This is a genomic window from Nocardia sp. NPDC059154 (assembly GCF_042755705.1).
Lineage (GTDB): Bacteria > Actinomycetota > Actinomycetes > Mycobacteriales > Mycobacteriaceae > Nocardia.
Genome location: NZ_JBHZCS010000036.1, coordinates 61,843 through 108,108 on the forward strand (window position 1 = coordinate 61,843; position 46,266 = coordinate 108,108).

The 46,266-nt window shown below is 68.1% G+C and carries 44 protein-coding genes and 1 pseudogene (1 of these 45 only partly in view); 23 read left to right on the plus strand and 22 right to left on the minus strand.

What is annotated here, in order from left to right:
* Nucleotides 1–34 carry the 3' portion of an MBL fold metallo-hydrolase gene (locus ACFXN1_RS28460; RefSeq protein ID WP_379439541.1) on the plus strand. 1,256 nt of this gene lie to the left of the window's left edge, so the window shows 34 of its 1,290 coding nt (coding positions 1,257–1,290); its start codon lies off the left edge, out of view; the stop codon is at nt 32–34.
* Between the two features lie 92 nt (nt 35–126).
* Here ACFXN1_RS28460 and ACFXN1_RS28465 read toward each other — a convergent pair whose 3' ends face one another.
* Together ACFXN1_RS28465 and ACFXN1_RS28470 are read right to left on the minus strand one after the other, a co-directional pair.
* Complete coding sequence (locus ACFXN1_RS28465) at nt 127–804, minus strand: DUF3159 domain-containing protein (protein ID WP_379439543.1); 678 nt, start codon at nt 802–804, stop codon at nt 127–129.
* Complete coding sequence (locus tag ACFXN1_RS28470; RefSeq protein ID WP_379439544.1) at nt 801–1,763, minus strand: TauD/TfdA dioxygenase family protein; 963 nt, start codon at nt 1,761–1,763, stop codon at nt 801–803. Before ACFXN1_RS28470 ends, ACFXN1_RS28465 begins: the two co-directional genes overlap by 4 nt.
* An 81-nt stretch (nt 1,764–1,844) precedes the next feature.
* Between ACFXN1_RS28470 and ACFXN1_RS28475 the strand changes: the two genes are divergently transcribed.
* Together ACFXN1_RS28475 and ACFXN1_RS28480 are read left to right on the plus strand one after the other, a co-directional pair.
* Nucleotides 1,845–2,420 carry a TetR/AcrR family transcriptional regulator gene (locus ACFXN1_RS28475; RefSeq protein WP_379439546.1) on the plus strand — a complete coding sequence of 192 codons (576 nt, stop codon included), beginning with the start codon at nt 1,845–1,847 and terminating at the stop codon, nt 2,418–2,420.
* Complete coding sequence (locus ACFXN1_RS28480) at nt 2,417–2,752, plus strand: hypothetical protein (protein WP_379439547.1); 336 nt, start codon at nt 2,417–2,419, stop codon at nt 2,750–2,752. Before ACFXN1_RS28475 ends, ACFXN1_RS28480 begins: the two co-directional genes overlap by 4 nt.
* A 539-nt stretch (nt 2,753–3,291) precedes the next feature.
* On the opposite strand, the gene ACFXN1_RS28485 is transcribed toward ACFXN1_RS28480, so the two are convergent.
* Nucleotides 3,292–3,489 (minus strand): hypothetical protein, encoded by a 198-nt coding sequence (locus ACFXN1_RS28485; RefSeq protein WP_379439549.1) that lies wholly within the window; start codon nt 3,487–3,489, stop codon nt 3,292–3,294.
* 90 nt (nt 3,490–3,579) lie between these two features.
* Between ACFXN1_RS28485 and ACFXN1_RS28490 the strand changes: the two are divergent.
* From ACFXN1_RS28490 to ACFXN1_RS28515, 6 genes and pseudogenes are all read left to right on the plus strand, one after another.
* Nucleotides 3,580–3,690, plus strand: a pseudogene (locus ACFXN1_RS28490) (hypothetical protein); the annotation flags it as partial.
* 250 nt (nt 3,691–3,940) lie between these two features.
* Nucleotides 3,941–4,828 carry an LLM class flavin-dependent oxidoreductase gene (locus ACFXN1_RS28495; RefSeq protein WP_379439550.1) on the plus strand — a complete coding sequence of 296 codons (888 nt, stop codon included), beginning with the start codon at nt 3,941–3,943 and terminating at the stop codon, nt 4,826–4,828.
* Nucleotides 4,829–4,861: 33 nt separating this feature from the next.
* The gene (locus ACFXN1_RS28500) at nt 4,862–5,917 is read left to right on the plus strand and encodes a dihydrodipicolinate reductase (RefSeq protein ID WP_379439552.1); all 1,056 of its coding nucleotides are present in this window, start codon (nt 4,862–4,864) and stop codon (nt 5,915–5,917) included.
* 151 nt (nt 5,918–6,068) lie between these two features.
* The gene (locus ACFXN1_RS28505; protein ID WP_379439553.1) at nt 6,069–6,263 is read left to right on the plus strand and encodes a hypothetical protein; all 195 of its coding nucleotides are present in this window, start codon (nt 6,069–6,071) and stop codon (nt 6,261–6,263) included.
* Nucleotides 6,264–6,377: 114 nt separating this feature from the next.
* On the plus strand, nt 6,378–6,773 hold the full coding sequence (locus tag ACFXN1_RS28510; protein ID WP_379439555.1) for a hypothetical protein: 396 nt from the start codon (nt 6,378–6,380) through the stop codon (nt 6,771–6,773).
* 129 nt (nt 6,774–6,902) lie between these two features.
* Complete coding sequence (locus ACFXN1_RS28515) at nt 6,903–7,496, plus strand: hypothetical protein (RefSeq protein ID WP_379463707.1); 594 nt, start codon at nt 6,903–6,905, stop codon at nt 7,494–7,496.
* Between the two features lie 247 nt (nt 7,497–7,743).
* Here the strand turns inward: ACFXN1_RS28515 and ACFXN1_RS28520 are convergent, their stop codons facing one another.
* A complete protein-coding gene (locus ACFXN1_RS28520; protein WP_379439558.1) occupies nt 7,744–8,589 on the minus strand; it encodes an alpha/beta hydrolase family esterase in 846 nt (281 codons plus the stop codon).
* Nucleotides 8,586–9,068, minus strand: coding sequence for a macro domain-containing protein (locus ACFXN1_RS28525; protein WP_379439559.1), 483 nt, complete (start codon nt 9,066–9,068; stop codon nt 8,586–8,588). Before ACFXN1_RS28525 ends, ACFXN1_RS28520 begins: the two co-directional genes overlap by 4 nt.
* 309 nt (nt 9,069–9,377) lie before the next feature.
* On the opposite strand from ACFXN1_RS28525, the gene ACFXN1_RS28530 reads away from it, so the two are divergent.
* Both ACFXN1_RS28530 and ACFXN1_RS28535 read left to right on the plus strand, forming a co-directional pair.
* Complete coding sequence (locus ACFXN1_RS28530) at nt 9,378–9,632, plus strand: hypothetical protein (protein WP_379402507.1); 255 nt, start codon at nt 9,378–9,380, stop codon at nt 9,630–9,632.
* An 824-nt stretch (nt 9,633–10,456) separates the two neighbouring features.
* Nucleotides 10,457–11,272 (plus strand): hypothetical protein, encoded by an 816-nt coding sequence (locus ACFXN1_RS28535; protein ID WP_379439561.1) that lies wholly within the window; start codon nt 10,457–10,459, stop codon nt 11,270–11,272.
* A 295-nt stretch (nt 11,273–11,567) separates the two neighbouring features.
* On the opposite strand, the gene ACFXN1_RS28540 is transcribed toward ACFXN1_RS28535, so the two are convergent.
* Nucleotides 11,568–11,780 (minus strand): helix-turn-helix domain-containing protein, encoded by a 213-nt coding sequence (locus ACFXN1_RS28540; RefSeq protein ID WP_379439562.1) that lies wholly within the window; start codon nt 11,778–11,780, stop codon nt 11,568–11,570.
* 718 nt (nt 11,781–12,498) lie between these two features.
* Between ACFXN1_RS28540 and ACFXN1_RS28545 the strand changes: the two genes are divergently transcribed.
* Together ACFXN1_RS28545 and ACFXN1_RS28550 are read left to right on the plus strand one after the other, a co-directional pair.
* Entirely contained in the window at nt 12,499–12,897 is a 399-nt protein-coding gene (locus ACFXN1_RS28545; protein WP_379439564.1) for a PPOX class F420-dependent oxidoreductase, read from the plus strand.
* Between the two features lie 639 nt (nt 12,898–13,536).
* Nucleotides 13,537–13,899, plus strand: coding sequence for a DUF4189 domain-containing protein (locus tag ACFXN1_RS28550; protein WP_379439566.1), 363 nt, complete (start codon nt 13,537–13,539; stop codon nt 13,897–13,899).
* Nucleotides 13,900–13,973: 74 nt separating this feature from the next.
* On the opposite strand, the gene ACFXN1_RS28555 is transcribed toward ACFXN1_RS28550, so the two are convergent.
* The 5 genes from ACFXN1_RS28555 to ACFXN1_RS28575 all read right to left on the minus strand — a co-directional run bounded on the left by ACFXN1_RS28555 (nt 13,974) and on the right by ACFXN1_RS28575 (nt 19,107).
* Nucleotides 13,974–14,651 carry an NADPH-dependent F420 reductase gene (locus ACFXN1_RS28555; protein WP_379439567.1) on the minus strand — a complete coding sequence of 226 codons (678 nt, stop codon included), beginning with the start codon at nt 14,649–14,651 and terminating at the stop codon, nt 13,974–13,976.
* A gap of 128 nt (nt 14,652–14,779) precedes the next feature.
* A complete protein-coding gene (locus tag ACFXN1_RS28560; RefSeq protein ID WP_379439569.1) occupies nt 14,780–15,739 on the minus strand; it encodes an isopenicillin N synthase family dioxygenase in 960 nt (319 codons plus the stop codon).
* Nucleotides 15,736–16,185 (minus strand): nucleoside deaminase, encoded by a 450-nt coding sequence (locus ACFXN1_RS28565; protein ID WP_379439571.1) that lies wholly within the window; start codon nt 16,183–16,185, stop codon nt 15,736–15,738. The genes ACFXN1_RS28560 and ACFXN1_RS28565 overlap by 4 nt, the downstream gene beginning before the upstream one ends.
* A gap of 5 nt (nt 16,186–16,190) precedes the next feature.
* The gene (locus ACFXN1_RS28570; protein ID WP_379439572.1) at nt 16,191–17,579 is read right to left on the minus strand and encodes a purine-cytosine permease family protein; all 1,389 of its coding nucleotides are present in this window, start codon (nt 17,577–17,579) and stop codon (nt 16,191–16,193) included.
* 13 nt (nt 17,580–17,592) lie between these two features.
* Entirely contained in the window at nt 17,593–19,107 is a 1,515-nt protein-coding gene (locus ACFXN1_RS28575; RefSeq protein WP_379439574.1) for an APC family permease, read from the minus strand.
* Nucleotides 19,108–19,357: 250 nt separating this feature from the next.
* Here ACFXN1_RS28575 and ACFXN1_RS28580 point away from each other — a divergent pair, with 250 nt between their 5' ends.
* On the plus strand, nt 19,358–20,200 hold the full coding sequence (locus ACFXN1_RS28580) for a hypothetical protein (RefSeq protein ID WP_379402498.1): 843 nt from the start codon (nt 19,358–19,360) through the stop codon (nt 20,198–20,200).
* A gap of 2 nt (nt 20,201–20,202) precedes the next feature.
* Here the strand turns inward: ACFXN1_RS28580 and ACFXN1_RS28585 are convergent, their stop codons facing one another.
* The 4 genes from ACFXN1_RS28585 to ACFXN1_RS28600 form a co-directional block, all read right to left on the minus strand.
* Nucleotides 20,203–20,775: a methyltransferase family protein gene (locus tag ACFXN1_RS28585; RefSeq protein WP_379439575.1), complete on the minus strand. Its 573-nt coding sequence runs from the start codon at nt 20,773–20,775 to the stop codon at nt 20,203–20,205.
* 142 nt (nt 20,776–20,917) lie between these two features.
* Nucleotides 20,918–22,132: an FAD-dependent monooxygenase gene (locus ACFXN1_RS28590; protein ID WP_379402496.1), complete on the minus strand. Its 1,215-nt coding sequence runs from the start codon at nt 22,130–22,132 to the stop codon at nt 20,918–20,920.
* Nucleotides 22,133–22,212: 80 nt separating this feature from the next.
* Nucleotides 22,213–25,266 carry a BTAD domain-containing putative transcriptional regulator gene (locus tag ACFXN1_RS28595; RefSeq protein WP_379439577.1) on the minus strand — a complete coding sequence of 1,018 codons (3,054 nt, stop codon included), beginning with the start codon at nt 25,264–25,266 and terminating at the stop codon, nt 22,213–22,215.
* 254 nt (nt 25,267–25,520) lie between these two features.
* Nucleotides 25,521–27,092, minus strand: coding sequence for a PucR family transcriptional regulator (locus ACFXN1_RS28600; protein ID WP_379439597.1), 1,572 nt, complete (start codon nt 27,090–27,092; stop codon nt 25,521–25,523).
* A 134-nt stretch (nt 27,093–27,226) separates the two neighbouring features.
* Between ACFXN1_RS28600 and ACFXN1_RS28605 the strand changes: the two genes are divergently transcribed.
* From ACFXN1_RS28605 to ACFXN1_RS28620, 4 genes are all read left to right on the plus strand, one after another.
* On the plus strand, nt 27,227–28,717 hold the full coding sequence (locus tag ACFXN1_RS28605; RefSeq protein WP_379402494.1) for a CoA-acylating methylmalonate-semialdehyde dehydrogenase: 1,491 nt from the start codon (nt 27,227–27,229) through the stop codon (nt 28,715–28,717).
* A 12-nt stretch (nt 28,718–28,729) separates the two neighbouring features.
* A complete protein-coding gene (locus ACFXN1_RS28610; RefSeq protein WP_379439578.1) occupies nt 28,730–30,094 on the plus strand; it encodes an aspartate aminotransferase family protein in 1,365 nt (454 codons plus the stop codon).
* A gap of 37 nt (nt 30,095–30,131) precedes the next feature.
* Complete coding sequence (locus tag ACFXN1_RS28615) at nt 30,132–31,619, plus strand: gamma-aminobutyraldehyde dehydrogenase (RefSeq protein ID WP_379439580.1); 1,488 nt, start codon at nt 30,132–30,134, stop codon at nt 31,617–31,619.
* Between the two features lie 289 nt (nt 31,620–31,908).
* Nucleotides 31,909–33,324, plus strand: coding sequence for an NAD(P)/FAD-dependent oxidoreductase (locus tag ACFXN1_RS28620; protein ID WP_379439581.1), 1,416 nt, complete (start codon nt 31,909–31,911; stop codon nt 33,322–33,324).
* Nucleotides 33,325–33,334: 10 nt separating this feature from the next.
* Here ACFXN1_RS28620 and ACFXN1_RS28625 read toward each other — a convergent pair whose 3' ends face one another.
* Nucleotides 33,335–34,462 (minus strand): metallophosphoesterase, encoded by a 1,128-nt coding sequence (locus ACFXN1_RS28625; RefSeq protein ID WP_379439583.1) that lies wholly within the window; start codon nt 34,460–34,462, stop codon nt 33,335–33,337.
* Between the two features lie 104 nt (nt 34,463–34,566).
* Between ACFXN1_RS28625 and ACFXN1_RS28630 the strand changes: the two genes are divergently transcribed.
* Nucleotides 34,567–35,061 carry an Lrp/AsnC family transcriptional regulator gene (locus tag ACFXN1_RS28630; protein ID WP_379421369.1) on the plus strand — a complete coding sequence of 165 codons (495 nt, stop codon included), beginning with the start codon at nt 34,567–34,569 and terminating at the stop codon, nt 35,059–35,061.
* A 15-nt stretch (nt 35,062–35,076) separates the two neighbouring features.
* On the opposite strand, the gene ACFXN1_RS28635 is transcribed toward ACFXN1_RS28630, so the two are convergent.
* Nucleotides 35,077–35,730: a metal-dependent phosphohydrolase gene (locus ACFXN1_RS28635; protein ID WP_379439585.1), complete on the minus strand. Its 654-nt coding sequence runs from the start codon at nt 35,728–35,730 to the stop codon at nt 35,077–35,079.
* Nucleotides 35,731–35,804: 74 nt separating this feature from the next.
* On the minus strand, nt 35,805–36,380 hold the full coding sequence (locus ACFXN1_RS28640) for a TetR family transcriptional regulator (RefSeq protein ID WP_379439587.1): 576 nt from the start codon (nt 36,378–36,380) through the stop codon (nt 35,805–35,807).
* A 56-nt stretch (nt 36,381–36,436) separates the two neighbouring features.
* Here ACFXN1_RS28640 and ACFXN1_RS28645 point away from each other — a divergent pair, with 56 nt between their 5' ends.
* Nucleotides 36,437–37,426, plus strand: a complete 990-nt coding sequence (locus tag ACFXN1_RS28645; protein WP_379439588.1) for an SMP-30/gluconolactonase/LRE family protein — start codon at nt 36,437–36,439, stop codon at nt 37,424–37,426.
* On the opposite strand, the gene ACFXN1_RS28650 is transcribed toward ACFXN1_RS28645, so the two are convergent.
* Together ACFXN1_RS28650 and cobA are read right to left on the minus strand one after the other, a co-directional pair.
* The gene (locus ACFXN1_RS28650) at nt 37,423–38,907 is read right to left on the minus strand and encodes an MFS transporter (protein ID WP_379402485.1); all 1,485 of its coding nucleotides are present in this window, start codon (nt 38,905–38,907) and stop codon (nt 37,423–37,425) included. The genes ACFXN1_RS28645 and ACFXN1_RS28650 overlap by 4 nt on opposite strands.
* Before the next feature lie 52 nt (nt 38,908–38,959).
* Nucleotides 38,960–40,168 (minus strand): uroporphyrinogen-III C-methyltransferase, encoded by a 1,209-nt coding sequence (gene cobA / locus ACFXN1_RS28655; protein WP_379439599.1) that lies wholly within the window; start codon nt 40,166–40,168, stop codon nt 38,960–38,962.
* 209 nt (nt 40,169–40,377) lie between these two features.
* Between cobA and ACFXN1_RS28660 the strand changes: the two genes are divergently transcribed.
* Nucleotides 40,378–41,340: a hypothetical protein gene (locus tag ACFXN1_RS28660; protein ID WP_379439590.1), complete on the plus strand. Its 963-nt coding sequence runs from the start codon at nt 40,378–40,380 to the stop codon at nt 41,338–41,340.
* On the opposite strand, the gene ACFXN1_RS28665 is transcribed toward ACFXN1_RS28660, so the two are convergent.
* Entirely contained in the window at nt 41,330–42,685 is a 1,356-nt protein-coding gene (locus ACFXN1_RS28665) for a DoxX family protein (protein WP_379439591.1), read from the minus strand. The two genes, ACFXN1_RS28660 and ACFXN1_RS28665, sit on opposite strands and share 11 nt — an antisense overlap.
* Before the next feature lie 325 nt (nt 42,686–43,010).
* Between ACFXN1_RS28665 and ACFXN1_RS28670 the strand changes: the two genes are divergently transcribed.
* Both ACFXN1_RS28670 and ACFXN1_RS28675 read left to right on the plus strand, forming a co-directional pair.
* On the plus strand, nt 43,011–44,147 hold the full coding sequence (locus ACFXN1_RS28670) for a phosphotransferase family protein (protein WP_379439593.1): 1,137 nt from the start codon (nt 43,011–43,013) through the stop codon (nt 44,145–44,147).
* A gap of 3 nt (nt 44,148–44,150) precedes the next feature.
* Nucleotides 44,151–45,263, plus strand: a complete 1,113-nt coding sequence (locus ACFXN1_RS28675; protein WP_379439594.1) for a hypothetical protein — start codon at nt 44,151–44,153, stop codon at nt 45,261–45,263.
* A 142-nt stretch (nt 45,264–45,405) separates the two neighbouring features.
* Here the strand turns inward: ACFXN1_RS28675 and ACFXN1_RS28680 are convergent, their stop codons facing one another.
* Nucleotides 45,406–45,768, minus strand: coding sequence for a hypothetical protein (locus ACFXN1_RS28680; protein WP_379402480.1), 363 nt, complete (start codon nt 45,766–45,768; stop codon nt 45,406–45,408).
* Between the last annotated feature and the right edge of the window lie 498 nt (nt 45,769–46,266).

Genomic DNA, 46,266 nt, shown 5'->3' on the forward strand with positions numbered 1-46,266 from the left:
GGTGTACTTGCGGGTCGAGGCGCGGAGGCCTTAGCCCGCCACCGAGGGTGCGCCTGTGCCGCCACCACTTCGGCCGGTGGTGGCGGCACGGGAGTGCGTTCGGAATATGCTGCGCCATCATGGGTGTCACTCGTTCATGTGCTGTGGCCGCGATCGCTGGATCCGCAACCAGGACATTGCCGCCAGCACGACCGCCGCAGGCTTGCCCAGCAGCATCGCCGCCAAGCTCAGAGCGGCGACGTTGTTCGCCAGATACAGCGGCACGAGCACCAGCACGTGCACGATCCAGTTCGCGAACCACATGCCGGTGATACGCCGATGCAGCCGCAGTCGCTCCGCGGTCATCTCACCGGCCGGTTCGAAACCCGCCTTGCGGCAGATCCACCAACTGATGGGGTGGCGGCCGACCAGACTGATCCCGAAGACGACGGCGAGTGCCACGTAGCGGATCACCGTGGTCAGGAAGAAGTCTCGGCCCTCACCGGTGAGCTGGACGATCAGCGAGTGGATCAATACCGCGATCATCGATGCGGTGACTACCTTGACCGAATCGCCCCGCACCAGGCGTACCAGGGCCAGTACGGCCGCCGCGATGATCGCGACGGCGATACCGGCGTCCGCACCGGCGAGCTGATATCCGAGGAGAAACGCCACCGCTGGGGCGAAGGCGTCGAGGCTGCGTTGAAATCCGTTGAGCTGCTTGAATTTCGCGAGAATTTGCGCAGCGGCCGAGTTCGTTCGACCGGCATGGTCGACATCGGGTCTTCCGGTCGATGGCGGCTCATCGGTGCGGGCGGGGCTCATCGGTGCGGGCGGGTTCCGGCGATGGACGCACGTTCCATCACCCGGATAGCGGGCCAGTAGTCGCTGGAGGCGTAGTGCTGGACCGCGCGGTTGTCCCAGAACGCCACGGTGTGCGGCTCCCAGCGCAGCCGGACCTGATGCTCGGGGTAATCGGCCTGGCGGCACAGCCGGTCGAGCAGTGCGGCCCCTTCCTCGCGGTCCATACCGTCGATCTGCTCGACGAAGACCCGGTTGACGTACAAGTGACGCTTGCCGGTCTCGGGGTGTGCCGCCACGATCGGGTGCGCGACCTGCGGATGTGCGGCGCGCATGGCGTCGCGCTTGTCCTCGGGCAGCGAGTGCCCGAACGCCCGGCTGAAGTCGTGGACGGCATCGCGCCCGTCGACGAGGGTGCGCGTCTCCTCGTCGAGCGAGTCGTAGGCGGCGTGCATATCCGAGAACAAGGTGTCGCCACCGAGGGCAGGAACCTCGAGGGCGTGCAGGATGGCGCCCGCCGACGGCTGCTCACGCCAGGTGACGTCGTGGTGCCAGCTGTTCTCGAATCCGGTGACCTGAGCGCTCTTCTGGAAGCGGACCAGTTCGGGGTGATCGGTATTGGACGGGATGAAAGGGTGGATCTCGAGCTCGCCGAAACGCCTCGCGAATTGCACGTGCTGGGTGGAGGTCATGGGCTGCTCACGGAAGAAAAGCACCTTGTAGTCGCGCAGCGCCTGCCGCAGCTCGGCGATCACCTCGTCGGAGAGGTCGGCGGTGAGATCGACCCCCGAAATCTCCGCGCCCAGTGTGGATCCCACCTGAACGGCGTCGAAATTCTGCCACCGGAGCCCGGCCAGCCGGTCTCGTTCAGCGGCGAGGTGGGTGAACGGGCCGGAGATCAAGGGCGAGCCCGGCATCCGCACCGGGCGGACGTCGAGCGCGGCAGCGGGTTCCTTGTCGGCGACCACGATGGTTTCGGTCATGAGAGATTCCTCCTGGATGAACTGCGTGAACCCGAACTGTAGTCAGTCGACTACACTGGGGGTGCGCGCTAGTGTAGTCACGTGACTACGCAAGCGGCAAGCAAGTCCTCGAACGAGGCGGGCCCGGTCGGACGTGACGAGGTGATAGCGGCGGTGTTGACCAGCGCTGCCGACCTGTTCGCCGAGCGCGGCCCGGCGGCTACGAGCATCCGCGACATCGCCGAGCACGCGGGGGTCAACCACGGGCTGGTCTTCCGGCACTTCGGTACCAAGGACAAACTGGTAGCCGCGGTGCTCAACCACCTGGGATCCGAACTGATGTCGCTCGATGCCGACAGGCCGTTGACCTCGGCGGACCCGCGCTGGCAGCGCCACTGGATCGTGTTGGTGCGCTGCATCCTCGACAGCTTCGACGTCGGCTCGCTGCAGGAGCAATTCCCTGTCATGTCGCTACTGCTCGACCACGCGCGACACCATCATCCCGATGAGCGGTCGGCCGCGCTGGCGGTCGCGAATGTCGCCGCGCTCGAACTCGGTTGGCGATTGTTCGGATCGTTCCTGCGCGCGTCCACCGGCTTGGGGGACGTATCCGAGGCCGAGTTGCAACCGCTCATCGACAGCTTGGCCGTCCGGATGCTGCGGGGCGAACGCTCATGACCGACCATCATCTGTGCTCGGACGACGGCCTTGCTGGGCGCGGCGGCCGCCGCCGCGATGACGCGGTCGCCGACCGCTACCTGACCGCGGTCACCGCGCGCGTACTCGGCGTCGACCGGGCCCGGGCGATCCGGCTGATCACCACTCCCACTGCTCGGCGCACCCCGACTGGCGGCACAGCGTTTCGCCGCCGAGGCCCTCAAGCCCACCGAAGCGGGCACATGCTGAAGCTCGGCGATCATGCTAACCCGGCTGGCACCGCTGCTCGGCAACAGATGAAAACTCCGGAAAACCCCTGCGGCTCTGGCGGCGCGCCGCTGCGCACCGGCTGACCACCTTGGACCAGGCCGACGAACTGACCACCGAACACGTACGGCTCACCGCGCACACGATCGGGATCAGCGAGCGCACGGTGTGGCGGTGCGTCCGGGCCGGACGCACACCCCCGCCGCCACCCGCGCAACCACGCGACGGATTCCGGATCGACGCCGAACTACGTGTGCGCCTGGCATATTGGCGCGGTAACGCCTCCGCCCTGCACCGCGAGCTGGTGGAGGCGGCTGAGCAGGACGGCCCGCCCGCACCGAGCCTGGCGACCCTGCACCGCGCGATCCGCCAGGATGTGCCACGCGGTGACCTGGTTCGTCGACGCCATGCACGACGTCATCCTCGGCGCGGCGATCACCCCGCTCACCCCCAACCGCGCCAGCATCCTGGCCGCGCTGCGCGCCGCCGTCCTGCGGCGGCCGCCGTTCGGCCCGGCCGGAGGACTACCGGCAGTGGTGCGAATCGACCAGGGCAAGGACTTCCTGTCCCGCACCGTGGCCGAAGCGCTGGGCGCGTTCGCGGTCCGGGTCGTGGACCTGCCCGGCTACACCCCGTATCTGAAGGGCACCGTGGAGATGGTCGACGGCGCGGCCGAGGAGATGCTGTTCGCCGAGATGCCCCGATACACCCACGCCAAACCCAGATCAACGGTGCCCCGGTCGATCCCGACCAGCCCGCGCTCACCTTCGAGGGGTTCGTCACCGAGGTGCTGGACTGGATCGACGGGTGGAACACCAGACATCCGATCGACCAACTCGACGGCCTGTCACCACTGGAGTCGTGGCTCGAGGATCCCACCCCGGTCCACGATATCGACGAAACCCAGCTGTGGATGTTCACCCTCGAAGACGACCGCGCGCACCGCAAGATCACCACCAAGGGCGTCGGATTCGGCCGCGGCCGCCACTACGTCGCCGACTGGATGGTCGGCATGGCCGGCACCACGGTCCGGATCCGCTACGTGCCCCACCAAACCGCCGAGATCGAGGTGTTCGACGCCAAAACCGGTGCCGCGCTCACCTTGCCGCCGCGTCGGACGATGACTATCGGTCAGCGACGACCGGCGTCGAAGCTATCCGTGCCACCCGTTCGATCGAAGCGCGGCTTCTGTCGTGTTAACTTCCGGAACGTCAGCGCTGGCTCGAAATCGAAATCGCCTGACCGGGGTCGGGTGGTTCTGAGAGGGTCGCCGTATGAAGATCGGTGTTGCGCTTCCGCAGATGGCTCCCGGGTACGAACCGGGTACGACGGTCGACTGGGCTCGGCGAATCGACGCGGGTCCGTTTTCGAGTGTCTCGGTGGGCGAGCGGGTGACGTTTTCGAACCCGGAGATGGTTGCGACGCTGGGTGCTTGCGCGGCGGTGACGGAGCGGGTGCGGGTTCTGGCGAACCTCTGGGTGCTGCCACAGCACCCGGTGGCGATGGTCGCACAGCAGATCGGGACTCTCGACCAGCTCGCGAACGGACGTCTCGAGGTGGCCGTGGGCGTCGGCGGTCGCGAGCACGACTACCGCGCTCTCGGCGCTGATTTCAAGGGACGGCACCAGCAGCTCGACGACAAGGTGGCCGAGTTGAAGTCACTGCTCGCCGGTGAGCCGCCGTTCGAGGGCGCGGACCCGGTCGGGCCGGCGTGCGTGCAGCCGGGCGGGCCGATCATTCTCGCCGGCGCGATGGGGCCGAAGGCGATGCGTCGGGCGGCGCGGTGGGCGGATGGCATCTCCGGCTTCAGTATTCGAGGCGATGCCGAGGAGATCGCCAAGGTGGGCGAGCTCGCCGACCGGTGCTGGGCCGAGGCCGGTCGTGCGACGACCCCGCGCAAGGTCAGTGGCTGTTTCACCGCCCTGGGCGTCGCCGATGCCTCGGAGGCGTTGCACGCCTTCACCGCTCGCTACCTCGGCTTCCTCGGACCCAGGCTGGCCGAGATGATCGCCGCCTCGACGCGGGCGTCGAGTCCCGAGGTGCTCGCCGACATTCTCGACGGCGCGGAGCGGGCCGGGTGCGACGAGTTCATCCTGGTCCCGGCCATCACCGACCTGAAATTCCTCGAGGTGGCGGCCGAGGTGGTGACCGCACGGCCTTGACGCTCGAGGAATGGAACCTGTTCTATTCCATGCATGACGCTGCGAGTGATCCAGTGGGCCACCGGTGGGCTTGGCCAGGCCGCGATCGGCCAGATCCAGCTGCACCCGGATCTCGAGCTCGTCGGGTGCTGGGTGCATTCGGAGGCCAAGGTCGGCCGGGACGCCGGTGAGCTCGCCGGGATCGGCCCGATCGGTGTCACCGCCACCAACAGCATCGACGAGATCCTCGCAATGGACGCCGACTGCGTCCTCTACTCGCCGCTGATGCCGAATCCTAAAGAGGTGGCGGCGATTCTGCGTTCGGGCAAGAACGTCGTCACGCCGCTGGGCTGGTTCTGGCCGACCGCGGAGGAGAAGGAGAGGATGACGGCCCCGGCCCGCGAAGGCGGCGTGACGCTGCACGGGACCGGGATCGACCCGGGAGGTGCCACCGAGCAGCAGCCGCTGTTCTTCACGGGCCTGTCCAGCGCAATCACGTTCGTCCGCGGTGAGGAGTACTCCGACATCCGCACCTACAACGCCCCCGACGTCGTACGCCACCTCATGGGTTTCGGTCAGTCGCCCGAGCAGGCGATGAACGGTCCGATGCTGGCGTTGCTGGACAACGGGTTCGACCAGTCGGTGCGGATGTGCCTGGACGCGCTCGGCTTCGCCGACGCCGAGATCCGCAGCAGCCGCGAGGTGGCGGTCGCGACCGCGCCGATCGACTCGCCGATCGGCGTGATCCAGCCCGGCCAGGTCGCCGCCCAGCGCTTCGCCTGGGAGGCATTCATCGGCGACACCAAGGTCGTCAGGGTCGCGGTCAACTGGCTGATGGGCGATGAGAACCTCGACCCGCCTTGGAAATACGGCGACGGCGGCGTCCGGTTCGAGGTCGAGGTGAAGGGCGATCCCGACTGCTACGTGACGATCCACGGATGGCACCCGACCAGCGTGGCGGCCGGCCTGCAGCGCAACCCCGGCATCGTCGTGACCGCGGCGCACTGCGTGAACTCGATCCCCTACGTCTGTGCTGCCGAACCCGGCCTGCTGACCTTCGTCGACATGCCCGTGGTCACCGGTCGGGCGCACCCGGACCTGGCGCGCTGATCGCACCGGGCGTCTCGCGCCGACTGGATCTCGCTGTGCCCGTTGATCTTCTGATGCCCGGTGCCTGAGGTCCGCTGTCAACGCTGAAACGGATCGAAAGCGTGTTCTATCATCAGTTCCGGCGCCTGATGAGCGAAAAGGAGTGGTCGAATTGGCTGATGAACAGCTGGACCCGGCAGCGGACGAAGACGCGTACGACGTCAATTTGGAGGAACCCGTCATCGACTCCGCTGTGCCGACCACTTGGCAGGAATTCGCCGAGGACGCCCGGACAGGGCAGTCGGCCATGGTCATAGAGGGGTTCGGGAGCGTCACGCTCCCGGGGGCGGCCCGCTTCACCGGATAGACATTGTCACTCGTCTTGGATCGTCACGCCGCCCGCATCGAGCGGACGAGGGATAACGGTGTTGGTCAAAGTCGATACGGCTCCAGCCGCACGCCACACGAAGGACCTCGAAGCATGAGCATGACGCAGACATTGACCGCTCTCGGGGGAATCACTGTCGCAACACTTCTCACCGCATGCGAGACCGCCGACGACAGTCGCGCCCAGATCCCCACGTACGTATGCAATGAGGCCATCGTCGTGCAGCCGCTGGGATACAAGGATGGGGACACCGTCGTCATCACCGGCCGAGGCGACTGCCAACCCGCAGAAGGCACTGCCGGACAGGACAATACGATGAGAGGTCCCTGGCAGATCACCCAACGCAGCCCGACACCCATCACTTACAGCTGCGGAAAGCAACCTCCAGCGCCCCTTGGCCTCGACGGCAAGCCCATCGAGTTCCTCACCATCTCCGGCAACATCGCGAATGCTCCTGCCTACGTCAACGGCTACGACTGCATCCCGTAAGCGATCACACTCCGACCGGTTCGGTCAGTACGATCAGCGGTATTACACGTCGTTCGCTGCTGGCCTGAAGTGTGTGCCGCAGGGGCGGTCTGGTGTCGGTAGTGCGCGTTCCATGACAGGGTGGGCCGCGTGACCGACGAGTTCGCCGCCGTGACGAAGATTCATATCCACGAGGACGAGTGGGGCATGCGCTGCCTTCACCCTCTGGCGGCCGCCACCGAAGTGGCGGCCGACTTGCGTGCGAGCGAGGTCGCGAGCGGTGCCAACCGCGCGCCGGACGGCATCGGCTGGACCGATGTGCACGAGATCGCGGCGCCCGAGCACGACTACGCGGAGGCAGGGCTGACGTTCGCACAGGTCGATGCGGTACTGGCACCGATCATGCCGCGGGTCCGGCGGTTCGTCGCGACGGCGTCGGCAGGGTTCGACGAGAGTAGACGGGACCCGATGGGCATCTACGAGGATGACGCCTACTGCTACGGCGTGGACGCGTCCTGTTTCATCAAGTTGAACGGCGATGAGCCTCTGGTCGAGAGCATTTGGTTTCGGGCCGACACCAAAGACCCCGCGCGTCTGGAACTGCTCCGGCGGGCGATCATTGCCGTTGACCTAATCGCTCCGTCGGTCATCGCTGACTACTGGCTCGACTGCACCGGCCCCGTCGCGGACGGTGAATTCCTCCACCGGTACATGCGGATGCTCGCGCAGGAAGCCGAGGACTAGGCCGGCCGCGATGGCCTCGCCGGACTGCTGGCCATGCCCACCACGCAGTGAGCGCATCCTGAACTCGGCAGTGGCGGACGTTCAGCCGGCCTCGGATCGGCACGGCCAGTTGATCTTCCGATGCCCGGCGCTGGCCGGTTCGGTCAGCGCGGTATACGGCAGTAGCGGATGTTCTGTGTGGTGGTCTCGGGCCGCCGGTTGGTGACATGTCGCCTTACCTGCGAATGCCGATGGGCCGATTCCGAAGTCACAGTTGACGTTTCGACGCGGGGATGAGTCTTGGGAGTGCGAATTTACAGATCTCGTCGGTGGCGTCGATATTCTGCGCAGTCGCACCGATCGGGATGAGGTGGAACCTGGGCGGGGTGCTGCCAGGCCAGGTGTGGCCCGAACCATCTATCGCCCAGGCAGATACCGCGGTCTCTGCGACACCGCCGGTGAACGTGTGCCGAGTCACCGCGAAGGAGCCCGGGCGGTCCGGCGCGGCCGTAACGGTAGTCGATTCGCTGTCATGACACCCGTCGACGGCACGCCAGTAGTCCACTGCGTCCTGTTGTGGCAGCAGCCGAAACGTTCGACGACCACCACCGAGCCTGCGACGAGAACGGTCGACACCGCCGATCGGCACGATCGGATCGGTGGTGCCGTTGATCAGCAGCACCGACACGGCATGACTGGGTTTCAGCTCGCGCACCCGCCCCGGCATGGCCGAGGCAACCGCCGCGAGCACCGCCACCTGTGCGCTGGACTGCACGGCCAGACGGTGTCCCATGAACCCACCAGCCGACATACTGACCACGATCGTCCGATCCGACATCGCTCCATGCCGCTGCGCCGACCAATCGATCACGGCACGCAGGAAATCTACGTCGTGTTCGGCGTCGGCCCCAACATCGTCGCCATTTCGGCCGTCGGCCCAGTTACGGCGATACCCATCCGGATACGCGACGGCCATACTCCAGTGGTCTGCCTTGGAGTCGAACCGGTCATGTGTTGCATCATCTGCCCCAGGAGGATGACGCCCGGGCGTCATGGCAGGGCGAATGCACGACATTCGCAGTTGCGGATGTTCCGATACGGGCACCGGAGTCATTCCAGGTCATATACGACGACGGTGATGCCACGGCTGGATAGGCGGTTACGGATGAGTGGCTCGATCCGGTCCCAGGTTCCGCCGGCCAGACCGCAGCCGATGCGTGGCATGTGCACCGAGGCATCCGACGCCGCCGCGAAATCAGCTAGCTTCTCCAGGTTCTGGTCGACGGCGCCGTAGCGGATCGGCGGACTGCCCGCGCGGGAACGGATGCCGTGCTGGCCGATCATGTTGGCCACGTGCAGATTCGGTGCGACCTGGACGAGCTGTACCGCGCCCAAGGCAAAGTCGTTGGCGTCGCGCTGCCGGTGCCAGTCGCGGTAAGCCCGTTCGGGTTCCGGCCATCGTGTCGACACAGCGACGACGAAGCCCTTGCCCCAGCGGCCGAGATCGTTGCAGATGTGCGCGATGATCGCGGGTCCAGCAGTGCCGGGTGCGGTGGCGTCCCCGGTCTCGTACACGATCTCGGTCTTACTCATGCTGTCCTCCCGCGCCGAACATAGACGCGGGCACCGACATCAACCACGTACCGCACCCGGTCGGCCAGCACTTCGTTGGATTCTCGGTGATTGCTACCGGAACCCCAGATAAAGGCAGCGATCAATTGCTCGGAAGAATCTGGCGGGGTTATGGTTGTGGCGCGCCTGTGCTATTCGCCGTGCTGCGGATCTATCGGCCCGTATTTCCACCGCTGATTCGGTAGCAGTCGACCGAGTAATCTTCCGCGCACGTTGCACGGGGATAGCCCTGGTGCAATCGAGTTGAATGGATCATTAGAAGGATCAGCAATGTTCGCAATGACCAGGCAAACGGTGGCTCGGGCCGTCCTCGCCGGTGCGATTGCGGTGGCTCCGGTCACCGCCGTGACCGTGCCGGTCCAGGCCGATGTGGTCACCAACTACACCCCCACCCCTGTCGATCAGCACTGGGACCACGGCTGGGACAGTAAGCACTTCTTCTTCCCTCCGGGCTGGGGAATCCCTCCGGGATGGTTCAAGCATCTACTGCCGTTCGAGTTCTTCGATTGGTTCGATTGGGACTAGTAGAGCGTTCAATACGACCGCCGGGCGCCGACACTCGCACACGGACGCCGATGTAGAGATGCGCCTGCACGCATGTCCGGATTGCGGTGTCCGAAGGATGGGCGCGAGCAGGCGCATCGACCCCACGAGTGATGGAGCTGGCAGGTACTCGGCTCCCCGGCAGGCCCGGACGGTGACGACATGAGGCGTGGCCGTGATCGATCGTGCCGACTACCCCGCGTGCTTCACCCAGGCCCGGTCCGCGGCGTAGCGGGCGCGGGCATGGGCGATGATCGTGACGCGGTGCTCGCCGAACTTCGCCCGCGCGACCGCAGCCGGGTGTCCGACGGCTCGAGCAGATCGCCCACGGTGCGGACTCCGCGCAGATACAGTGCCCGCCGGTACCGCTCGGGCACCCGATCCAGCTCCCGGGTGCTGTCGGGGGTTGAGGGATATCCGTGCGAGAAGTAGCTCTCGGAAGAGAGCAGTCCTCGGTGGGGTGAGCGCAGGTTGATCCGATCCTGCCACGTAGCAGCGGATCTGTACGTTCATGCGAAAACTAGCTTTAGCGATCTACCGCAGATAATCGGCCATTACAGGTCGAGCCGGTGAGGTGCCTGCCAGCGGTGCGTGAAGCATTGCTGTGGCACGGTGAAACTCGGGCGCTGCGCCGCAGACGATCCGCCGAGACCAACCGATTCATAACCTGCACAGGTCAGTTCGCGGGCGTGAAACATGGCCCCAAAAAGCGGGGGCATGCGACGGGCTGCCGATCGGTGAACAGTGCTATTCGCAAATGATCACCCCGCTCTAGTCAGCGTTGCCGAATCGAGAATGACCGCATCATGCGTACCCGGACATCAGCTCGCACCCTCGCTGCGGCCGGTATCACCGCCACAGCCTCCGCCCTGACGGCGCTCAGCACCGGAACGGCTCACGCCGACGTTGTGGGGACGGGAATGACCGTGCAGGGCAGCAACTTTCAAGTCGGGCAGACCTACAATGTCGTTGTCCCGGTGTCCGGATGCCAAAGCCCGGGGCTGTCGGACACCGTCGGCGGCGTGACCATCCGGTCCGCTTGGACCGTCACATCGAGCCTTGGGGCGGGCACCCCCTGCAGCGGTACGACATCCACCGAGACCATCCAGTGGACTCCGCTGACTCCGGGCACGCATGTGCTGGGCATCGGGTACGGCAACGGCAACCCGAGCCTCCCGCCGTACACCGACTTCGGTACTGCCACCGTCGAGGTCGGCGGCACCGCGAGTACGGACCCCAAGGCGTGTGGCGACGCATCGGCGTCGCTCTGCACGACGGTCCACGGGAGCCCCGAGGTGGGATGCACACTCACCGTGACCATCTCGAACATCCCGGCCTCGCTGGCGGTTTCGTCGGGTTCGGCCCTGTTGCAGAGCCTGAGCGCGGGATCCCCAACTCGCAATGCGTGGGTATCCGACAACGGGACGGCCACCGGCACCACGACGATCAGCGGCAGCACCGTCACCACGAAGTGGACACCCACGACGGCCGGATATCACCACTTGACCGGCCAGTACGACACCGGCGCCCAGCCCGGCTTCCCCGACGGAGTGGTTCTGCCCGGCTATGCCGGTGAGATGTGGCTGCCGGTAGCAGCCGCCGGCACCCAGCCCTGCGCCTGACTCGCACCGACCAGATGCCATCCTGGCCGGTTCGAATCGCGCCCACGCTGATTACGGTGCGGTCGGTCGGCCTCGGATGGACACGGCCAGTTGATCTTCCGTCGTCCAACGCTAACCGCTTCGGTCAGCGGCAAATAGAGTGCGTTGTGGTAGAGGCGGTCACCGTATCCCGCTTGCCGAGGCACCGGAAAGCGACTCGCAGCCAACGCACTTCGGCGTGGGTCGCCTACACCGTAATTCGGAAGTTCTCGTGCGGGGTACGGGTGCGTCGGAGTTTGTCCGGAGTCGCTCCCGTCTATACGCGAAACGCGCGGTAGAACGAATTGGGTTCGATGAAGCCGAGGAGAAACGAGATCTCGGCGACCGGCAAGCCTGTGTTCCCGAGGTAGTGCTCGGCCAGATCGTTCCTGGTCATGTCGAGAATTTGCTGAAAGCTCGTGGACTCTGCTTCGATCCGGCGTTGCAGTGTCCGTTTGCTGAGTGTCAGCTTTCGGGCGATCGTGCCCATCGATGCCGATCCGCTCGGTAACGCATCCACGAGTGACGAGCAGGTCGTCGAGCTCGGTGAGCTCCTGCTCGGCGTCAGGGTTACGCATCGTCGCGACGACGTTCCAGCCGCGGGAGTGGAAGAGTTTGCCCGTTGCCCGACCGAGCCCACTGGATGTACCGGCGATGAGAATGGGCTGTGTCATGGTGGCGCTCCTTTCACTGCTCCACGTTAGGAATGCGGAACGGTCCCGGCAGTGCCCGATGACGCCATAGTTCAATCCGATCGCGCCACCAAACGTCGATCTACTTTCGCCCCCACGTGCACCGCGCGACCCTCGCGGGAAGGCGCAGATGGGTGCGTTTCTGCGGGTGGTCTCGGTGCGTGGCAGTGATGGGCGGCAGGTCAGATCACCGCAGTCAAGGCGGGGGTTGCCGGGCGACAGCGTCCGCTCGGCCGGAACGGGCTTGTGCAGCTTGCTGATCCGAGCGCGATCCCGCGGTGGCGATCTGAAATCTAGCAACGCTAGACAAGCTGCTGGGGCGGATGTTACCGTTGCTCCAGTTTCTAGCCCTGCTAGCCTTCAGGAAGGGGAGACTGCAATGCTCATCATCACCGGTTCATTGCCGGACTGTGCGCGCGGGACGCGGCAGGCGACAGCTTGCGCTTCCCGCACCCAACAACTTCCGGCTGATCGCCGGGGCACACCTGATATCGAATTCACTGAGGAGTAACTGAAATGACCTTCACCATCAACGAACAGCAGTTCCTCGCGGAGGCCGGGATCGGTCGGCTGGCCACGGTGTCGCCCGACGGCGTTGTGCAGAACAACCCGACCAGCTATCGGGTGAACGCCGACGGCACGATCGACATCGGGGGCATGCGGATGCGTGCCAGTCGAAAGTACCGCAATGTCGAGGCGGGCAGCCGGGTGTCGTTCGTGATCGACCAACAGGTTTCATTGGAGCCATACGTGATTCGCGGCATCGAGGTACGCGGCACGGCCGAGGCGCTCGATGACGAGGAGCCACCGTTCCAGCCCCAGGAACGCGCGGTCATCCGAATTCACCCCGAACGGATCATCTCCTGGGGTATCGACGGCGGATCCTTCGAATTCATCAGTCGCAGCGCCGAGTAAGGCATTACACAAGACAGATCAAGAACGCTCCGACGTTGACGGCGGGCGGAAGGATCCAGGGTAAGCAGGGTAGAGCGGAATAGCCGGCCATGGCTTCGGACCGTTGCTCCGCTACGGGGGCAGCTGCCGGTTCGGCTGTCGCCACGCCCGCACCGGCGGTGATGACGGATGCAAACGCTAGGGCTGTTGCCAGCGCACTCGATTTCTTGGTCATGGCAACCTCCGCTGTAGTGGTGCCGGACGACCTCGCCGAGTGCACTCGATTGCGCTCGGACCGCTGGGCAGGTCGACCCGGCGGGGGCGGAATGCTCGAACATCAATTAACCCGCTCAGGAGGGGACCTCCGCAAGGGGTTCCGTTCGGACATCGGACTTTGCCGGCGAAGAAGCCCCGCACCGGGTGCCGGGGCAGCGAACGGCCGCCTGAGAGCCGGTTCCACCACGCAGCCCAATCCCACCGGCACGATCAGCCACCGATCCAGAAGTGCGATTCCGCCGTCCACGTGACCCCGGACACGCTGTGCCCCAACCACTTGCCGGTTAACGCGTCTTCGAAGCCCGCCGATCTTGACTCGACAGTGGCGCGCGCACCCCACCCCACCGGGATGCGCGCGCCAGTTCGATCAACGCAAGGAACAACATGCGCAAGACTCTGTTCGCCCTGTCCGGCCTCGCCTTCGCCACCGCCGCCGCGGTGCTGCCGGCGGCCCCGGCCCAGGCCGCCTCCGGCTCCTGGGGCGCGATCGCGGTGTCCGACAACGGCGACCTGGGCTGGTCCTGGAACTACGACACCGAGGGCTCGGCGAGCCAGGCCGCCATCGACAAGTGCGCCAAGGCGAGCTGCTCGACCGTCACCACCTTCACCGGCTGCGGCGCGGTGGCCTTCTCGGATTCGATGAACAAGTACACCGGCGGCTACGGCTCGACGCCGGACGACGCCGAGAACTCCGCCAAGTGGTACTCCGACTCCTACCTGGTGCGCACGGCCATCTGCAACGACTGACCCATCGGGGCCGGACGACCGCCCTGACACGGTCCGACCCGGGAGTCCTTGCGCTGGAGCCCCTTTCGGGGGCTTCAGCGTTCGGCGGCTTCGACCGCCTTGCGCACCGTCTCCGCGTCGGCCGGGGCCGCTTCGTTCTCCCAGAACGGCGCGGCGATGGCGTAGGGCGTGCCGTAGACGGGGGTTTCGGGTTGCGTGCGCCAGCTGTCAGCGAGCGAGCCGATATCGACGGTGTCGTAGCCGAGCCTGCTGATCAGTTCCGCCGCAGCGGTTTTCGCCGCGGTATCGTCACCGGCGATGGGCAGCGCGGTGCGATCGGCTGCCCCGGCGGGGCGGGCCAGCACGGCCAGATGCTTGAACAGGATGTTGTTGAACGCCTTCACGACCCGTGAGCGCGGCAGATGTCGTTGCAGCAGTTCGGAACTGGTGGCCACACCCGCGTCCAGATCGGCGAATTCGCCGTCGCGGCCGGGATAGTAGTTGTTGGTGTCGATGACCACCTTGCCGACCAGCGGATCGGCCGGTACCTGCTGATACGCCTTGAGCGGTACCGTCACCACCACGATGTCTCCCGCGGCGGCCGCCTCGGCCGGGGTCGCGGCGCGGGCCCGCTCCCCCAGTTCGGCCACCAGCTCCGCCAGGCTCTCCGGCCCTCGTGAATTGCTCAGCACCACATCGATTCCCGCGGCCACGGCCAGCCGGGCCAGAGTGCCGCCGATATTTCCGCTTCCGATCAATCCGAGCGTCGTCATGCCCGCTGGTAACGCGGCCGCGGCGGGCAATGTTCCCGCGAGATCCGCCGGCGGTCACCGGGTGGGCGGGTCCAGGTCGCACCCACGGCCGCCGGCACGCGACGGCCGTGGGAGCTCGCCGGGTGGTCTCAGCCGAGGGTGATGGCGTCGAGGCGGGTGCGCAGGAACTCGGCAGAGACGACCGGCGCCAGGCCGGAGACCCGGCCGATGGGCGGCTCGAGGGGTATCACCCGGGCGTCGTGGTCGAGTTCGTAGAAGTAGATGAGCGACACCAGGTCCTCGTCGGGTGCGGACGCCTGGGGCGGGAGTACCCGGTGGCGGCCCGCGGGCCAGCGCTGGCCGCTCCAATAGGCCAGCAGATCACCGATGTTCACGGTCAGGGCGGACGGGTCGTAGGGCGCGTCCGCCCAGCCGCCGTCCTCGGTGTAGACCTGCAATCCGCCCGCACCGGGTTCGCGGTCGAGGACGGTGACGGTGCCGAAGTCGGTGTGCGGACCGATCCGGAACTGGCCGGGTTCGGGCGGGCCGACCTCGGCCAGCGGCGGGTAGCGGTTGATATTGCAGGTCCAGGTCGGACGGCTGGCCAGGCCCTCGAAGGGGTTGTGCGGCAGGTCGAGTGCGGCGGCGAAGAGCGCGAGCAGTTCGTCGGAGAGGGTGCGCATGGCCGCGGTGTAGGCGAGGAACAGCTCGCGCAGCTCGCCCACCTCCTCGGGCCAGACGTTGTCGAGGAACCACACGGTGTCGATCAGGGCGTCGCCGATACGGGTGTCCGCGCCGATCGCGAAGGTCTCCTTGAGGTCCGGCGGGGTCTCGGTGCCCTCGGCGTAGCCGTTGGCCTCGAGGCCGGGACCGATCCAGCCGCGCCCGCCGACGGAGACCGCATACCGCTGCTTAATCTCGGGCGGGAGTGCGAAGAAGCGCCGGGCCGCCGCCCGCAGGTCGGCCGGAAGCCCGTGCGGCACACCGTGTCCGCGCACCAGGAGGAATCCGGCGCGCTGCATGCCCGCGTCCACCTCGCGCAGCACCGTGGCCGCGGTCTCGCCGCCTTCGCGCCAGCGGTCCAGGTCGACGGTCGCGATAGGGGTCATTCCGCCACTCCTATGTCCTCGTTCCAGAGTTCGGGCCGTTCCGCGATGAAGCGGGTCATCATGTCCACGCAGGCCGGGTCGTCGAGCACGGTGATGGATACCCCGTGTGCGGCAAGCCAGTCGTGGCCGCCGGTGAAGGTGCGCGATTCCCCCACGATGACCGTGCCGATGCCGAACTGGCGGACCAGGCCGCTGCAATACCAGCACGGGGACAGGGTGGTGACCATGATGGTGTCGCGGTAGTCGCGGCGGCGGCCGGCATTGCGGAAGGCGTCGGTCTCGGCGTGCACGCTGGGGTCGTCGTTCTGGACGCGACGATTGTGGCCGCGGCCGAGCAGGTTGCCGGCGCTGTCGAACAGGGCCGCCCCGATGGGAATCCCGCCTTCCCGCAGCCCGAGTTGCGCCTCTTCGTAGGCGGTGACCAGCAGATCCTGTGCGTTGATCATGCCGATCATGCTGCCACCGCGGCGCCTGCGATCCGGGATCGGTTGACGATCAGATAGGCCGCGCCGGAGAGCACGAAGCCGACGAAGAAGGTGATGTCGCCCAGCTGCGGCACCGCCTTGGCGACGAAGCCGACGAACTTCTCCTGATTGGAGAACAGCAGCACCGACACCACCAGCCCGGTCAGGAACGCCGCCACGCCGGCCCAGTTGCGGTGGTCACGGTCGTAGAGCAGATGGTCGATGCGCTGACCGCGACGCAGATACTCGTCGGCGAACACCACACCCAGCCACGGTCCGATCCAGTACGCGACGATGAGCAGGAAGCCCTCGTAGCTGGCCGCCGCGTCCGGCAGCGCCCACCAGGCGACCAGGAACCCGATCACGCCGAAGGCCGCCGACACCAGCGCCCGCTGCGTGCGCACCGAGAACGTGAAGCCCATGGTCACGAAAGCCATTGCGCCCGAGTAGACATTGAGCACATTGGCGGCCACCGCGCCCACCGCGATGGCCAGCAGGGTCAGGTCCGCCAGCAGCTTGGGCAGGTTGGCGGTGAACACATCGGTCGGGCTGCCCTGCGCGGTGCTCGCCACGGTCGCCGAGGCCGCGCCGACCACCTCCAGCCAGACACAGGAGATGAAGAGGCCCGCCGAGGCGTACGCACCGGTCGCGGCCCGTGACACCGTCGCGGGCAGATAGCGGGAGTAGTCCGCCGCGTAGGGATTCCAGCCCGCGCCGTAACCGAAGGCGGTGCCGACGGTGAGCAGGAATCCGCCCATGCCGCCCACGCCCCCGGCCGGTGCGGGCGCGCCCAGCGAGGCTTTGCTGAAGATCACCACGGTGACGATGGCGAACACGATGGCCAGCAGCGGGAAGGCGATGCGTTCCACCGCCTGTACCAGGTTGTGACCGAAGAAGGCGAAGGCGGTCTGCACCACCACGATCACCAGCAGCGCGGTCAGTTTCGGCATGCCGGTCAGGGAATTCAGCGCGAACGCACCGCTCACGGAGTTGGTGGCAAACCAACCGACCCCGCACATGACCGACATGAACGCGGCGGGCAGGGCGTTGCCGCGATAGCCGAAGGCCAAGCGCCCCAGCACCATTTGCGGGACACCGTGCAGGGGCCCGCGCGCCGACAGCAGGTAGTGGGCGGCCGCGCCCAGCCCGGTACCCGCGACGATGCCCAGGCTCGCCTGCCAGAAGTTCATGCCGTACGCGGTGACGGCGAGCACGCCCACGAAGACGGTGGCGAACTCCATATTGGGAGACATCCACGTCCAGAACAGTTTTCGCGGCGTACCGTGCCGGGCGTCCTCGGGGATGTAGTCGTCGCCGCCGGGCTCGACGGCTATCACGCGGTCGCCGTAGGCGGGACGGACCTCGGTGTCGGTCATGGCTTTCCGCCTCTCAGCGCTCGTGGGATTCTTCCAGCACGGTCCGGCCCAGCAGCGCGTAGCGGCCGGGGTCGGTGCGCCGGAGGTACAAGGCGTAGCCGATACCTGCGATGGCCACCGCGGCCACCAGGTACGGTGTCGCCTTCAGAATCAGCGACCCGGCCTCGCTTCCGGCCGCGGTGTCCATATTGAGGACCAGCAGCAGCACCACGCCGATCATGGCCACGCCGCCCACCAGCGGGGCCACCAGAGTCCGGAACCAGTGCCGGGTTTCGGGGTGGTGGTTCCGGAAGTAGGCGATGACCGCGAACGAGCACACGGCCTGCACGATCAGGATCGCCATGGTGCCGAGCACCGCCATCAGCGTGTAGAGGCTCGCGTAGGGGTCCTTGCCCGCGAGGCCGAAGGCCAGCACCAGCACAGCCGAGAAGACGGTCTGCACCAGACCGGCGATGTACGGGGATCCGTTCTGCGGGTGGGTCTTTCCGATCGTCCGCTTCAACGCCGGAATCACGTCCTCGCGGCCGAGCGCGTAGAGGTAGCGGGAGGCGCAGTTGTGGAAGGCCATGCCGCAGGCCAGCGAACCGGTGACCATGAGCCACTGCATGGTGTCCACGGCCCAGTGCCCGACATAGCGTTCGGTGGGCGCGAAGAAGAGATTCATCGGATTGTCGGAGGCGGCCAGTTCCATGGCCCTGCCCTGCCCGTTGCCGGAGATGGTCATCCAGGAGATGAACAGGTAGAACACGCCGACACCGAGGACGGCGATCATGGTGGCGCGCGGGATGATTCGCTTCGGATCCTTGGATTCCTCACCGTAGATGGCGGTGGATTCGAACCCGACCCATGACCAGAAGGCGAAGAACAGTCCCAGACCTGCGGACGCGCCGTGGAAGGCGTTGACCGGATCGATCGGGGCCAGCGACAACCCGTCCGGCCCGCCGCCGTGCAGCAGCACCGACAGGCCCATGACCGTCAGCACGGTCACCTCGGTGACCAGCAGCACGATGAGCAGCCGCTCGGCCACGGCGACGCCGAACCAGGTACCCAGGCCGTTGATCACCAGCATCACGATGGCGAACACCCACCACGGAATGTTCACGCCCACCTGATCTGAGACGGTGTTGCGCGCGAAGCTCGAGAAGATGCCGATCAGCGACGGCTCGAACACCATGTAGGCGAAGGTGGCCAGCAGCCCGGCCGACAGGCCCGCGGTGCGGCCCAGTCCGTAGGAGATGAAACCGTAGAACGCGCCGGTGGTGGTGATGTGCTTGGCCATGGTGGTGTAGCCGACGGTGAAGATGGCCAGCACCACCATGGCGATCAAAAACGCCGCGGGCGTGCCGATTCCGCTGCCGGCCGACATCATGAACGGCACATTGCCGGTCATGGCGGTGATGGGCGCGGCCGTCGCGACTGCCATGAACACCACGCCGAGCAGACCGACCACATTGGGTTTGAGCCGCGACACCCCCGCTGCGGATGTGTCCGATCCCCCGGAAAGTACGGCTGGTGCACTCGATTCCATGGTGAAGCTCCTCAATCTTGGTCGACTGACCTGCGAGGAATGTTCGGGTTGGAATGTTGCCTGGATATGAAACGGAGTTACCAGCAGAAACCAAAGGAGTGACTCAGGTCACTATTCTTACAGTCAGCCGGAAACACGTTCCGATGCTTTACGGATCGTATGGCGCACAGCCATTTCGATTCGCACACCGCAGCGGATCGCGTCACCAATCTGGCTTCAGTTAACTGAACTCAGCTACTAGGGTGGGTACATGGAAAACGACCTCGCCCGTGAGGTGTGGCGCGTGCTGGAGCCCTTGCACGCCGTCACCTATTTCGCCGCCGACTGCATCGCCGCCAACAAAGCCGTTGGCCTGCGCGGCTTCTGGATGGGCTACTTCGCGTCGCGCTCCGCCCCGCTCGGCGCGGTCGGACCCTCGGTCGTGGAGGCGACCTTCTACAACTTCCATCCGGCCATGGTCCGGCGGGCCATTCCGGACGCCTGGGGTTTCGCCGCACCGGATGCGATCATCGCCACCCGCACCATCGCCGCGGCCGCGGTCCTGCGCACCGTCGTGCCCGATATCGCCGACATCGCCGCCCGCGCCGTCCCGCGCCTGCAGCAGGCCATTGCCACTGCGCCGGCGGCGGGCCGCCCGCTCTTCGCCGCCAATCGCGACCTGCCCACCCCGGACGACTCCGTCCACGCGCTCTGGCAGGCGGTCACGGCGCTGCGCGAACACCGCGGTGACGGCCATGTGGCATGCCTGCTGAGCGAGGGCATCGACGGCTGCGAGGCGCACGTACTGTTCTCGGCGTCCACCGGCACCCCCGCGCAGTTGTGGCGCGACAATCGCGGCTGGAGCGAAACCGATTGGAAGGCAGCGCGAGAGCGGCTCACCGAGCGCGGCCTGCTGAACGCCGAGGGCATCACCGAGGCCGGCAGCGCCCTGCGCGCACACGTCGAGGCCCGCACCGATGCCCTGGCCATGACCGCCTACCGCGGCGTCCCGGGCATCCTCGAAATGCTGTCCGCCCTCACCCCCGCCGCCCGCGCCGTGGTCCGCAGCGGCGAGGTTCCCTACCCGAACCCGATGGGCGCCGACCCCGCCTGAGGTCACCAGAGGCCGGGGACCAGGCGCTTGGTCGTGTGCCGGTAGGTCTCGTAGGACGCGCCCAGGGTCGCCACCAGCGTCTTCTCCTCGAGCGTGATCCGGCGCAGGAACGCGTAGACCGGGACCACGGTGGTGAGCAGCAGGGACACGTAGTTGCCTGCGGCCAGGCCGAAACCCAGCGTCAGCAGCAGGATGCCGGTGTAGGAGGGGTGCCGGATCCAGCGGTAGGGGCCGGTGCTGATGACCGGCTGGTCCTGGTCCACCTCGACGGTGGTGCGAAAGTGCTTGCCCAGCACCGCGATCGCCCAGGCTCGCACGACCAGGCCCAGCCACATGAGAGCGACGCCGAGGATCTGCCACGGCAGGACCGGGCCGGGAAAACGCAGCGGGCTGTCGGCCGGGAGGAGGATTCCGGCGAAGCTGGCGATCGTCATGGCGGCGGCCACGAGCACGAAGATGAGGAGCCTGGTGTGGCCGTCCCCGGCGGTGGAGCCGGTGCCGCGCATGCGATCCCGCACTCGCAGCACGATCTCGAATGCCATCCACGCCCAGGTGGTGTACACGGCGATGGTCACGTCGGACTCCCTTCCAGTTCGAGATAACCATCAAAGGGGATCGGCCCGCATCAGGGATCCACCCGGAGAATGAACCCTGACCGTCCCGGATCAGACTCGATGACGACACCGCGCCCCCTTTGATGCCGACACCGCGCCCCGGTCAGTACCGCTCGAGTCGAATGGCATTGGCGGCCTTCTCGATCGGCTTCATGATCGGGCGCAGGGCCATGCCCTTCCACGGCATCCAGCGCAGCATGCGCATCATGGTCATCTGCATGCGCAGGGCACGGGCGTCGCCGGCGACCATCTGGGTGGCGTTGTTCCAGCCGAGGGTCAGGTTCTCGTCGACGTACTCACGCATGCGCTCCTGGTAGGCGGCGAAGGCGACGCGGTGGTCGCCGGCGGCGGCGCGCAGCTCACCGGCCAGTACGTACGCGCCGACCAGGGCCATGCTGGTGCCCTGCCCGGACAGCGGGGACGGGCAGTAGGCGGCGTCGCCGACCAGCGCGACGCGGCCCGAGGTCCAGCGCTCCAGGTGGATCTGGCTCACCGTGTCGAAATAGAAGTCCGGCGAGTCCGGCATGGCGTCGAGCAGGGTCGAGGTCTCCCAGCCGCCGCCAGCGAAGACCTCGGCCACCAGCCGCTGCTGTGCGGCGGTGTCGCGGCGGTCCGGCAGCTGCTCGGGAGCGGGAAAGATGAACTGCGCCTTGGCCGCCGAGCGCTGCGTGCTGTACACCTGCACGACCTTGCCGGGGGCGGCGTGGATGAGCTCCCAGTGATCGAGGTCCAGGTAGTTCGGCACCGAGATGACACAGGCGGCCATACCGGTGTGCCGGGCGAACTGCTCCTCCGCGCCGAAGACGCTGCGGCGCACCGTGGAATGCATGCCGTCCGCGCCGATCACCAGGTCGAACACCTGGGGAGCCGCGTGGCGGAAGTGCACCTCGACGCCGTCCGCATGCTCGATCAGCTCGGTGATGGCGTCACCGAACCGGTAGTCGACGCCGCTCTTGCCGGCGTCGAACAGGATTCGCGCCAGGTCGCCGCGCAGCACCTCGTCGTCGCCGGGCGAACGCATGCCGATCAGGTCCGGTCCGAGGGTGGCGATCGCCTTGCCGGTCGCGTCCACCCACGCACCGCCGCGCATATCGGTGGAGGCCTTGCGGATCTCGTCGGTGAGCCCCATCCGCTCCACGACTTCCATTGCCACGCCGCGGATATCGACCTTGTACCCGCCCTCGCGCAGGGCCGGAGCCTGCTCCACGACGGTGACGGTGAAGCCGTACTTCTTCAGCCAGAAGGCGAGGGCCGGGCCGGCGACGCTGGCGCCGGAGATGAGGACGGTCTTGTTGGCGAACTGCTGTGTGCTGGTCATGTCACAAAGCTTCGGCCGGGGCGCTCACCAACCCCTCACCGTCGGCTCACCGGCCCTCACCAGCACCCTGACCTGAGATTTCAGACGTCGTCCAACAGTGCGAGACCCTCCCGCGCCCGCTCGTGCGCCTCGGTGATGGCGATCGAACCTCCGGCCGGGATCTCCAGCACCGACCGGTAGAGGTTCCGCGCTGCGGCCGGGTCCTCGGCACGAGCGATATCCCCCAGGCCGCGAAGTGCACCGGCGTACATGTCGATCGCGCCGTGGGTCCGCGACAGCTCGGCCGCCCGTTCGTAATCCGCGCGGGCCGCTTCGGCATCCCGCTCCGCCGCCCCACCGAGGTGGATATCGCCGCGACGGGTCAAGAGGTCGGCAGTGTCCGCGGCCCAACCCAATTCGGTGTTCACCGCGATCGCCTCATCGATCAGAGCCAGCGAGGCGGCCCGATCGCCGCGCCGCTCGGCCACGGCCGCCAGCTTGTCCAATGCGGCCGCGATCGCCCACCGGTCCCCGATCCGCCGGAACCCCGCCAGCGCCGCCGCGAACTCCGGCTCGGATTCGTCGACCTGCCCGAACATGAACAACACCATCCCGTCCCCCAGCCGCAGAAACGCCTGCGACCAGTCATCCGCCCCGAACAGCCGGCGCAACTCCGCAGGCTCCCCGGGCAGCATCCCACCCGCGAGCGCGAGCAGAAAGATCAGATGCGGCTGCCGCATCGGATGCTCCTGCGCCGCAACCTCCGCCGCCGCCCGCTCGACCTCGGCCGCGAGATCATCCCGTCCCCGCGCCGCCACCGCCACCACCAGCGCGTATTGCTCCGCATCCACGGCAACCAGCCACTCGGGCCGGGATATGCGAGCCTCCGCGGCGACGCTCGACCCCACTCCCGGTGCACCATGCCCAGCAGCGGTTTCCGCAACGAACGGCACGCGCCGCTCCTCGCCTGGAGGGCGCGCATCCGACCTGGGCGCCGCAGTGGGAGTGATCAGCGTCGTAGCCTCGTGGAGGTCTGCGTCTCGGCGGTCGCCGACGTCATCACGGCGCACCGACTGACCGTGAGGCCGGGCGGCGGCGGCCGGCCGACGTACCGCCGAATTCAGTTCGGGTAGCAGGCGGTTGGCGAGGGCGGGGCCGTCGCCGGAGTGGCCGGTCAGCCACCAGTACCAGGCTTGGGCGGCGATGAGGCGGGCGGCGAGGGCGGGGTCGGCGGTGGTGGACCAGTGCAGGGCGGACTGGAGGTTGTCGTGGTCGGTGGTGAGGCGGGCCAGGTGCTGGAGTTGGGTGGCGGTGCGTAGCAGGGGGTCCGTGGTTTCGGCTGTGTCGGCGAAGTATTCGGCGTGGGCGCGTTGGGTTTTCTCGTGGTCGCCGGATTCGATGGCGCGGGTGCGGGCGAATTCGCGGATGGTTTCGAGCATGCGGTAGCGGCCGGCGGCGATGTCCAGGAGGGATTTGTCGGCGAGGTCGGCGAGGAGGTCGTCGATATCGTCGATGTCGCATACCCGGCGGGCCTGTTCGGCGGTCGCCCCGCCCGCGAAGACCGAGAAGCGCTGGGCCAGTTGCTGTTCGGCGGGGTCGAGGAGTTCCCAGCTCCAGGCCACCACGGCCTGCAGGGTCTGGTGGCGGGGTTCGGCGGTGCGGTCGCCGCGGGCCAGCAGGCGGAAGCGGTCGGTGAGGCGGGCGTCGATCTCGGGGAGGTCGAGGGTGCGCAGACGGGCGGCAGCGAGCTCGATGGCGAGCGGGAGGCCATCGAGGCGGCGGCAGATGCGGGCGACCAGGGCGATGGTGCCCGCGTCCGGGAGGAAGCCGGGACGGACCGCGGCGGCCCGGTCGGCGAACAGGCGCACCGCCGGAGCGGCCAGCTGGTCGGCCAACGGCGAATCCGGTGGGGCCATGGGCAATTGGGGGACGGGGAACAGCGTTTCGCCGGTGACCCGCAGCGCCTCGCGGCTGGTGGCGAGAATCCGCAGGCCCGGGCACGCGACCAGCAGGCGGTGCGCGAGGCGGGCGATGTCGAGGACGACGTGCTCGCAATTGTCGAGGATGAGCAGCAGCGGACGGTCGGCGAGCAGGGCGACCAGCTGCGACTCGAAATCACGTGGTGCGGGGGCCGCATGCGCCGACTGGTCGCGACAGCCCAGGGCGCTCGCGATCGCCTGGGCCGCGTGCACACCGTCCACCAGCGGCGCCAATTCGACGAAGCAGACGTCGCCGCGGACCCGGCCGCCCGCCGCCAGCGCCAGGCGCGTCTTCCCGGTGCCGCCGGGGCCGATCAGGGTGACGAGGCGGGCCTGGGCGACCAGTGGCACCAGCCGCGCGAGTTCGTCCTCCCGGCCGACGAAACTGGTGAGCGGGCTGGGCAGCCGCCGATTCGACACGGCCGCAACCTCATCCGCGCGCAGGATCGCCAGGTGGGCGTCCATGAGCTCGGCCGAGGGATCGGCCCCGAGCTCGTCGGCGAGCAGCCGCCGTCCCGCTTCGAAGGATTCCAGCGCCTCGGCCTGACGGCCGGCCGCGTACAGGGCGCGCATGAGCAGAGCACGTGCCCGCTCCCGGAGGGGATGTGCCGCAACCAATTCCGAGAGTGTCGCCACCACCGCCTGCGGATCCCCCACCGCCAGCGCCGCCTCGGCCCGATCCTCCTCGGCGGCCAGCCGCGCCTCGTCCAGCCGCGCACCCTGACTCTCGGCGAAGGGCGCGTCCCGCACATCGGCCAGCGCCGGACCGCGCCACAATCCGAGCGCCTCGTCCAGCAACGTCATCGCCGCACCGGAATCCCGGTCCCGCAAGGCTTTCCGCCCCTGCTCGGCCAGCCGCGCGAATCGGAGCGCATCCACCGACTCCGGGTCGACCGCCAATCGATAACCCGCCCCGGCCGACTCGACGAACTCGCCGTCCCCCACACCAGTGCGCAGCGCCCGCCGCAGCCGCGATACCTGCGACTGCAACGCATGTCCCACATCCCCCGGTGGCTCCGACCCGTACAGGTCGTCGATCAGCCGCTCCCGCCCGACCACCCGCCCGGCATCCAACGCCAACACCGCCAGCAAGGCCCGCACCTGCGGACCCCCGATCGGAAACGGGCCCCCATCGGCCCGTCGCGCCTCGATCGGACCCAGAATCCCGAACTCCACGCGGCCAGTATGCCCGGGCCGGACCTGGCCCCCAACGCATGGACCTCAACCACTCCCGGTCATTCCGATGCGCTCTGCCCGGAGCCCACCGACCCACGTCGGAAGCACCGCCGGTTCGAAGGCCAGACCGGCGACATACCTGGATGACGGGCGGCGATCCGGATCACCGCCTCGAGAATGCGCTGGCGCACAGCGCTTCTCGGGCCAGCCCCCTACCACGGAATTCACGTCGGAGGATCTCGCCGGCGCGGCGGTCAGCGGGGTTCGGGGGCAGCGACCAGGTCTCGGATGAGCAGGGCGGTGTGGAGGGAGGTGCGGGTCTCGCCGTTGTCGAGATCGACGTCGAGGATGCGTTCGATGCGGGACAGGCGGTCGTAGAGGGTGGGCCGGCTGATATGGAGGCGTTTGGCGAGTTCGGTCTTGTTGCCCGCCAGGTCGAGGAATTGGCGCAGGGTGCGGGTGAGGTCGGCGGCATTGCGGATGTCGTGGCGCAGCAGGGCGCTCAGCTCGGTCTCGGCGAAGCGCTGGACGCCCGGCTCGTCGCGGATGAGCGACAGCAGGCCGCGCAGGCGGACGTCGCCGCTGCGATAGAACGGGCGCGGGACCGAAGGGTCCAGGGAGAGAGCGACTTCGGCGACGTGCGCGGCCTGGGCCAGCTCACGCGCAGTGTCGAGGAGGGAGTCCGATTCACCGCCGGCGCCGATGACGGCGCGCTCCACACCCGCCACGCGGCGGATCTCGGCGAGCATGGCCGAGCAGATCGCGGTGAGCGCGCTGTCCAGGTCGCCGCTCCGGGAGACACCCAGCACGATGGTGACCCGATTGCCGTGGTCGGGCGCGGCCAGCGCAGTGGCCTTGGCCAGCGCCACCCCGTGCAGCGCCGCGTCGAGCAGTGTGGCCGTACGGCGTTGCTGCGCCACCGGATCCGCTTCGGCCGCCGCCGCGACCTCGACCGCGAGCGGGACATAGCGGGCGCGGCGGGCCAGCCCGAGCGCCGCCGCCAGCGCCACGGCGTCACGCTCGTCGGTGAGGCGGCCGTTGACCATATCGTCGATGAGCCCGGTCTGGGCCTGCCGGTGCAGCCCGAAGCGGTCGCGCTCGATCATCCGATGCAGGGTCAGTGTCTGCGCGGCGCGTTCGAGCACCATGCGCGCGCGGGCCGTGGGCACCCGGCTGGAGCGCAGGATGAGCCGGCCCCAGCGCTGTGTATGCGGGCCCACGGGAACCACATTCGGGTCGGTGTCGGGCAGCAGCCGGGAGGTGGTCTCCCAGTGCTCGAGCAGGGCCGAGGTGCCGGTGTGGCGCGCGGTCAGGGCCAGCACGCGATGCGCCAGGTCCTCGAGCACGACCGAGGCGTCCAGCATCCCGGCAGCGGTTTTCACGATTTCGGCCAGCGACGCCCGCCGCACGCTCAACGCCGTGAACGTCTCGTGCACCGTGCGCGCGAATTCCAGCTCCGCGTACTGGTCGGCCACGATCACCCGGTGCACCGCCTCGGTGACCTCCACGAACCGCACCACCCGGTGCAGTGCCACGGTCGGCAACCCCACCCGGTCGGCGGTCTCGGCCACCACCGGCGACAATTCCCGCACGTAGGTACCCAATTCGATGACGAGCCCGGATACCCCGGCCGCGGCCAGCGATTGCAGGTAGGCCACGGTGGCCGCGTCGCTACCGGCCAGCGCCTGTCCGGTGGTGAGAATCAATTCCCGTCCCACCAGTAGTTTCGCCACGTCCGGCAGTTCGCTCACATGCACCCACCGCACCGGCCGATCCAGCGGACCGCCGCCCACGACCTGCGGCTGCCCGGCCCGCACGACCGGCATGGCCAGCACATCAGCAACGGAGAGGAGCACCGACGAATCGTAATACGAAGTTGGAAAATAGATACACAACGTCGGGAATCAACCGGCGGGTAATGGCGCAGAGTAGGGACGGACACTCACGGAATCGAGGAGATATGCAGACCATCGCACACTGGCTCGACGGCAAGTCCTTCACCGGTTCCAGCACGGCGACCGCACCGGTCACCAATCCCGCGACCGGCGTGGTGACCGGACAGGTCGCCCTGGCCTCCGCGGCCGACGTCCGCACCGTGATCGAATCCGCCGTGGCCGCGTTCCCCGCCTGGCGCGACGCCTCCCTGGCCAAGCGCACCCAGGTGCTGTTCCGCTTCCGCGAACTGCTCAACGAGCGCAAGGAGGAGCTGGCGGCCCTCATCACCAGCGAGCACGGCAAGGTGCTCGCCGACGCGATGGGCGAGGTCACCCGCGGCCTCGAGGTCGTCGAATTCGCCTGCGGCATACCGCATCTGCTCAAGGGCGGCTACACCGAGAACGCCTCCACCAAGGTCGACATCTTCTCCGTGCGGCAAGCCCTGGGCCCGGTGGCCATCATCTCGCCGTTCAACTTCCCGGCCATGGTGCCCATGTGGTTCTTCCCCGTCGCCATCGCGGCCGGCAACACCGTGGTGCTCAAGCCGAGCGAGAAGGACCCCTCGCCATCGCTGTGGCTGGCCGAGCTGTGGCGCGAGGCCGGGCTGCCGGACGGGGTCTTCAATGTGGTCCAGGGCGACAAGGTGGCGGTGGACGAACTGCTGGCGAACCCCGCGATCAAGGCGGTGTCGTTCGTCGGCTCCACCCCGATCGCCAAGTACGTCTACGAGCACGGCACCGCCGCCGGCAAACGCGTGCAGGCCCTCGGCGGAGCCAAGAACCACATGGTGGTGCTGCCCGACGCGGATCTGGACCTGGCCGCCGACGCCGCCGTGAACGCGGGCTTCGGCTCGGCCGGTGAACGCTGCATGGCCATCAGCGCGCTGGTGGCGGTGGGCGACATCGCCGACGACCTGGTGGCGCGGATCACCGAGCGCGCCAAGACCATTCGCACCGGCGACGGCACCCGCGGCACCGATATGGGCCCGCTGGTGACCGAGGCGCACCGCGACAAGGTGGCGTCCTACATCGCCGCGGGCGAATCCTCCGGCGCCACCGTGGTTCTCGACGGCCGCGCGGTGGCCGCCGACGGCGCGGCCGACGGATTCTGGCTGGGCCCCACCATTCTCGACCACGTCACCACCGACATGAGCGTCTACACCGACGAGATCTTCGGCCCGGTGCTGTCGGTGGTCCGCGTGGACAGCTACGACGAGGCGCTGGCCCTGGTCAACGCCAACCCCTACGGCAACGGCACCGCCCTGTTCACCAATGACGGCGGTGCGGCCCGGCGCTTCCACAACGAGGTCGAGATCGGCATGGTCGGCATCAATGTCCCCATTCCGGTCCCCATGGCCTACTACAGTTTCGGAGGCTGGAAGAACTCCCTGTTCGGCGATTCGCATGCGCACGGCACCGACGGCGTGCACTTCTTCACCCGCACCAAGGCCGTCACCACCCGCTGGCTCGATCCCAGCCACGGCGGCCTGAACCTCGGCTTCCCCCAGAACCACTGAACGGAGTCCGCGATGACCCTGCCCAATGGGCTGACCCCGGAGGCGGCCCGCGAAAAAGCCGCCCGCGCCTACGAATTGGACCGCAAGCACGTCTTCCACTCCTGGTCCGCGCAGAAGTCGCTGGATCCCATGGTGATCACCGCCGCCCAGGGCTGCTACGTGTGGGACGGCGACGGCAACCGGCTGCTCGACTTCTCCTCGCAGATGGTGAACACCAATATCGGACACCAGCATCCGAAGGTGGTGGCCGCCATCCAGGAGCAGGCGGCCACGCTGTGCACCATCGGCCCGGCCTACGTGAACGACGCCCGCTCGGAGGCGGCGCGGCTCATCGCCGAACGCACCCCCGGTGAGCTGAACCGGATCTTCTTCACCAATGGCGGCGCGGACGCGGTCGAGCACGCGGTGCGCATGGCCCGGCTGCACACCGGGCGGTACAAGGTGCTCGCGCGCTACCGGTCGTATCACGGCGGCACCGAGACCGCGGTCAATCTGACCGGCGACCCGCGGCGCTGGTCGAACGACCACGGCAATGCCGGGGTCGTGCACTTCTTCGGGCCGTTCCTGTACCGCTCGCAGTTCCACGCCGCCACCGAGGCCGAGGAGACCGAGCGGGCGCTGCAGCACCTCGAGCAGACCATCGCGCTCGAGGGGCCGAGCACCATCGCGGCCGTCATTCTGGAATCGGTGCCGGGCACGGCCGGAATCATGGTGCCGCCCCCGGGATACCTGGCCGGCGTGCGCGAACTGTGCGACAAGTACGGCATCGTGTTCATCGCCGACGAGGTGATGTCAGGCTTCGGCCGCACCGGAGAATGGTTCGCCATCGACCATTTCGACGTGGCGCCGGACCTGCTCACCTTCGCCAAGGGCGTCAACTCCGGGTATGTGCCGCTGGGCGGCGTCGCCATCGCACCGCACATCGCGGCCACCTTCGACGACCGCGCCTATCCGGGCGGGCTCACCTACTCCGGGCATCCGCTGGCCACGGCCGCGGCCGTCGCGACCATCACCGCCATGCGCGAGGAGGGCATCGTCGAGAACGCCGCCGACATGGGCGAGCGCGTCATCGGCCCGGGCCTGCGGGAACTGGCCGAGCGGCACCCGAGCGTCGGCGAGGTCCGCGGACTCGGCGTGTTCTGGGCCGTGGAGCTGGTCCGCGACCGCGCCACCCGCGAACCCCTGGCGCCCTACGGCGGCACCAGCCCGGCCATGAACGAGACCGTCGCCGCCGCCAGGGCCGCCGGACTGCTGCTGTTCGTGAACTTCAACCGCCTGCACGTGGTCCCGCCCTGCACCATCAGCGAGGCCGAGACCAAGGAGGGACTCGCCATCCTCGATCAGGCGCTCACGGTCGCCGACGCCCATACCGTGTGACCCGGAGACGGTGACATTCGAGAACGCGAGGAGCGCGATGGGTCAGGAACAACTGCAATTCATCGGCGGCGCACGACGATCCGGATCGGGTGCGCCGCTGTCGATCATCGCGCCGGCCACGGGCGCGGTCATCGCCTCCGGCGGCGGCGCGGACGCGGCCGACGTCGAGTCGGCGGTGACCGCGGCCCGGGCGGCCTTCCCCGGCTGGGCCGGGCTCACCCCGGGCGCGCGGTCGGACCTCATGCACGAATGGGCCCGGATCCTGCGCGCTCGTGCCGGGGACCTCGCCGCGATCGAAAGTGTCAACGCGGGCAAGCCGATTCGCCTCGCCACGGAATTCGACGTGCCCGGCACCATCGACAACACGGCCTTCTTCGCCGGCGCCGCCCGGCACCTGGAAGGCAAGGCGGCGGCCGAATACTCCGGTGACCACACCTCGTCGATCCGGCGGGAACCCCTCGGCGTCATCGGGTCCATCGCGCCCTGGAACTATCCGCTGCAAATGGCGGCCTGGAAGATCCTGCCCGCCGTCGCCGCCGGAAACACGGTGGTGCTCAAGCCTTCCGAGCTGACCCCGCTGTCCTCGCTGCTGTTCGCGGAGGCCGCGACCGACGCGGGCGTGCCGCCGGGCGTGATCAATGTGCTCACCGGCACCGGCGCCGAGGCGGGACAGCCGCTGGTGGAGCATCCGGCCGTGGCCATGGTGTCGTTCACCGGCTCCACCGGGGTCGGCAAACGGGTGGCCGCCACTGCCGCCGGTGCGGTCAAGCGGGTCCATCTCGAACTCGGCGGCAAGGCACCCTTCGTCGTGTTCGACGACGCCGACCCAGAAGCCGCGGCGCGGGGCGCGGTCGCGGGCGCGCTCATCAATACCGGCCAGGATTGCACGGCCGCCACCCGCGCCTATGTGCAACGTCCGCTGTTCGAGGAATTCGTCGGCCGCGTAGCCGATCTCATGGACCGGGTGGTACTCGGTCCGGTCGAGCACCCGGAAACCGATATGGGGCCGCTCATTTCGCGCGCGCACCGCGACAAAGTGCTGGGCATGGTGGAACGCGCCCGAGAATCCGGCGCGAAAATCGTACGCGGCGGCCGAATTCCGGAACACACCCCGGCGGCGGGTTCCTACTTCGAGCCGACACTGATCACCGGCGCGGCCCAGGACTCCGAGATCGTGCAGCACGAGATCTTCGGCCCGGTGTTGGTCGTGCTGCCCTTCGACACCGACGACGAGGCCATCGCACTGGCCAACGACACCGTCTACGGGCTGGCCGCCTCCGCCTGGTCCCGCGATGTGTTCCGCACCCAGCGGGCGAGCCGGGAAATTCAGGCCGGCTGCGTGTGGATCAACGACCATATTCCGATCATCAGCGAAATGCCGCACGGCGGGTACAAGTCCTCCGGATTCGGAAAAGACATGTCCGCCTACGCATTCGAGGAGTACACGAATATCAAGCACGTCATGTCGGATATCACCGGCGCGGCGCACAAGCCCTGGCACGACGTCATCTTCCGGGCCGGGTAAAAGGCGGCGATATCGCGCGGGCGGCTCCGATCGGACCCGCCCGCGAATTTCTGGGCTATCCTCATGACACAGGAGGAGGCGGAAATGGACCGGCCGACGTCGCCGACGCAGGTATTGCGGTCCACCGTGCGTATGCCCCGCCGCTCCGAGGATCGCGCCGCCACCAGCTGACTCTCTCGAAAGCCGCCGACTGGTCCCCCCACGGGTGACCATCGGCGGCTTCCACGTACCCCGAGCACGCAGGCGCGAACGTTCGCCGTATCGGCACGAGAGAAGGAGTTGATCGGCCATGTCGGCCAAAGGAAGCAAACTGTGGGCGTCGGCACTCATCGATGCAGCGCCGACGCCGTACTGGACCGACCGGCCCGAGCGGCCGACCCCCACCGACCCCCTCACCACCGCCACCACCGCGGATCTGGCCGTCATCGGCGGCGGCTACAGCGGGCTCTGGACCGCGCTGCTGGCCAAGGAACGCGATCCCGGCATCGATGTGGTGCTGCTGGAGTCCGGTCTCTGCGGACACGCGGCCTCGGGCCGCAACGGCGGATTCTGCTCCGCCAGCCTGACCCACGGCCTGGCCAATGGCATGGAGCGCTTCCCCGACGAGATCGGCCAGCTCGAACGGCTCGGCCGCTCCAACCTGGACGACATCGAGAAGGCCATCCTCCGGTACGGCATCGACTGCGACTTCGAGCGCACCGGCGAAATGGAGGTCGCCACCGCGCCGCACGAGGTCGAATGGCTGCAGGAGAGCCACGATGCCGCCGAAGCCCTCGGCTACCGCACCGAGTTGCTCGACGCCGGCCAGGTGCAGGGCATGGTGCACTCCCCCACCTACCTCGGCGGCTGGTGGGACCGCGACGGCGTCGCCATGCTCGATCCGGCCCGGCTGGCCTGGGGACTACGGCGCGCCTGCCTGGATTCCGGTGTCCGCATCTTCGAAGGCACTCCGGTGCAACGCCTTTCGAAATCCCACCGCGGCACGCTGACCCTGCACACCCCGCACGGTGAGGTCCGCGCGCCCCGGGTTGCCCTGTGCACCAGCGCTTTCGCGGGCCCGGTGCCCAAGGTGTCACGCCATGTGGTGCCGGTCTACGACTACGCGCTCATGACCGAGCCGCTCACCGCCGAACAGCTCGACAGCATCGGCTGGGGCACCCGCATGGGCCTGGGCGACGCCTCCTACCGCTTCCACTACTACCGCCTGACCAGCGACAACCGCATCCTCTTCGGCGGCTACGACGCCATCTACCACTTCGGCAATCGCATCGCCCCCGCCCTGGAATACAACGAGGCCACCTTCGAAACCCTCGCCCAGCACTTCTTCCAGACCTTCCCGCAGCTCGACGGCCTGCGCTTCACCCACCGCTGGGGCGGGGTCATCGACACCTGCGGCCGGTTCTGCGCCTTCTTCGGCTCCGCCTACAAGGGCCGGCTGGTCTACGCCGCCGGCTACACCGGGCTCGGGGTGGGCGCGACCCGCTTCGGCGCGGAGGTCATGCTCGACCAGCTGTGGGGCCGCGACACCGAGCGGACCCGCCTGCGCATGGTCCGCTCCCGGCCGCTGCCGCTGCCGCCGGAACCGTTGCGCTCCGCGGGAATTCACCTCACCCGCTGGTCCCTGGCCCGCGCGGACGCGCACCAGGGACGCCGCAATCTGTGGCTGAAGACCCTCGACTACACTGGCCTGGGCTTCGACAGCTGAGCGGGCGGAATCAGTTGGGCCGGCGCAGGATCAGCACCGTGATCTCGCTCGGCGCGAACAGGCGCAGCTGCGGACCCCAGAAGCCGGTGCCCCGGCTGGTGTAGAGCTGGGTGCGCTCGCCGTGGCGGCTGAGCCCGGCCACCACGGGCTGGTCCAGGCGGACCAGGTACCGGAAGGGCCAGATCTGCCCGCCGTGGGTATGGCCCGAAATCTGCAGGGCCACACCGGCCGACACCGCATCGGTGACCTGTTTGGGCTGATGGGCCAGCAGTACCACCGGCAGTGCCGGATCGGCGCCGGCCAGGGCCGCTTCGATGTCGGGGCCGTGGCCGGGCAGGCCGCTACCGGTGGGGTCGTCGATGCCCGCCAGCACGAGGCTGTCGCCATCGCGGGTGATGACCTCGTGCTGGTTGCGCAGCGGCTGCCAGCCCAGGCCGGACATGTGGTCGATCCAGCCCGGTGCGTCGCCGAAGTATTCGTGATTGCCGGTGATGTAGAAGCGGCCGTACTCGGCCTCGACCTTGCCCAGCGGATCGACCTGCGCCCTCCGCTTCTCCACCGAGCCGTCGGCGAGATCGCCCGCGTGACAGGCGATATCGGGACGCAGCGCGTTGACCTCCTCGACCACCCGCTCCGACCAGCGCAACCGATCGGTCGCGGCGTAGTGGGTGTCGGTGACGACCACCAGCCGGAAACCGTCCAAACCCGCACCGAGACCGGGGATCCCGACCTCGACCGTGCGCACGCGCGGCACCCGGCGCGCCTCGTAGATCGCCCAGGCGGACAGCACGACCGACACCGCGAGCACCCCGACGGCCACCACGCGCGAGCGCACCGGATCGTCCACCCCCGCGACCGCCAGCACACCCCGGACCGCGGCGCCGATCACCGACCAGGTGAACACCACCCACATGACACCCAGCATGGTGTCGCCCACCAGCGAAGCCGCGTCGGACTGCCGGGGGCCGTGCCCGAGCAGCATGCCCGCGGGCAGCGCCAGATAGCCGAGCAGGAACACCGCCGACCCGAGCCAGAACCATGTCCCCGACATCGTCGTGTAGACCAGCAGCCACCAGGGGAGGGCGAACAGGAGCGCGGGAATGCCGAGGAACAGAACCGCGCGCGGAACGTACTTCACGGGAGATCATCCTTGTCGGACCGAAAACCGCCGGACCCGGCGACCGATCCCAACATACCCGCGCGCTCGCGACCGCCGGTCGGGCGTTCGCCCGACCAGCCGCGATGAGGAAGGATGATCTCGTGATCGACCAGTACTCCGGCCGGGGAGCTCCGATCCTCGACGACATCTCCAAGCGGATCATCGCCGAACTCCAGGAGGACGGGCGACGCGCGTACGCCACCATCGGCAAGGCCGTCGGACTCTCCGAGGCCGCCGTCCGCCAGCGCGTGCAGAAGCTGGCCGATGCCGGGGTGATCCAGATCGTGGCGGTCACCGATCCCCTGCAGGTCGGGCTGTTCCGGCAGGCCATGATCGCCATCACCGTCGACGGGCCGGTGCAGCAGGTGACCGACATCTTGGCTGCCATCGAGGAGATCAACTATGTCGTGGTGTGCGCCGGCCGCTACGACATCCTCTGCGAGGCCGTGTGCCCGGACGACGAGGCCCTGCTCGACCTGGTGTCCAACCGGATTCGAGGGCTGGCCGGGGTCCGGCACGCCGAGATCATGGTGTACCTCAAACTGCGGAAGCAGACCTACAAGTACGGCACCCGCTGATCGGGGCGCGAACCCTCACTCGGCCCCGGGTTCGCCGGCCGGCTCCGCGGTGAGCGTGGCGAGTTCGGCCGCGAGGTTGGCGCGGGCCGCGGACTCGTAGCGGGCCCGGGCGGTGGGCGTGCGGAAGAGGGCGGGCTGCCCGGCGAGCGCCGCCAGCACGGCCGCCCGGCCCGAGCGGAAGAGCGGGTCGGGAACGTGGGCGTACTCTGCGCGGACGGCCGAGGTGTAGGCGGCGTAGGCGGTCGCGTCGGCCGCGAGGATCGCCAGATCGGCATCGCAGAGCACCGCGCCGTTGCGGTCCGACGGGTCCGGATGGTGGCCGCCGGTCAGCCGGACCAGCCGCGCGGCCTCCGCCACCGTCTCCGCGCCGACTCCCAGTGCGGGCAGGGCGGTTTCGGCCAGGCGGGCGCTGGCCTCCTCGTTGTCGGTGCCGTCGACGGCGTAGACCGCGTCGTGGAAGAAGGCGGCGTAGCGCACCGCGTCCAGATCCTCGGCGTCGGCGGCCAGATCGTCGATGACCGCCAGCATGGCGGCCAGGTGCTCGACGGTGTGATAGCGGCGGTGCGGCTCACGGTAGCGGCGGACCAGGTCCTCCCCCACCGCGCGTGCCTGCGGCCCGGCCAATTTCGTCCAGCGGTCCAGCAGATCCGCGTCCAGACTCATCCCCATCCGGGCAGTGTGCCCAATCTTCGGTCCGGAGAAAACCCCTCCGGCAGCGTGGTTTTCACCACTGGCTCATAAGGTCAAGCGTTCCCGAGCGTGAGGTAGCGCTGAATAGTGGGCCCGATATCGGCGACGATCTGATCCGAGCTCAGCGCCACCACCGGCGGGAGCCGTAAGACGTAGCGGCACAGGGCGAGTCCCAGGATCTGGGTGGCGATCAGACCCGCGCGATGCGGTGCGTCGGCCGGATCGCCGAAACGCAGCACGGCCGGCATGAGCTGCTGGGCGAAGATGCGCCGGGTGCGTTCCACCACGTCCTCGTCGGTCAGCGACGAACGGATGAGGGTGAGCAGGATCTCGCTGGTCGGCGGCTGTTCCCACAGCTCCAGGAAACGCGCCGCGAGCAGTGCGCCCAGCGAATCCGGCGCGGCCGCACCGAGATCCGGCAGCTCCAGGTCGACATCCAGTGCGGCGTCGAACAATCCGTCCTTGTTGCCGTAGTAGCGCATCACCATCGACGGGTCGATCCCGGCGTCGGCCGCGATCGCCCGGATGGTCGCCTTCCGGTAGCCGTCCTCGGCGAAGCGGCGGCGCGCCGCCTCCAGAATCGCCGCGCGGGTGGCGTCCGACCGCCGCGGCCCCGTCTCCACAGTCATGCCCACAAGTGTAGGCCAACAACTGTTGACTACCAAGGGCCGGGTTACAGTGAGCCATGTCCATGCAGCCCAAGCGCTGGACGCCGCCCAAGGCGACGGCCCGCGCCCACGAAAACCACAGTGCGCCACCCATGCCGCCCGTGCGGCGGCTCGAGGTGCCCGGAGAGGGGCCCGAGGATGTGGTGATCGCCCCCGACGGCAGAGTCGTCGCGGGACTCGCGGACGGCACCCTGGTGGCGGTCGACCCGGCCGACGGCACGGCCGAGCGGATCGGGCACACCGGCGGGCGACCGCTGGGACTGCACGCGAACCCCGATGGCTCGCTGCTGATCTGCGATGCCAACCGTGGGCTGCTGCGCCTGGACAAGCCGGGCGGGCAGGTCGAGGTGCTGGTGTCCGAGGTCGACGGTGTGCCGCTGAACTTCACCAGCAATGTGGTCGCCGACGGCGACACCGTCTACTTCTCCGAATCCACCCGGCACTGGTCGCTCGGCGAATACATGGGCGACATGCTCGAGCACTCCGAGACCGGTCGGCTGCTGCGCCGCAATCCCGACGGCAGTGTCGAAACCCTGGTCGACGGGCTGAAATTCGCGAACGGCATCGTGCTCGCCCCGGACCGCTCGTGCGTGCTGGTCGCCGAGACCGGCGGCTACAGCATCACCCGCTACTGGCTGACCGGGCCGAAGGCGGGCACCCACGACTACTTCGCCGAGAACCTGCCCGCCTTCCCCGACAATATGGGCCTCGGCAGCGACGGGCTGGCCTGGGTGGCGCTGGTGTCGCCGCGAAATCCGCTGCTGGACATGCTGCTTCCGCTGCCCGGCGTGCTGCGCCGGCTGGTGTGGGCGATTCCCGAAGCGCTGCAACCGAAACCGGCACGCACCGTGTGGGTGCAGGCCTTCGACTTCGACGGGAATCTCGTTCACGACCTGCAGCGCGAGGGCACCGACTACGCCATGGTCACCGGGGTCGCCGAACAGGACGGTGCGATCTACCTCGGCAGCCTGACCGAATCGGCGATCGCGGTCACCGCGGTGCCCTAGCTCTTCTGAGCCTCGTCCTGCGCGTGCTGCGCCTGGGCCAGCTGCCCGGGCGTGTAGCGCAGCGTCAGCGCCAGCAGGCCCATGACCGCGGTGCCGATGGCGCACACCAGCAGGACGAGGGTGTACCCGCTGCCCAGCGCATCGATCTGACTCGGCGACATCTCGCTCACCTTGCCCGATTTGCCGCCGAGCGCCAATGTGCGCGACAGGGCGACCGGGCTCAGCACGCCGACCGCGAACGGCGTGCCCATGTTCATGAACATCTGCCCGACCGCCGACAGCGGGCCGATGTGGGCCATGTCCACGCCGACCAGCACGCACAGCGGCAGGATCACGATGGCGGTGCCCACGCAGAAGCCGACGATCGACATCATGACCAGCAGCGTGGGGAAATAGTCGGCCGAACTGTCCAGTGTCGAACCGAAGTACAGCGCGCCCGCCAGCACCAGGGCGGCCGCCAGCAGCAGCCAGCGCGCCCGGACATACATGCACGCCTTGGACGCCACCGCGGTACCGACGCCCGCGCCGAGGGTGAACGGAATGCTGGCCAGACCGGCCTGCAGCGGGCTGTAGCGCAGCACGTTCTGCAGGAACTGCGCGACGAAGAAGGTGGTCGCACCGAGCACGCCGGAGGTCAGGAAGATGGCGGCGAAGGTGATCACGCGGTCGCGGCTCTTGAACAGCGACCACGGCAGCAGCGGGTTGTCCACGTCACGCTCGGCGAAGATGAACACGATCAGCAGGACGAAGCCGCCGATCAGCGCGCCGAGGATGACCGGAGAGCCCCAACCCATTTCGGGCCCCTCGGTCGCGCCGAAGACGACCGACACACAGGCCAGCGTGCCCAGGATGGCGCCGCGCACATCCATGGACATGCGGTGGTGCGCGGTGTCGCGGAGCTGGTAGATCGCGCCCCAGACGATGAGAATGCCGATCGGCACATTGATCCAGAAGATCCAGCGCCAGTCGACCTGGGTCAGCGCGCCGCCGATGACCAGACCGCCGACCGAGCCGATACCGACCATGGATCCGAAGATGGCGACCGCTTGATTGCGGGCCGGGCCGGGCGCGTAGGTGCTCGCCACCAGCGCGAAGGCGGTCGGCGCGGCGATGGCCGCGCCCGTGCCCTGCAGCGCGCGGGCCGCGATCAGCCATGCCTCGTTCTGGGCCATGCCACACAGCGCCGAGGCGAGGGTGAACAGCGCGACGCCCAGAATCAGCATCCGCTTGCGGCCGAACGAGTCACCGAGACGCCCGCCCAGGAGCATGAGGCCCGCGAACGGAAGACCATAGGCCGTGACCGTCCACGCACTGCCCGCGTTGGACAGGCCGAGCTGTTCCTGTAGTCGCGGCAGCGCCAGGATCATGACGGTGCCGTCCAGCACGACCATCAGCTGAAGCCCGCTGAGGACGAGAATTGCGAGCCCGAAAGCCCGCTTGGTCACCGGATACTGCATCGTCGCAGCGGGGTTATCGAGCACCCGCCCACTGTAATGGATGCACTATCCGGCGAACCGATCTCATTACGCGACGTCAGGAGTTGTCCTGGTCCGGCGCACCCGCCGTGAAGCCCGCCGTCGGGCCGATGACGATGATGGCCGGCGGGCGAATGCCCTCGGTGCGCACCCGCTCGGCGACGGTGGCCAGGTCGGCGCGCAGGATGCGCTGGGTGCGCAGGCTGCCCTCCTGGATGACGGTGACCGGGGTGTCGGCGGCACGGCCACCGGAGATCAGCGCGTCGGCGAACTTCTCGATCCGCTCCACCGCCATCAGCAGCACGATGGTGCCGCGCAGCCGGGCCAGCGCGGGCCAGTCGACCAGCGAATCCGGGTGATCAGGCGCGACGTGGCCGCTGACGACCACGAACTCGTGCGTGACACCGCGGTGGGTGACCGGGATACCGGCCAGGGCGGGCACCGAAATCGCGCTGGTGACACCGGGAACCACGGTCACCGGGATACCGGCGTCGACGCAGGCTTCGAGTTCCTCGTAGCCACGCCCGAAGACATAGTTGTCGCCGCCCTTGAGCCGCACCACGAATTTGCCCGCCTTCGCGCCCTCGATGAGCGCGGCATTGATGGCCTCCTGCGCCATGGCCCGGCCGTAGGGAATCTTGGCCGCGTCGATGACCTCCACCTCCGGCCCGAGCTCGGCCAGCAGCTCCGGCGGCGCGAGCCGGTCGGCGACAACGAGATTCGCGCGGGCCAGCAGGCGGCGGCCGCGCACGGTGATGAGATCCGGATCGCCGGGGCCGCCGCCGACCAGCGCCACGCCCGGGGTCACAGGGGCCGAATCATCGGTCACCACACCGGATTGCAGGGCTTCCAACAGCGCGTTGCGCACCGCGGCCGAGCGGCGGTGCTGCCCGCCGGCCAGTACGCCCATCGTCATGCCGTCGTAGCGCGCGGTGGCCGGAGTGACCGCGGTGCCCAGCCGCGCGGTGTCGGCGCGGACGCAGAAAATGCGGCGGCGGGTGGCCTCCGCGACCACGGCCGCATTGGTCTCGCGTTCGTCGGTGCAGGCCATGACGTACCAGGCGCCGTCGAGATCGCCGTCGGCGTAGGCACGCAACTCCAGGGTCAGCTGTCCCGAGGTGGCCATGCCCTCGACCGCGGGCGTGGCCTCACGGCTGATCACGTGCACATCCGCGCCGGAAGCGATGAGCAGCCCGAGCCGCCGCTGCGCCACCGTGCCGCCGCCGACCACGACCACGCGGCGACCGTTCAGATCGAGGCCGACCAGGTAGTTCGGATCGCCGGTGTCGACCCGGGACTCGGGAACCGGCTGGTCATCGGGGGTGGCTGCGGGGTTCTGCACAAGGATTCAGGGTACGGCGTGGGCGGCGGCGCACGACAATCGCCCGGCATCCGGGTGGCAATCGATACAGAGTTCACAACGGTCGCGGTCATCTTGCGCATCCAACGCGCCGGTCATTTCTATGCTCAATAGCTATGACACGCAGTGCCACCGTGCTTGTTCGCTGTTGCCTGCTCGCCGCACTGGTGGTGCTCGGCATTCCCCTCGTAATCAGTCACGCCGATCCTCCGGTGGAGGCCGTCTATGCGCAGCCCGGGCCCTGGGCGGTGACCGAACTGCGCGCCTTCACCTGCTGCGACTCCACCGGGGCCGCCTACGACATCTGGTATCCGACCGAACTGGGGGCCAACGGGTTCCAGCATCCGATCATCACCTGGGGCGACGGGACCAACGCGCATCCGAACCAATACGCGTATCTGCTCCGGCATTTCGCATCCTGGGGGTTCGTGGTGATCGCCACCGAGAACTCGGCCACCGGGTCGGGGATCGACATCGCGGGGGCGGTCGACCGGCTGCTGTCCCTGGCCGCAGACCCGGCCAGCGTCTTCCACGACCGGCTCGACCCGGATGCGATTGGCGCGGTGGGGCATTCGCAGGGGGCGACGGGCGCCCTCAACGCCATGATGCATTCGGGCGGCCGGATCAAGACCGCAGTGCCGATCGAGCTGCCCGTCCAGCTGTCGTGCTTCCTGGGCTGGTGCCCGGATGCCCATGGACTGGCCGGCGGTTCGGTCTTCTTCGTGAACGGTTCGGCCGACACCGTCATCTCGCCGTCCGAGCAGACCTTGCCGCCGACAGCCGTCGGCCTGCAGTCACTGCGGGCCTTCTACGACGCGGTGCCCGCCGGTGTCCAGAAGGCGTGGGGCACCCTGGTCGGCCCGAATCACAATGATGTTCAGGGCCAGCCGGATTGCGCCGACGCCTCCTGGCCGTGCACCTCCGGAGTCTCCGGCTACCTCGGCTATCCCACCGCCTGGCTGGCCGCCCGGCTGCTCGGCAGGGCCGACGCCCAGCGGGCGTTCGCGGCCGGATCCGGCGAATTCCTCGCCCCGAATCCGCTGTGGACCAACCAGATGAGCGACATCACTACCCCATGACCTTGCCGAAGTTCGCGTCTTCCTGAATCAGGTGCAGGCCACGGCCTGTCCGGAGCGGCAGCTGGCCGAGGTCGAGCTGATCGAGCGTGATGGTGGCCGGGTGGCCATCCAGCCGGCCGTTGAGCACCAGCCGGTTCGGCGTCGGTTGCTCGTAGCCGAGATCCGCCAGGTCCGTGGTCGCCTGCGCGCCGCGGAGCACCAATCGGTGTGCGCCGGTGTCGATCTGCGCGCCCAGCGGCATCAACTCATCGTCCATGCGCTGCACGACGGCCATCTTGGGCTGGTCGAAAACCAGTCGCCGCCAGCGGCTCTCATCGGTGAGCAGTGGCGGCACCGGCTGGCCGTCGCGGGTGAAGTCGGTGACCGTCCAGATGCCGTACAGCTCGGATTTCGCGCTGCCACCGCCGTATTCGCGCCAGTTGTCCGCCCCGATCCAGACGTAGCCCGCCGACAACCACACGATCAGCAGCACCTGCGCGGCGGCCGCCCAGCGCACCGTCCGGCGAGTGCGGAACGGCTGTGGGGTGGCGGGCGGACCGGCGGCCCGGCCGGTCAGGAACGCGGTGAGCCGCGGCGCCTCGGGCACCAGCAGGACCAGGCAGAGCAGCATCAGATGGAACGACAGCAGCTTCACCGGCACATCGAAGGTCATGTTCAGCACCCACACCTGCGCCATGCTCACCAGGCTCAGCAGCACACCCGCCAACCGGGTGCGCGGCAGCAGCAGGAGCACGCCGCCCAGCACCTCGGCGGTACCGAGCAGGCTTTCGTACACCGGTGACACGCCGACCTGACTCCACAGCACACTCATGGGCGCGAAGTCGCCGTACGGGGTCAGCAGCGTGGTGAGCGCGGGCTCGGGCATCTGCGTCGGAATCGCCTTGGCGAAACCGTATCCGAGCATCTGACCGGCCAGGCACAACCGGATGAACAACAGGAACCACGCGGACAGGCGGCGGTACTCGGTCCGGGTGCGGTCCAGCATCGTCCAGAGCACGGTCCCGGCCGCCGCGATCACGAGCAGGCAGAACACCAGGATCCAGAAGACCGCCTGATCACCGCTGCCCGTTTCGTGCAGCGCCACATCGGTCCCGAAGACGGTGTGGCCCACCCACTTCACCATGGGCAGGGACACGCTCATCCAGAGGCGGGGCCAGTCGTCCGGGAGCCGGCGTTGCAGCGGTCCCGCGAAGTCGATCAGCATTTGCGGGTAGAAGACGCAGAAGAGCCCGAAGTACAGGAATCCGAAGCGGAAGAGAATGCGTCCGATCGGATTCCAGGACCGTGCGGGGTCGGTGTCCCTCCCCTCCCGATCGGTCGCGGTGTCGATTGTCAGCACGCTCATACCCCGTCCCTCACTTCCATTCGGAAGCTTCGACGGTAGGCGGTCCGGCGGCCCGCACGCTTCCGGATTCACCCTGAGCCGACCCGGAATATGCCTGATAGGAACTACTTCTCGAGGAGTACGTGTCAGCACGACCACGACGTGGCGACCAAGCCACATCCCGGTCACCGGTACTGGCGAAACGGGTCTTGCCGATCCCCTACCGGAGCTATTTAGAACGCGTTACATTTCACCCAACGTGCCGACCGGACTTACCACAGCGGCGACTCGGCCGCATCCGGTACCCCGCAGGCACACTCCGCTACACCCGCGCAGGGAGGACCCCATGACTTCGGCCCACGCCGATCCCAACCAGCGGATGGAACTCACCGTCTCCGACCAGAACCTCGATGAACTCGCGACCGAACTCGCGCAGTGGCTCGGGACCAAGGTCGAGGCCGACGAGCCGCCGCAGGTCACCTCGATCACCCGGCCGCAGGCCGGCGGCATGTCCAGCACCACGCTGCTCTTCGACGCCGAGTGGACCGAGCATGGGCAGGCGGCCGGCGGGTCCTTCGTGGCGCGGCTCGCGCCCGATCGGAACTCCTTCCCGGTGTTCGAGAACTACGACCTGGCAACGCAGTTCGCGGTCATTGCCGGTGTCGCCGAGGCCACCGACCTGCCGGTGCCGCCGCTGTGCTGGCTGGAAACCGGTTCCGACAATGTGCTGGGCGCACCGTTCTTCGTCATGCGACGCGTGAACGGCCGTGTGCCGGAGGACAATCCGCCATACGTGTTCATCGGCTGGCTGCACGAGGCCACCCCGGAGCAGCGCTACCAGGTGACCTGCCGGACCATCGAGATCATCGCCAAGGTGCACTCGATTCCCGATCCGGCCCAGCGGTTCCCGATGCTGGCGGGCGAGGGCTCGGCGCTGCGGCGGCACTTCGAGGCCCAGCGGGCGTGGTACGACTGGGCGCTCGCGCGCGACGGATTCCGCATCCCGCTGCTGGAGCGCACCTTCGACTGGCTCGAGGAGAACTTCCCCACCGATACCGGACCGGACGTGCTGAGCTGGGGCGACGCCCGGCCGGGCAATGTGATGTTCGACGAGTTCGATCCGGTCGCGGTACTGGACTGGGAGATGGCCGCCATCGGCCCGCGGGAACTCGACGTGGCCTGGACGATTCTCATCCACCGGTTCTTCCAGGACATCGCCACCCGGTTCGACCAGCCGGGCCTGGCCGACTACATGCGGCGCGCCGATGTGGAGAAGCTCTACGAGGAGGCCAGCGGGCACGCCGTGCGCGACCTGGACTGGTACCTCATGTACGCCGCGCTGCGGCACGGCATCGTGATGGCCCGCATCCGGCGGCGGATGATCCACTTCGGTGAGGCGGCCGACAACGACGATCGCGACGACTACGTGATGCACCGGCATCTGCTGGAAGCCATGCTCGACGGCACCTACTCGTGGGATTGAGAGATGACGCAGAATCAGATCAACTCGCTCGACGAATACCCGATCCACCAGACCCCGCTGTCCATGTCGCGGGTCGGGACCAGTGATCGGAACTTCTACGACCGCAACTACTTCAACGCGCTCGACACCGGCAGTGACACCTTTCTGGTCACCGGTTTCGGCGTGTACCCGAATCTGGGCGTGACCGACGCGTTCGCGACCGTGCGCCGCGGCGACACCCAGCGGGCCGTGCGGTTCTCCGACGCCCTGGCCGAGCGCAGCCTCGAGCCCAAGGTCGGCGGCTACCGGATCGAGATTGCCGAACCGCTGCAGAAGATCCGTGTGCTCTGCGAACACGAGGACCTGTCCTTCGACCTGACCTGGGAGGGTTCCTTCCCGGCCATGGCCGAACAGCCGCACACCATCCTCACCGGCGTGCACCGGCCCATCATCGACGCGCAGCGCTTCGCACAGGTCGGAACCTGGTCGGGCACACTGCATGTCGACGGCACCGATATCAGCGTGGACCCGTCCGCATGGTGCGGCACCCGCGACCGCTCCTGGGGGATCCGCCCGGTAGGCGAATCCGATCACCCGGGCCGGTTGGCGGCCGAACCGTCCGAAGGCTTCTGGTGGCTGTACGTGCCGCTGCTGTTCGACGAGTTCTCCATCATCGTCATCGTGCAGGAGGAGCCCAACGGCTTCCGCACGCTCAACGACGCCACCCGGATCTGGAAGGACGGGCGGGTCGAGCAACTGGGCTGGCCCCGTGTGCATCTGACGTACAAGTCGGGCACGCGCATCCCGACGCGGGTGCGCCTGGATCTCACCACGCCCGACGGCAAGCCGGTCGAGGTCGAGGTCGAGGCCGGAACCTTCATGGCCCTCAATGTCGGTTGCGGCTACGGCGGCGACCCCGATTGGCAGCACGGCCAATGGAAGGGCCGCGACTGGTCCGAGAGCAAGCTCTACGACCTGACCGATCCGGCCATTGCCGGGCGCATTCCGTTCGGCGTCATCGACCATGTCGGCAAGGCGCGCTGCGGCGACGCCGAGGGCTGGGGACTGTTCGAGCACGGCACCATGGGGCGCCACGATCCGACCGGATTCGCCGATTGGGGTGCTGTCGCACCCTGATCGCGCACAGCCGCAGCCCTCGCCGGCAACCAACCACCCGGCGGGGGCTGCGGTGTGTGAGAGTGGCCTCACATGTCGGCAATTCCGGTGGCCCACTACGGAATTCACTGATCGCGGACGCCACAGGCGGATGCGGAAGTGGTCAGGTGGAGGGCCACCAGTAATTGGCGACCATGTAGAGGCTGAATAGGAAGCCTGCGATGAAGATCAGGGCACCGATCGCGAGTCCCCAGGTGGGGCGCCAGCCGTGGCGCAGGGCTATGCGACCGAGCTGCCAGGAGACGGCTCCACCGGCCGCCCAGGTGTACAGGGGGAACGCGCCCAGGCCCAGGATGATCTGGGGTGGGCAAGGGTGCCGCCAGCCGCAGAACTCTGGGATGCCGTCCAGGTTTCTGATGATGATGAAGGACAGGAAGCCTGTGACGCAGAAGCCGACGGTGCCCCAGAAACGCCACCACATCAGGAAGCTGCGCCAGGCGTCGGGTACGAGGGTGGGATACGCCACAAGGCAAAAGATAAAGAACAAAACGCAAAAGACAAAAGACCAAAAGACAAAGGACGCCTGGAGAAGGGAGGGGGGGTCGGGCTCACGTCCGCGCCTGCACCTTCCAGCCCCCTCACCTTTGAAGCCGCATGTGGGGTTGCTGCAGGAGGTATTCGCTCGGATCACGGGGTTGGGGTCGCCACATGATGGCTTGCGCCCGTTGGGGACACTGCGGATCGGTAGTGAAGCCGGGGATCGACCTCCCCGGCGGGCGGCAGTGTGGTGAGGACAGGGAGCCGGCGGGCTGGATTGGTCTGTGCTGCCCGGGATGGGGTCACCAGCCTCGTGGGTTCGTGCGTTGGCGGGAATGCGGGAATCACGCGGCCCGTGAACCCCACCTCTGGCAACTGGAATCGATGGCAGCGGCGACCTGCTGCCCCACGTGATGCCTGTCGTTCACCCGAGCCGTGCCGGTCGGGTCAAGACGTTTCGGAGCAATCCACCCGGTCCGCCCCCGAT

What these genes read in the sequence shown, in the direction of transcription:
- ACFXN1_RS28605 (WP_379402494.1), top strand. Translation starts at nt 27,227, where the DNA reads ATGCAGACCATCGCACACTGGCTCGACGGCAAGTCCTTCACCGGTTCC.
- ACFXN1_RS28570 (WP_379439572.1), bottom strand. Translation starts at nt 17,579, where the DNA reads ATGACCGACACCGAGGTCCGTCCCGCCTACGGCGACCGCGTGATAGCC.
- ACFXN1_RS28600 (WP_379439597.1), bottom strand. Translation starts at nt 27,092, where the DNA reads ATGCCGGTCGTGCGGGCCGGGCAGCCGCAGGTCGTGGGCGGCGGTCCG.
- ACFXN1_RS28645 (WP_379439588.1), top strand. Translation starts at nt 36,437, where the DNA reads ATGTCCATGCAGCCCAAGCGCTGGACGCCGCCCAAGGCGACGGCCCGC.
- ACFXN1_RS28540 (WP_379439562.1), bottom strand. Translation starts at nt 11,780, where the DNA reads ATGGGCACGATCGCCCGAAAGCTGACACTCAGCAAACGGACACTGCAA.
- ACFXN1_RS28530 (WP_379402507.1), top strand. Translation starts at nt 9,378, where the DNA reads ATGTTCGCAATGACCAGGCAAACGGTGGCTCGGGCCGTCCTCGCCGGT.
- ACFXN1_RS28640 (WP_379439587.1), bottom strand. Translation starts at nt 36,380, where the DNA reads ATGACTGTGGAGACGGGGCCGCGGCGGTCGGACGCCACCCGCGCGGCG.
- ACFXN1_RS28535 (WP_379439561.1), top strand. Translation starts at nt 10,457, where the DNA reads ATGCGTACCCGGACATCAGCTCGCACCCTCGCTGCGGCCGGTATCACC.
- ACFXN1_RS28610 (WP_379439578.1), top strand. Translation starts at nt 28,730, where the DNA reads ATGACCCTGCCCAATGGGCTGACCCCGGAGGCGGCCCGCGAAAAAGCC.
- ACFXN1_RS28480 (WP_379439547.1), top strand. Translation starts at nt 2,417, where the DNA reads ATGACCGACCATCATCTGTGCTCGGACGACGGCCTTGCTGGGCGCGGC.
- ACFXN1_RS28670 (WP_379439593.1), top strand. Translation starts at nt 43,011, where the DNA reads ATGACTTCGGCCCACGCCGATCCCAACCAGCGGATGGAACTCACCGTC.
- ACFXN1_RS28660 (WP_379439590.1), top strand. Translation starts at nt 40,378, where the DNA reads ATGACACGCAGTGCCACCGTGCTTGTTCGCTGTTGCCTGCTCGCCGCA.
- ACFXN1_RS28560 (WP_379439569.1), bottom strand. Translation starts at nt 15,739, where the DNA reads ATGACCCCTATCGCGACCGTCGACCTGGACCGCTGGCGCGAAGGCGGC.
- ACFXN1_RS28580 (WP_379402498.1), top strand. Translation starts at nt 19,358, where the DNA reads ATGGAAAACGACCTCGCCCGTGAGGTGTGGCGCGTGCTGGAGCCCTTG.
- ACFXN1_RS28465 (WP_379439543.1), bottom strand. Translation starts at nt 804, where the DNA reads ATGAGCCCCGCCCGCACCGATGAGCCGCCATCGACCGGAAGACCCGAT.
- ACFXN1_RS28520 (WP_379439558.1), bottom strand. Translation starts at nt 8,589, where the DNA reads ATGACTCCGGTGCCCGTATCGGAACATCCGCAACTGCGAATGTCGTGC.
- ACFXN1_RS28675 (WP_379439594.1), top strand. Translation starts at nt 44,151, where the DNA reads ATGACGCAGAATCAGATCAACTCGCTCGACGAATACCCGATCCACCAG.
- ACFXN1_RS28590 (WP_379402496.1), bottom strand. Translation starts at nt 22,132, where the DNA reads ATGACCAGCACACAGCAGTTCGCCAACAAGACCGTCCTCATCTCCGGC.
- ACFXN1_RS28630 (WP_379421369.1), top strand. Translation starts at nt 34,567, where the DNA reads ATGAGGAAGGATGATCTCGTGATCGACCAGTACTCCGGCCGGGGAGCT.
- ACFXN1_RS28620 (WP_379439581.1), top strand. Translation starts at nt 31,909, where the DNA reads ATGTCGGCCAAAGGAAGCAAACTGTGGGCGTCGGCACTCATCGATGCA.
- ACFXN1_RS28495 (WP_379439550.1), top strand. Translation starts at nt 3,941, where the DNA reads ATGAAGATCGGTGTTGCGCTTCCGCAGATGGCTCCCGGGTACGAACCG.
- ACFXN1_RS28665 (WP_379439591.1), bottom strand. Translation starts at nt 42,685, where the DNA reads ATGAGCGTGCTGACAATCGACACCGCGACCGATCGGGAGGGGAGGGAC.
- ACFXN1_RS28485 (WP_379439549.1), bottom strand. Translation starts at nt 3,489, where the DNA reads ATGTCTGGTGTTCCACCCGTCGATCCAGTCCAGCACCTCGGTGACGAA.
- ACFXN1_RS28525 (WP_379439559.1), bottom strand. Translation starts at nt 9,068, where the DNA reads ATGAGTAAGACCGAGATCGTGTACGAGACCGGGGACGCCACCGCACCC.
- ACFXN1_RS28555 (WP_379439567.1), bottom strand. Translation starts at nt 14,651, where the DNA reads ATGACGACGCTCGGATTGATCGGAAGCGGAAATATCGGCGGCACTCTG.
- ACFXN1_RS28545 (WP_379439564.1), top strand. Translation starts at nt 12,499, where the DNA reads ATGACCTTCACCATCAACGAACAGCAGTTCCTCGCGGAGGCCGGGATC.
- ACFXN1_RS28635 (WP_379439585.1), bottom strand. Translation starts at nt 35,730, where the DNA reads ATGGGGATGAGTCTGGACGCGGATCTGCTGGACCGCTGGACGAAATTG.
- ACFXN1_RS28575 (WP_379439574.1), bottom strand. Translation starts at nt 19,107, where the DNA reads ATGGAATCGAGTGCACCAGCCGTACTTTCCGGGGGATCGGACACATCC.
- ACFXN1_RS28510 (WP_379439555.1), top strand. Translation starts at nt 6,378, where the DNA reads ATGAGCATGACGCAGACATTGACCGCTCTCGGGGGAATCACTGTCGCA.
- ACFXN1_RS28550 (WP_379439566.1), top strand. Translation starts at nt 13,537, where the DNA reads ATGCGCAAGACTCTGTTCGCCCTGTCCGGCCTCGCCTTCGCCACCGCC.
- ACFXN1_RS28500 (WP_379439552.1), top strand. Translation starts at nt 4,862, where the DNA reads ATGACGCTGCGAGTGATCCAGTGGGCCACCGGTGGGCTTGGCCAGGCC.
- ACFXN1_RS28565 (WP_379439571.1), bottom strand. Translation starts at nt 16,185, where the DNA reads ATGATCAACGCACAGGATCTGCTGGTCACCGCCTACGAAGAGGCGCAA.
- ACFXN1_RS28470 (WP_379439544.1), bottom strand. Translation starts at nt 1,763, where the DNA reads ATGACCGAAACCATCGTGGTCGCCGACAAGGAACCCGCTGCCGCGCTC.
- ACFXN1_RS28615 (WP_379439580.1), top strand. Translation starts at nt 30,132, where the DNA reads ATGGGTCAGGAACAACTGCAATTCATCGGCGGCGCACGACGATCCGGA.